Annotated in this window: 48 protein-coding genes (1 of these 48 running past the window's edge); 35 read left to right on the forward strand and 13 right to left on the reverse strand. The window is 56.4% G+C overall.

The annotated features are described in order from the left end of the window. Positions 1-108: 108 nt before the first annotated feature. The 3 genes from ngg to mnmC form a co-directional block, all read right to left on the reverse strand. A complete protein-coding gene (gene ngg / locus PMI36_RS16435) occupies positions 109-1,857 on the reverse strand; it encodes an N-acetylglutaminylglutamine synthetase (RefSeq protein WP_008071566.1) in 1,749 nt (582 codons plus the stop codon). Between the two features lie 3 nt (positions 1,858-1,860). After that, the gene (locus PMI36_RS16430; RefSeq protein WP_008071569.1) at positions 1,861-3,633 is read right to left on the reverse strand and encodes an N-acetylglutaminylglutamine amidotransferase; all 1,773 of its coding nucleotides are present in this window, start codon (positions 3,631-3,633) and stop codon (positions 1,861-1,863) included. A 123-nt stretch (positions 3,634-3,756) separates the two neighbouring features. After that, positions 3,757-5,739: a bifunctional tRNA (5-methylaminomethyl-2-thiouridine)(34)-methyltransferase MnmD/FAD-dependent 5-carboxymethylaminomethyl-2-thiouridine(34) oxidoreductase MnmC gene (gene mnmC, locus PMI36_RS16425; RefSeq protein ID WP_008071570.1), complete on the reverse strand. Its 1,983-nt coding sequence runs from the start codon at positions 5,737-5,739 to the stop codon at positions 3,757-3,759. A 323-nt stretch (positions 5,740-6,062) separates the two neighbouring features. On the opposite strand from mnmC, the gene pap reads away from it, so the two are divergent. Together pap and PMI36_RS16415 are read left to right on the forward strand one after the other, a co-directional pair. Beyond that, positions 6,063-7,586, forward strand: coding sequence for a polyphosphate:AMP phosphotransferase (gene pap, locus PMI36_RS16420; protein WP_008071572.1), 1,524 nt, complete (start codon positions 6,063-6,065; stop codon positions 7,584-7,586). Positions 7,587-7,691: 105 nt separating this feature from the next. Then, entirely contained in the window at positions 7,692-8,876 is a 1,185-nt protein-coding gene (locus tag PMI36_RS16415; protein WP_008071575.1) for a thiolase family protein, read from the forward strand. A gap of 127 nt (positions 8,877-9,003) precedes the next feature. On the opposite strand, the gene PMI36_RS16410 is transcribed toward PMI36_RS16415, so the two are convergent. Then, complete coding sequence (locus PMI36_RS16410; RefSeq protein ID WP_008071584.1) at positions 9,004-9,198, reverse strand: DUF6316 family protein; 195 nt, start codon at positions 9,196-9,198, stop codon at positions 9,004-9,006. A gap of 201 nt (positions 9,199-9,399) precedes the next feature. On the opposite strand from PMI36_RS16410, the gene PMI36_RS16405 reads away from it, so the two are divergent. Further along, entirely contained in the window at positions 9,400-10,362 is a 963-nt protein-coding gene (locus PMI36_RS16405) for a DMT family transporter (protein ID WP_008071586.1), read from the forward strand. A 129-nt stretch (positions 10,363-10,491) separates the two neighbouring features. Here PMI36_RS16405 and PMI36_RS16400 read toward each other — a convergent pair whose 3' ends face one another. Continuing rightward, positions 10,492-11,886, reverse strand: coding sequence for a class II fumarate hydratase (locus PMI36_RS16400; RefSeq protein ID WP_032830366.1), 1,395 nt, complete (start codon positions 11,884-11,886; stop codon positions 10,492-10,494). Positions 11,887-12,078: 192 nt separating this feature from the next. Between PMI36_RS16400 and PMI36_RS16395 the strand changes: the two genes are divergently transcribed. The 7 genes from PMI36_RS16395 (at position 12,079) to PMI36_RS16365 (ending at position 19,974) form a co-directional block, all read left to right on the forward strand. Further along, a complete protein-coding gene (locus PMI36_RS16395) occupies positions 12,079-12,600 on the forward strand; it encodes a DUF2059 domain-containing protein (RefSeq protein ID WP_008071591.1) in 522 nt (173 codons plus the stop codon). Positions 12,601-12,612: 12 nt separating this feature from the next. Beyond that, positions 12,613-12,942, forward strand: a complete 330-nt coding sequence (locus PMI36_RS16390; RefSeq protein WP_008071593.1) for a BolA family protein — start codon at positions 12,613-12,615, stop codon at positions 12,940-12,942. 143 nt (positions 12,943-13,085) lie between these two features. Then, the gene (gene trhO / locus PMI36_RS16385; RefSeq protein WP_008071594.1) at positions 13,086-14,027 is read left to right on the forward strand and encodes an oxygen-dependent tRNA uridine(34) hydroxylase TrhO; all 942 of its coding nucleotides are present in this window, start codon (positions 13,086-13,088) and stop codon (positions 14,025-14,027) included. 39 nt (positions 14,028-14,066) lie between these two features. After that, the gene (locus PMI36_RS16380; RefSeq protein ID WP_177319487.1) at positions 14,067-14,669 is read left to right on the forward strand and encodes a DsbA family protein; all 603 of its coding nucleotides are present in this window, start codon (positions 14,067-14,069) and stop codon (positions 14,667-14,669) included. Then, positions 14,662-16,479: an ABC transporter ATP-binding protein gene (locus PMI36_RS16375; RefSeq protein WP_008071596.1), complete on the forward strand. Its 1,818-nt coding sequence runs from the start codon at positions 14,662-14,664 to the stop codon at positions 16,477-16,479. The genes PMI36_RS16380 and PMI36_RS16375 overlap by 8 nt, the downstream gene beginning before the upstream one ends. A gap of 196 nt (positions 16,480-16,675) precedes the next feature. Then, positions 16,676-19,135: an EAL domain-containing protein gene (locus PMI36_RS16370; RefSeq protein ID WP_008071597.1), complete on the forward strand. Its 2,460-nt coding sequence runs from the start codon at positions 16,676-16,678 to the stop codon at positions 19,133-19,135. 77 nt (positions 19,136-19,212) lie between these two features. After that, a complete protein-coding gene (locus PMI36_RS16365) occupies positions 19,213-19,974 on the forward strand; it encodes a TenA family transcriptional regulator (protein WP_443216700.1) in 762 nt (253 codons plus the stop codon). Positions 19,975-20,114: 140 nt separating this feature from the next. Here PMI36_RS16365 and PMI36_RS16360 read toward each other — a convergent pair whose 3' ends face one another. The 5 genes from PMI36_RS16360 to PMI36_RS16340 form a co-directional block, all read right to left on the reverse strand. Further along, complete coding sequence (locus PMI36_RS16360) at positions 20,115-21,041, reverse strand: GGDEF domain-containing protein (protein ID WP_008071600.1); 927 nt, start codon at positions 21,039-21,041, stop codon at positions 20,115-20,117. A gap of 374 nt (positions 21,042-21,415) precedes the next feature. Then, positions 21,416-22,156, reverse strand: coding sequence for a YciK family oxidoreductase (locus PMI36_RS16355; RefSeq protein WP_008071601.1), 741 nt, complete (start codon positions 22,154-22,156; stop codon positions 21,416-21,418). Between the two features lie 185 nt (positions 22,157-22,341). Beyond that, positions 22,342-23,013, reverse strand: a complete 672-nt coding sequence (gene mupP / locus PMI36_RS16350) for an N-acetylmuramic acid 6-phosphate phosphatase MupP (RefSeq protein ID WP_008071602.1) — start codon at positions 23,011-23,013, stop codon at positions 22,342-22,344. A 4-nt stretch (positions 23,014-23,017) separates the two neighbouring features. Then, on the reverse strand, positions 23,018-23,716 hold the full coding sequence (gene ubiG / locus PMI36_RS16345) for a bifunctional 2-polyprenyl-6-hydroxyphenol methylase/3-demethylubiquinol 3-O-methyltransferase UbiG (protein WP_007899720.1): 699 nt from the start codon (positions 23,714-23,716) through the stop codon (positions 23,018-23,020). A 71-nt stretch (positions 23,717-23,787) separates the two neighbouring features. Beyond that, a complete protein-coding gene (locus PMI36_RS16340) occupies positions 23,788-25,122 on the reverse strand; it encodes a TRZ/ATZ family hydrolase (RefSeq protein ID WP_008071603.1) in 1,335 nt (444 codons plus the stop codon). A gap of 109 nt (positions 25,123-25,231) precedes the next feature. Between PMI36_RS16340 and mtnA the strand changes: the two genes are divergently transcribed. The 25 genes from mtnA (at position 25,232) to PMI36_RS16215 (ending at position 52,544) form a co-directional block, all read left to right on the forward strand. After that, positions 25,232-26,308 carry an S-methyl-5-thioribose-1-phosphate isomerase gene (gene mtnA / locus PMI36_RS16335; RefSeq protein ID WP_032830373.1) on the forward strand — a complete coding sequence of 359 codons (1,077 nt, stop codon included), beginning with the start codon at positions 25,232-25,234 and terminating at the stop codon, positions 26,306-26,308. 446 nt (positions 26,309-26,754) lie between these two features. Then, positions 26,755-29,424, forward strand: coding sequence for a DNA gyrase subunit A (gene gyrA / locus PMI36_RS16330; protein WP_008071610.1), 2,670 nt, complete (start codon positions 26,755-26,757; stop codon positions 29,422-29,424). Positions 29,425-29,650: 226 nt separating this feature from the next. Continuing rightward, positions 29,651-30,736 carry a 3-phosphoserine/phosphohydroxythreonine transaminase gene (gene serC, locus PMI36_RS16325; RefSeq protein ID WP_008071612.1) on the forward strand — a complete coding sequence of 362 codons (1,086 nt, stop codon included), beginning with the start codon at positions 29,651-29,653 and terminating at the stop codon, positions 30,734-30,736. Next, positions 30,736-31,830 carry a prephenate dehydratase gene (gene pheA / locus PMI36_RS16320; protein ID WP_008071613.1) on the forward strand — a complete coding sequence of 365 codons (1,095 nt, stop codon included), beginning with the start codon at positions 30,736-30,738 and terminating at the stop codon, positions 31,828-31,830. The genes serC and pheA overlap by 1 nt, the downstream gene beginning before the upstream one ends. Positions 31,831-31,842: 12 nt before the next feature. Further along, a complete protein-coding gene (gene hisC / locus PMI36_RS16315) occupies positions 31,843-32,955 on the forward strand; it encodes a histidinol-phosphate transaminase (RefSeq protein ID WP_008071614.1) in 1,113 nt (370 codons plus the stop codon). Between the two features lie 28 nt (positions 32,956-32,983). Continuing rightward, on the forward strand, positions 32,984-35,191 hold the full coding sequence (locus PMI36_RS16310) for a bifunctional prephenate dehydrogenase/3-phosphoshikimate 1-carboxyvinyltransferase (protein ID WP_008071615.1): 2,208 nt from the start codon (positions 32,984-32,986) through the stop codon (positions 35,189-35,191). Continuing rightward, complete coding sequence (gene cmk / locus PMI36_RS16305; RefSeq protein ID WP_008071616.1) at positions 35,188-35,877, forward strand: (d)CMP kinase; 690 nt, start codon at positions 35,188-35,190, stop codon at positions 35,875-35,877. The genes PMI36_RS16310 and cmk overlap by 4 nt, the downstream gene beginning before the upstream one ends. 119 nt (positions 35,878-35,996) lie before the next feature. Next, a complete protein-coding gene (gene rpsA, locus PMI36_RS16300; protein ID WP_008071617.1) occupies positions 35,997-37,679 on the forward strand; it encodes a 30S ribosomal protein S1 in 1,683 nt (560 codons plus the stop codon). 217 nt (positions 37,680-37,896) lie between these two features. Further along, positions 37,897-38,175, forward strand: a complete 279-nt coding sequence (locus PMI36_RS16295; RefSeq protein ID WP_008071618.1) for a hypothetical protein — start codon at positions 37,897-37,899, stop codon at positions 38,173-38,175. 150 nt (positions 38,176-38,325) lie between these two features. Next, positions 38,326-38,622: an integration host factor subunit beta gene (gene ihfB / locus PMI36_RS16290; protein ID WP_007899751.1), complete on the forward strand. Its 297-nt coding sequence runs from the start codon at positions 38,326-38,328 to the stop codon at positions 38,620-38,622. Between the two features lie 27 nt (positions 38,623-38,649). Beyond that, the gene (locus PMI36_RS16285; protein WP_008071619.1) at positions 38,650-38,889 is read left to right on the forward strand and encodes a LapA family protein; all 240 of its coding nucleotides are present in this window, start codon (positions 38,650-38,652) and stop codon (positions 38,887-38,889) included. A 226-nt stretch (positions 38,890-39,115) separates the two neighbouring features. Then, complete coding sequence (gene rfbB, locus PMI36_RS16280) at positions 39,116-40,192, forward strand: dTDP-glucose 4,6-dehydratase (protein WP_008071621.1); 1,077 nt, start codon at positions 39,116-39,118, stop codon at positions 40,190-40,192. Continuing rightward, positions 40,189-41,082 carry a dTDP-4-dehydrorhamnose reductase gene (gene rfbD, locus PMI36_RS16275; RefSeq protein WP_008071624.1) on the forward strand — a complete coding sequence of 298 codons (894 nt, stop codon included), beginning with the start codon at positions 40,189-40,191 and terminating at the stop codon, positions 41,080-41,082. Before rfbB ends, rfbD begins: the two co-directional genes overlap by 4 nt. Then, a complete protein-coding gene (gene rfbA, locus PMI36_RS16270) occupies positions 41,079-41,969 on the forward strand; it encodes a glucose-1-phosphate thymidylyltransferase RfbA (RefSeq protein ID WP_008071626.1) in 891 nt (296 codons plus the stop codon). The genes rfbD and rfbA overlap by 4 nt, the downstream gene beginning before the upstream one ends. A 56-nt stretch (positions 41,970-42,025) precedes the next feature. Further along, complete coding sequence (locus PMI36_RS16265) at positions 42,026-42,949, forward strand: glycosyltransferase (RefSeq protein WP_008071628.1); 924 nt, start codon at positions 42,026-42,028, stop codon at positions 42,947-42,949. Beyond that, a complete protein-coding gene (locus PMI36_RS16260; protein WP_008071630.1) occupies positions 42,946-43,908 on the forward strand; it encodes a UDP-glucose 4-epimerase family protein in 963 nt (320 codons plus the stop codon). Before PMI36_RS16265 ends, PMI36_RS16260 begins: the two co-directional genes overlap by 4 nt. Further along, positions 43,905-44,930 carry an MraY family glycosyltransferase gene (locus PMI36_RS16255; RefSeq protein WP_008071632.1) on the forward strand — a complete coding sequence of 342 codons (1,026 nt, stop codon included), beginning with the start codon at positions 43,905-43,907 and terminating at the stop codon, positions 44,928-44,930. Before PMI36_RS16260 ends, PMI36_RS16255 begins: the two co-directional genes overlap by 4 nt. 61 nt (positions 44,931-44,991) lie before the next feature. Next, positions 44,992-46,062: an acyltransferase family protein gene (locus PMI36_RS16250; RefSeq protein ID WP_008071634.1), complete on the forward strand. Its 1,071-nt coding sequence runs from the start codon at positions 44,992-44,994 to the stop codon at positions 46,060-46,062. 298 nt (positions 46,063-46,360) lie between these two features. Next, on the forward strand, positions 46,361-47,386 hold the full coding sequence (locus PMI36_RS16245; protein WP_008071637.1) for a glycosyltransferase: 1,026 nt from the start codon (positions 46,361-46,363) through the stop codon (positions 47,384-47,386). Beyond that, a complete protein-coding gene (locus PMI36_RS16240) occupies positions 47,386-48,522 on the forward strand; it encodes an FAD-dependent oxidoreductase (protein ID WP_008071641.1) in 1,137 nt (378 codons plus the stop codon). Before PMI36_RS16245 ends, PMI36_RS16240 begins: the two co-directional genes overlap by 1 nt. Beyond that, the gene (locus PMI36_RS16235) at positions 48,506-49,744 is read left to right on the forward strand and encodes a hypothetical protein (protein WP_008071642.1); all 1,239 of its coding nucleotides are present in this window, start codon (positions 48,506-48,508) and stop codon (positions 49,742-49,744) included. Before PMI36_RS16240 ends, PMI36_RS16235 begins: the two co-directional genes overlap by 17 nt. Next, positions 49,741-50,535, forward strand: coding sequence for a hypothetical protein (locus PMI36_RS16230; RefSeq protein WP_008071643.1), 795 nt, complete (start codon positions 49,741-49,743; stop codon positions 50,533-50,535). The genes PMI36_RS16235 and PMI36_RS16230 overlap by 4 nt, the downstream gene beginning before the upstream one ends. Beyond that, positions 50,532-51,368, forward strand: a complete 837-nt coding sequence (locus tag PMI36_RS16225; RefSeq protein WP_008071644.1) for a sugar phosphate isomerase/epimerase family protein — start codon at positions 50,532-50,534, stop codon at positions 51,366-51,368. The genes PMI36_RS16230 and PMI36_RS16225 overlap by 4 nt, the downstream gene beginning before the upstream one ends. Continuing rightward, positions 51,365-51,721, forward strand: coding sequence for an SMR family transporter (locus PMI36_RS16220; protein ID WP_008071646.1), 357 nt, complete (start codon positions 51,365-51,367; stop codon positions 51,719-51,721). The genes PMI36_RS16225 and PMI36_RS16220 overlap by 4 nt, the downstream gene beginning before the upstream one ends. 10 nt (positions 51,722-51,731) lie before the next feature. Beyond that, on the forward strand, positions 51,732-52,544 hold the full coding sequence (locus tag PMI36_RS16215) for a glycosyltransferase family 2 protein (RefSeq protein WP_008071648.1): 813 nt from the start codon (positions 51,732-51,734) through the stop codon (positions 52,542-52,544). Positions 52,545-52,608: 64 nt separating this feature from the next. On the opposite strand, the gene PMI36_RS16210 is transcribed toward PMI36_RS16215, so the two are convergent. The 3 genes in view from PMI36_RS16210 to PMI36_RS16200 are tightly spaced (each overlapping or abutting the next) and all read right to left on the reverse strand, a layout consistent with a single transcriptional unit that may run on beyond the window. After that, a complete protein-coding gene (locus PMI36_RS16210; RefSeq protein ID WP_008071652.1) occupies positions 52,609-56,205 on the reverse strand; it encodes a GT99 family glycosyltransferase N-terminal domain-containing protein in 3,597 nt (1,198 codons plus the stop codon). Further along, positions 56,205-57,521, reverse strand: a complete 1,317-nt coding sequence (locus tag PMI36_RS16205) for an ABC transporter ATP-binding protein (RefSeq protein WP_008071656.1) — start codon at positions 57,519-57,521, stop codon at positions 56,205-56,207. The genes PMI36_RS16210 and PMI36_RS16205 overlap by 1 nt, the downstream gene beginning before the upstream one ends. Further along, positions 57,511-57,671: the 3' portion of an ABC transporter permease gene (locus PMI36_RS16200; protein ID WP_008071658.1), read on the reverse strand. 658 nt of this gene lie beyond the right edge of the window; the window shows 161 of its 819 coding nt (coding positions 659-819); its start codon lies off the right edge, out of view; the stop codon is at positions 57,511-57,513. Before PMI36_RS16200 ends, PMI36_RS16205 begins: the two co-directional genes overlap by 11 nt.

Genomic DNA, 57,671 nt, shown 5'->3' on the forward strand with positions numbered 1-57,671 from the left:
CACAGGGGAACGCGGTCAAATGTGGGAGCAAGCCCGCTCCCACAGGGGAACGCGGTCAAATGTGGGAGCGGGCTTGCTCGCGAAGGCGTCAGTCCGGGCACTCCATAACTAAGGGACCGCCGGCTGACTATGCGCAAACAACAAATCCACAAACCGCTCCGCCGTCGGCTGCGGTTCATGGTTGGCCAGCCCGGCGCGTTCATTGGCTTCGATAAACATGTACTCCGGCTGGTCGGCGGCCGGCACCATCAGGTCGAGCCCGACCATTGGAATATCCAGCGCCCGCGCTGCACGCACCGCCGCATCCACCAAGGTCGGATGCAGAATCGCCGTGACGTCCTCAAGAATGCCGCCGGTATGAAGATTCGCCGTGCGCCGTACGAACAGATGCTCACCGGCCGGCAGAATGCTGCTGTAGTCGTAACCCGCAGCCTGCAACGTGCGCTGGGTCTCATGGTCCTGCGGAATTTTGCTTTCGCCGCTGGTCGCCGCCTGACGGCGACGGCTCTGGGCTTCGATCAGCGCGCCGATGGAGTGCTGACCATCGCCCACCACTTCCGCCGGCCGGCGAATGGCGGCTGCGACCACTTCGAAACCGATCACCAGAATCCGCAAGTCGAGGCCTTCATGGAAGCTTTCCAGCAGCACCCGACTGTCGAAGGTGCGGGCGTTTTCGATGGCTTGCTGGACCTCTTCGAGGGTGCGTAAATCCACCGCCACCCCTTGGCCCTGTTCACCGTCCAGCGGTTTGACCACCACCCGTTGGTGCTCGTCGAGAAACGCCAGGTTGTCGTCCGCGCTCCCCGCCAGTTGTTGGGCGGGCAGTTTAAGACCGGCGTTTTTCAGCACCTTGTGGGTCAGGCTTTTGTCCTGGCACAACGTCATGCTGATGGCGCTGGTCAGATCGCTCAGGGATTCGCGGCAACGCACCCGGCGACTGCCGTGAATCAAGGTAAACAGACCCGCTTGCGCGTCATCCACCTGCACCTCAATGCCGCGCCGATGAGCCTCCTCGACGATGATCCGCGCATACGGATTGAACTCGGCTTCGGGGCCGGGGCCGAGAAACAACGGCTGGTTGATGCCGTTTTTGCGCTTGATGGCGAAGGTCGACAAGTTGCGAAAACCGAGCTTGGCGTAAAGACTTTTCGCCTGACGGTTGTTGTGCAGCACAGACAGGTCCAGGTAACTCAGGCCACGGCTCATGAAGTGTTCGATCAAGTGCCGCACCAGCACTTCACCGACGCCTGGGCGGGAACACTGTGGATCGACCGCCAGGCACCACAGGCTGCTGCCGTTTTCCGGATCGTTGAACGCCTTGTGATGATTCAGGCCCATGACGCTGCCGATGATCGCGCCGCTGTCCTCGTCTTCGGCCAGCCAGTAAACCGGGCCGCCCTGGGGATGAGGTGTCAGCAAGCTCGCATCAATGGGCAGCATGCCGCGTGCCTGATACAGCTGATTGACAGCCTGCCAGTCCGTCTCGCTTTGCGCCCGACGGATGCGAAAGCCGCGAAACACCCGGGTGGCTTGGCGGTAATCGCTGAACCACAGGCGCAAGGTGTCGGAGGGGTCAAGAAACAGTTGCGCCGGCTCCAGCCCTAACACTTGCTGGGGCGCGGCAACGTACAAGGCGATGTCCCGCTCACCGGGCTGCTCATTGAGCAACTCTTGGGCAAGGCTCGCCGCATCGGGAAAGGTATGGCCGATCAGCAGCCGGCCCCAACCGCAATGCACCGCGATTGGCGCGGCGCCCAATTCACTGCCGTCTTCGGCCAGGCGCGCCTGCAGGCGCTCATAAGAGGGCGTCTGACCGCGCAACAAGCGTTGGCTATAAGCCGTGGCGTGAGGTTTCATCGATCAGATTCCTTGTTCACTGAGCCACAGGTTCAGGGCTGCCAATTGCCACAGCTTGGAGCCGCGCAACGGGGTCAGTTGACCTTGTGGATCGGTCAGCAGGCGGTCGAGCATGGCGGGGTTGAACAGACCACGATCCTGACTCGGATCGAGCAGCAGTTCACGCACCCAGTTCAGCGTGTCACCCTGCAAATGCTTGAGGCCAGGGACCGGGAAGTAACCCTTTTTGCGGTCGATCACTTCACTGGGAATGACCAGCCGCGCCGCTTCTTTCAAGACTTGCTTACCGCCATCCGGCAGCTTGAATTTGCCCGGCACCCGCGCCGACAATTCCACCAGGCGATAGTCGAGAAAGGGCGTACGCGCTTCCAGGCCCCAGGCCATGGTCATGTTGTCGACCCGCTTGACCGGGTCATCCACCAGCATCACGGTGCTGTCCAGACGCAGGGCTTTGTCTACGGCTGCGTCGGCACCGGGCTGTGCGAAATGTTCCTTCACGAAGTCGCCGGCCGCGTCGTTGGCCGTCAGCCATTTCGGCTGCACCGTGGCGGCGTAGTCGGTATAGCTGCGGTCGAAAAACGCATCGCGATAGGCCGCGTACGGATCGCTCGCACCGTCCACCTGCGGATACCAGTGATACCCGGCGAACAACTCGTCTGCGCCCTGACCGCTTTGCACCACCTTGCAGTGCTTGGCCACTTCGCGAGATAGCAGATAGAACGCGATACAGTCATGGCTGACCATCGGTTCGCTCATGGCGCGGAACGCCGCGGGCAGTTGCTCGATGATCTCTTTTTCGTCGATGCGCAATTGGTGATGGTGTGTGCCGTAGTGCTTGGCGATCAGGTCCGAATACTGGAACTCGTCACCACGCTCGCCGCCGGCATCCTGGAAGCCGATGGAAAAGGTCGACAAGTCTTCGACCCCGACTTCGCGCAACAGGCCCACCAACAGACTTGAATCGACGCCGCCGGAAAGCAACACGCCAACGTCCACCGCCGCCCGTTGACGGATCGCCACCGCATCACGGGTGCTGTCGAGCACGCGGTCGCGCCAGTCTTCGAGGGTCAGGTTCATCTCATCGGCATGTGGGCCGTATGGCAAGGTCCACCAGGTTTTCTGCTCGGTGGTGCCGTCCGCGTCGATGCGCATCCAACTCGCCGGGGGCAGTTTCTCGATGCCCGCCAGCAAGGTGCGCGGGGCCGGGACCACTGCATGGAAGTTCAGATAATGATTGAGCGCCACCGGATCGAGAATCGGGTTGATGTCGCCACCCTTGAGCAATGCTGGCAGGGCCGAGGCAAAGCGCAGGCGTTGACCGGTGCGCGAGAGATACAACGGCTTCACGCCGAGACGGTCGCGGGCGATGAACAGGCGCTTGGCATCGCGCTCCCAAATGGCGAAGGCGAACATGCCATTGAGTTTGGGCAACAGGGCTTCGCCCCAGGCGTGATAACCCTTGAGCAGCACTTCGGTGTCGCCGCCGGAATAGAAGGCGTAACCGAGGCTTTCAAGCTCAGTGCGCAGTTCCGGGAAGTTGTAGATCGCGCCGTTGAAGGCCAGGGACAGGCCCAGTTGGTTGTCGATCATCGGCTGGGCTGAGCCGTCCGACAGGTCCATGATTTTCAGGCGCCGATGGCCGAGGGCAATCGGCCCCTGGCTGTGGAAGCCCCACGCATCAGGGCCACGAGGGGCCAGGTGATGGGTGATTCGTTCAATGGCTGCGAGGTCCGCAGGTTGATGGTCGAAACGTAATTCTCCAGCTAATCCGCACATAAGTCCTTACCGGTTTTTCCGTTGGGGAGGGTCAATCGATACCTCGCCAAAAACGGCGGGTACCCGGAAACTGACCCAGCTGGACCCCTGGAGTTTTAGACCGATAAGTTATAAGGCTGTGGGTCAGGCTTTTCCGCGGATCAATTGGCGTAAGGCAAAACGATTGGGATGGCAGGCCTCGGCCACGGTTCTGGGCAAGGGCAGGGGCTCGTTTTCAAGCCATGCGGTCAATAGCTCGCCAGACAACGGCGCGGTGATCAAACCGCGAGAACCGTGACCGCTGTTGACGTAAAACCCCTCGAGCCATGGGCAGGGAACATCGGGCACTTGCCGGGCATCTTTGCTCAGTGCGGCATAGGCGTCGGCGAAGGCAGCCTGGTTGGCCAACGGTCCGACGATCGGCAGGTAGTCGGGGCTGGTACAGCGGAATGCCGCGCGTCCTTCCAGTTGCTGCGGGTCCAGGTCTTGCACATGCAGACGGGCGACCAGATCAGTGGAGATTTCCTCGAGCAATGCCAGGTTGCCGAGGTGTTCGGCGACGGTCGGGGTCAGCTCATCGCTTTTGAAATCGAAGCTGGCGCCGAGTGTGTGTTCACCCTGGCGTGCGGGCGCCACATAGCCTTCGGCGCAGACGACGGTCGCCAGGCTCTGGCTTTCAGGGGTTTGCGCCAGTCGGGTAATCTGGCCGCGAATGCGTTTGAGGGGCAAGTCGGCGCTGTGTGGAAAACGCTTGATCTCGGCGGCGCCGGCCAGAATCACCACGGGCGCACTGGCCAGCAATGTATCGCCGTCCCAGGCCTGCCACTGATCATCGACCTTGCGCAGTTCCAGCACGTCGCGATGGGGCAGCCACTGGATGTTCGTTGAGGACGCCTGCCTCTGGCACAACGCAGGCGGATGAACCCAGCCGCCTTCAGGGTAGAACAAGCCGCCGTGCGCCAATTCGATGCCGGCCCGGGCCTGGGCCTGGGGTTGATCGAGCAGATGCACCAGGCTCGGTGAAAAGGCCGTTGCCAATTGCGCCTGACGCTCGGCTTCCTTGGCATTGAAGGCCAGTTGCAAGACGCCGCAATCGTCCCAGTCGACGCCACGCTGCAGTTGTTCCAGCAGACGTCGGGTGTAACCAAAACCGCTGACGATCAATTGCGACAACGCCGTGCCGTGAGCAGAAAGCTTGAGGTACAGCACGCCCTGAGGATTGCCCGAGGCTTCCTGCGCCAGTGCTTCGTGGCGGTCCAGCAGGCTCACTCGCCAACCCCGCGCGGCCAGGCTGGCGGCACTGGCGCAACCGGCCAGCCCGGCACCGATCACCAGGGCGCGGCGTTCGCCGGTCAGCGGCTGTGGGCGAGCGAACCATGGTTTTGCCGAGGTCGGTTTAGCGGCCTCTTCGGGCCAACCGAGGAACGTGCCCCGCAGAATTTCCCATTTATGGCCGATGCCCGGCGTGCGCTTCATCTTGAAACCCGCCGCATTCAGCAAACGGCGCACCCATCCGGTGCTGGTAAAGGTGCTGATGGTCGAGCCGGGTGCCGCCAGGCGTGCCAGTTCGGCAAACAATTCGGCGGTCCACATGTCGGGGTTTTTCGCCGGGGCGAAGCCGTCGAGAAACCAGGCGTCGATTTGCGCATCCAGTTGCGGCAACTGCTCAAGTGCATCGCCGACCAGCAAGGTCAGGGTGACGCGGCCGTTGTCCAGGACCAGGCGCTGAAAGCCTTGATGGATCGCGACGTATTGCGCCAGCAATTGATCGGCAAACGGCTTGAGTTCCGGCCATAGGGCCAGGGCCCGTTGCAGGTCGGGAGCGCTCAGCGGGTACTTTTCGACGCTGACAAAATGCAGTCGCGCACCGGCCACCGCGTGCTGTTCGAACAACTGCCAGGCACAGAGAAAATTCAGCCCGGTACCGAACCCGGTTTCGCCAATCACCAATCGACCGCTTGCCGGCAATGCGGCGAAACGCTCGTGCAAATCGTTTTGCTGCAGAAACACGTAGCGGGTTTCTTCAAGGCCCGACTGGTCGGAAAAATACACATCATCGAACACCCGCGAACGCGGGCGACCTTGGTCGTCCCAGTCGAGCTGGGCGTGGGGCAATACAGGTTTCATGGCAGGCTCGGCAACGACAAGGTGGCCATTCTAGCCGATCGCCGTGGCCGTGCTTGATCCATGGCAAGTGCCGCATTGGCTGTGTCAGGGAAAATCGTCGCTTTTGTGGCGAGGGAGCTTGCTCCCGCTCGGGTGCGAAGCAGCCGCAAGCTGGTTGCCTATGTACCACTGGAGTGCGGGGTTGCCGATGTCGGGACGGCTTCGCCGTCCAGCGGGAGCAAGCTCCCTCGCCACAGGGGTTTGTATCCGCTTCAAAGATTGATTTGTCCTACATATGGGTAGTCAATCCGCTAGTCTTGCTCAATCCTGGAAGGAGCTGCCTTATGTTCGAATCCGCCGAAATCGGTCATGCCATCGACAAAGAAACCTATGACGCCGAAGTGCCGGCCCTGCGTGAAGCTTTGCTCGAAGCGCAGTTCGAACTTCGGCAGCAACGGCGCTTTCCCGTGATCATCTTGATCAACGGCATCGAAGGGGCCGGCAAGGGCGAGACCGTCAAGTTGCTCAATGAATGGATGGACCCGCGCTCGATCGAGGTCCGCACCTTCGACCAGCAGACCGACGAAGAACTGGCGCGACCGCCGGCCTGGCGCTACTGGCGGATGCTCCCGGCCAAGGGCCGCATGGGGATTTTCTTCGGCAACTGGTACAGCCAGATGCTGCAGGGACGGGTTCATGGTTTGTTCAAGGATCCGCGACTCGATCAAAGCATCAACGGGGCCGAGCGGTTAGAGAAGATGCTGTGCGACGAAGGCGCGCTGATCTTCAAGTTCTGGTTTCATCTCTCCAAAAAACAAATGAAAGCGCGGCTCAAGGCGCTGGCCGATGACCCGTTGCACAGTTGGCGCATCAGCCCGCTGGACTGGCAGCAATCGCAGACCTACGACAAATTCGTCAAATACGGCGAACGGGTGCTGCGCCGCACCAGCCGCGACTATGCGCCGTGGCATGTGATTGCAGGCGTGGACGCGAATTATAGAAGCCTGGCGGTCGGCAAGATTCTGCTCGATGGCCTGCAAAGTGCACTGAAAAGACCCAGGATTCACCCGGACAAAGTCAGCGCCGCGCCCTTGTTCCCCAGCGTCGATCAGGTGAATTTGCTCGACAGCCTGGACATGACGCTGAGCCTGGACAAGGACGATTACGAAGAACAACTGATTACCGAACAGGCACGGTTTTCCGGGTTGATGCGCGACAAGCGCATGCGTCGCCACGCGTTGATTGCATTGTTCGAAGGCAATGACGCGGCAGGCAAGGGCGGGGCAATTCGTCGGGTGGCCGCGGCACTCGACCCGCGCCAGTACGACATCGTGCCGATCGCCGCGCCTACCGAGGAAGAACGGGCCCAGCCGTATCTCTGGCGATTCTGGCGGCATATCCCGGCCCGGGGCAAATTCACTGTGTTCGACCGTTCCTGGTATGGCCGGGTGCTGGTGGAGCGCATCGAAGGCTATTGCAGCAAGGCGGATTGGTTGCGCGCCTACGGTGAGATCAACGACTTCGAAGAGCAGATCGCCGACGCCGGGGTGATCGTGGTCAAGTTCTGGCTGGCCATCGACAAACAGACCCAACTGAAGCGCTTCCAGGAGCGTGAAGAAATCCCCTTCAAGCGTTTCAAGATCACCGAAGACGACTGGCGCAATCGCGACAAGTGGGACGATTACCGCACCGCTGTCGGCGACATGGTCGATCGCACCAGCACCGAGGTATCACCGTGGACCCTGGTGGAAGCCAATGACAAGCGCTGGGCGCGGGTCAAGGTTCTGCGCACCCTTAACCAGGCACTGGAAGAGGCGTTCGAAAAGTCCGACAAACGCGAGAAGAAACAGCGAAAACGCAAGCCCTGAACCGATGGCTACGCATACGCGGGGTGAATGATTGTCGCGGTCAGTCATAGGGTGGACTTATGCTCGGTCCAACTCCTGACTGACAACAACAATGAGGTGTATGCCATGCGTGAAGTGGTGATCGTCGACAGCGTACGGACCGGCCTGGCCAAATCCTTTCGCGGCAAGTTCAACATGACCCGCCCGGACGACATGGCGGCCCACTGTGTCAATGCGCTGCTCACGCGCAATGACGTCGACCCGGCCAGCGTCGAGGATTGCATCGTCGGCGCCGGCTCCAACGAAGGCGCCCAGGGCTTCAACATCGGCCGCAACGTCGCGGTGCTATCGCACCTGGGCATCGGCACGGCTGGCATGACCCTTAACCGCTTCTGTTCATCGGGCTTGCAGGCCATCGCCATTGCCGCCAATCAGATCGCTTCGGGCTGCAGCGACATCATTGTCGCTGGTGGCGTCGAGTCGATCAGCCTGACCATGAAAAGCGTCAACACCGACAACCTGATCAACCCGCTGCTGAAAGAGCAGGTACCGGGCATCTATTTCCCCATGGGCCAGACCGCCGAAATCGTCGCACGTCGTTACGACGTCAGCCGCCAAGAGCAGGATGTGTACGCCCTGCAAAGCCAGCAACGTACCGCCCTGGCGCAGGCCGCGGGGTTGTTCAACGATGAGATCGTGCCGATGGCGGTAAAGTATCGCGTTGAAGACAAGGCCACCGGTCAAGTGCAGATTCTCGACGGCATCGTCGATCACGATGACTGCAACCGCCCGGACACCACGCTGCAAAGCCTGGCCGGGTTGAAACCGGTGTTTGCCGAGGATGGCTCGGTGACCGCCGGCAACTCGTCGCAGCTGTCCGACGGCGCTTCGATGACCCTGGTGATGAGCCTGGAAAAAGCCCTGGCGCTGGGGCTCAAGCCCAAAGCCTTCTTCCGCGGTTTTGCCGTGGCCGGGTGTCAGCCGGACGAAATGGGTATCGGCCCGGTGTTTTCGGTGCCGAAGTTGCTCAAGGCGAAGGGATTGCAGGTTGCCGACATTGATCTGTGGGAACTTAACGAAGCGTTCGCCTCGCAATGCCTGTACAGCCGCAATCGGCTGGAAATCGACAACGACAAATACAACGTCAACGGCGGCTCGATTGCCATCGGCCATCCATTCGGCATGACCGGTTCGCGTCAGGTCGGGCACATCGTGCGTGAGCTGCAGCGGCGTAACCTGCGTTACGGCATCGTCACCATGTGCGTGGGGGGCGGGATGGGGGCTACGGGGTTGTTTGAGGCGGTGCGTTAAATCTGCAAGATTTGTTGCCTGATCAACCGCTTTCGCGAGCAAGCCCGCTCCCACATTTGATCGCGTCCAACTTTGGAATTCGGTCAAGTGTGGGAGCGGGCTTGCTCGCGAATACAGGCGCCGCGGTTTACCGGCTCGTACACAAGAACTGCATCCGCTCGATATACGCTTGAATCTCACGCACCGCTGCTTCCCGGTCTTCAAACGGCCCCTCCAGCGTCTGTTCCCGCGTGGTGAAATACAGCTGTCCATTCACACGACACAACCGGTCACAACGAAAGTGGGTGGCGGGGGCGTTGTCTTGGGCGCGCATGCCGTACATGGGCGATCTCCTGCGGGTGACGGTTTCAATGAGCTTATGCATGAACCACTTGCCACGCCTGGCCAGCTGATCGACGGCATATCGTCAACTTTATGGTGCGACCTGCACAGTTTCATTCGCGGCCCGTCGGCAACTGTCCCTGTGTCGCGCTCCCGTCTGAGCCTAGAATGACCGTTTTCGCCAATCGGCTTCGGGGTCAGCATGCATATTTCATCGGGTCGCTGGGTTTATGGTCTGTGCCTGGCCTTGCTGACCGCGTTGCTGTGGGGAATCCTGCCGATCAAGCTCAAGCAAGTGCTGCTGGTGATGGACCCGGTGACGGTGACCTGGTTTCGGCTGCTGGTGTCCGGCGGTTGTCTGTTCATTTATCTGGCGGCGACCAAACGTCTGCCGAGTAGCAAAGTCCTCGGCCCGCGCGGTGGCTGGCTGGTGTTGATGGCGGTACTCGGACTGGTCGGCAACTACGTGCTGTACCTGATGGGCCTGAACCTGCTCAGCCCCGGCACCGCGCAGCTGGTGGTGCAGATGGGCCCGATCATGTTGCTGATCGCCAGTCTGTTCGTGTTCAAGGAACGGTTCAGCGTGGGGCAGGGGATTGGCCTGTTGGTGCTGCTGATCGGCTTTGCATTGTTCTTCAATCAGCGTTTGAGTGAACTGCTGACTTCCCTGACCGATTACACCGCGGGTGTGCTGATGGTGCTGTTGGCGTCCACGGTCTGGACCTTCTATGCCTTGGGCCAGAAGCAGTTGCTCACGGTGTGGAATTCGTTGCAGGTGATGATGGTGATTTACCTGTTCTGCGCGCTGTTGCTGACGCCATGGGTGCATCCGCTGGAGGCGCTGCAATTGAGCCCGCTGCAAGGCTGGCTGCTGCTGGCGTGCTGTTTGAACACCCTGATCGCTTATGGCGCCTTCGCCGAAGCCCTGGCCCATTGGGAAGCTTCGCGGGTCAGCGCAACGCTGGCGATCACGCCGCTGGTGACCTTTGCCGCCGTGGCCGTGGCCGCGTGGTTATGGCCTGAGTATGTGCACGCCGAGCAGATCAACGGCCTGGGTTATGGCGGGGCGGTGTTGGTGGTGCTCGGGTCGGCGCTGGTGGCGTTGGGGCCATCGTTGATGGCGGGGCTTCGTGCCCGGCGGGTGCGGATGGCAGTCACACGGTAGACCGCGTTATCGTTCTTCGCGGGCAAGCCCGCTCCCACATTCGACCGCGTTCCCCTGAGAGAACTCGGTCACTGTGGGAGCGGGCTTGCTCGCGAAGACTGACTGTCAGGCACTGAATCACTTTCAGACTCACCCCTGCTTGCCAGCCTCCAACATATCCTCCGGCCTCACCCACGCATCAAACTCTTCATTTGTCAGATAGCCCAGCTGCAACGCCGCCTCACGCAGGGTCAACCCCTCGCTGTAAGCCTTCTTGGCAATCTCCGCCGACTTGTCGTAGCCGATATGCGGGTTCAGTGCCGTCACCAGCATCAAGCCTTGTTCCAGGTGCTCGGCCATTTTCTCGGCATCCGGTTCCAGCCCGGCGATGCAATGCCGCTGGAAGTTACTGCAGCCATCGCCCAGCAAGCGGATCGATTGCAGCAGGTTATGGATGATCACCGGTTTGAACACGTTCAATTGCAGATGGCCCTGACTGGCGGCAAAACCGATGGCAACGTCATTGCCCAATACCTGACAGGCCAGCATCGACAGGGCTTCGCACTGAGTTGGGTTGACCTTGCCGGGCATGATCGAACTGCCCGGCTCATTGGCCGGCAGTTTCACTTCGGCCAACCCCGCTCGCGGCCCGGAGCCCAGCAGGCGCAGGTCGTTGGCGATTTTCATCAGGGTCACGGCAAGGGTCTTCAGGGCGCCGGAAAGGGTGACCAGCGGCTCGTGGCCAGCTAAAGCGGCAAATTTATTGGGGGCCGTAACGAACGGCAGGCCGGAGAGGGCGGCCAGTTCAGCAGCGATCGCTTCGCCAAAACCGTGGGGCGAGTTCAATCCGGTGCCGACCGCAGTGCCGCCCTGAGCCAGTTCACAGACCGCCGGCAGCGCGCTTCGGATCGCCCGCTCGGCGTAATCCAGTTGCGCGATGAACGCCGAGAGCTCCTGGCCGAAGGTGATCGGTGTGGCGTCCATCATATGCGTACGACCGGTCTTGACCAGTTTCATGTGCCGCGCGGACAACTCCGCCAACCCGCCCGACAATTCGCTGATCGCCGGCAGCAAATGCTGCTGCACCGCCTGAGCCGTCGCGATGTGCATGGCCGTGGGGAAGCAATCGTTGGAACTCTGAGAACGGTTGACGTGATCGTTGGGATGCACCGGCGTCTTGCCGCCGCGCGGGTTGCCGGCCAGTTCGTTGGCGCGACCGGCGATCACTTCGTTGACGTTCATGTTGCTCTGGGTACCGCTGCCGGTCTGCCAGACCACCAATGGGAACTGCTCGTCATGGTCGCCGTCGAGTACTTCGTCGGCGGCCTGTTCGATCAGCCGGGCGATGTCGGCGGGCAGGTCGCCATTGCGATCGTTGACGCGCGCCGCGGCTTTCTTGATCAGGGCCAGGGCGTGCAGCACGGCCAGCGGCATGCGCTCGTTGCCGATGGCGAAGTTGATCAGCGAGCGTTGCGTCTGAGCGCCCCAGTAAGCGTCATCCGGGACTTCTACCTGGCCCAGGCTGTCGGTTTCGATACGGCTCATCATGCACACTCCTGTAGGTCTGATAGCGCAGTTTAGGCCGTGATCGCCGGCCGTGGTTCCATCAGTCTGGAATTTGACCGTTCAACCCCTCTAAATCAGGCGCGACAAGGCTTGGGGTTGAGTGACACACTTTTTTAGGTGCAGAATGGACGCCCTTGAGGTTTTGCCTCGCCTGCTAGAAAAGGAAACTCGATGACTCGTCTTCGTGCCATCTGTACCGCGGTTGCACTGGTTTGCGCCAGCGGCCAGGTTTTTGCCGATACCGCCAGCCACAACGCCAGTGCCGAAGCTTTCCTGACCCTGGCGCACGCTGACAAATTGGGCACTCCGGTGTACATGCAAGTGCAGCAAATGTTCGCTCAGCGCTTTGAACAGACCAAAGCCCCTGAATCGAAAAAAGCCCTGCTGGAAACTTACCAGGCCAAGGCCAACGCCGCTCTGGACGCAGCCATTGGCTGGAACAAGCTGAAGCCGGACATGGTCAAGCTTTACACCACCAATTTCAGCGAATCCGAGCTCAAGGATCTGGTTGCGTTCTACCAGTCTCCATTGGGCAAGAAAGTCCTGGAAAAAATGCCGCAGCTGACTCAGCAATCGGCCCAGATGACCCAGGCCAAGCTGGAAAGCGCGGTGCCTGTGGTCAACAAACTGCTGGCTGACATGACGGCCGAGCTGGAGCCTAAAGGCGCCGCTCCTGCCAAGAAAAAGCCTTAAGCGGAGTTCGGGATGACCATGCAACAACGCATCGAATCGACGCTTGGGCTGTTACAGCCCGAGCACCTGCAAGTGCTGGATGAAAGCCACATGCACAGCCGTGGGTTGCAGACCCACTTCAAAGCCGTGGTGGTCAGCCAGCAGTTTGAAGGCCTCAATCGCGTCAAGCGTCACCAGAAGGTGTACGGCACTTTGGGCGAACTGATGGGCGAGTTCCATGCGTTGGCGCTGCATACCTACACGCCGCAAGAATGGGCACAGATCGACGCGGCTCCGGCCTCGCCGACCTGTGCTGGCGGAGAGAAGCAGCCTCAAGCCGCAAGCCGCAAGCTACAAGGTTAAAGAGGCGCGCTTCGAACTTGCAGCTTGAAGCTTGCCGCTTGAGGCTGCCGTTTTGCTAGAATCCGCAACGCGCCGCTCACCCGGCGCGTTTTTTTTCGCATCCGGTTCACCCCTTACGAGGGTAGCCACCTGGAGAATTACCCATGACACAACAGATTGTCGTGGCGGCACTGTATAAGTTCGTCACCCTGGAAGATTACGTCGCCCTGCGCGAGCCGCTGCTGCAAGCGATGGTCGACAACGGCATCAAAGGCACCCTGCTGATCGCCGAAGAAGGCATCAACGGCACCGTGTCCGGCAGCCGCGAAGGCATTGACGGGCTGATGGCCTGGCTCAAGAACGACCCGCGCATGGACGACATCGACCACAAAGAATCGTACTGCGACGAGCAGCCGTTCTACCGCACCAAAGTCAAACTCAAGAAAGAAATCGTCACCTTGGGCGTTGAAGGCGTGGACCCGAACAAAAAGGTCGGCACCTATGTGGATCCGCAGAACTGGAACGCGCTGATCAGCGATCCCGAAGTGCTGCTGATCGACACCCGCAATGATTACGAAGTCTCGATTGGCACCTTTGAAGGCGCCATCGATCCGAAGACCACCAGTTTTCGCGAATTCCCCGACTACATCAAAGCCCATTTCGACCCGGCCGTGCACAAGAAAGTCGCGATGTTCTGCACCGGCGGTATTCGCTGCGAAAAGGCGTCGAGCTACATGCTCAGCCAGGGTTTCGATGAGGTCTATCACCTCAAGGGCGGCATCCTGAAGTACCTCGAAGAGGTGCCGCGGGAAGAAACCAAATGGCAGGGCGACTGCTTCGTGTTCGATAACCGCGTGACCGTGCGCCACGACCTCAGCGAAGGCGACTACGATCAATGTCATGCCTGTCGTACGCCTGTCAGCGTCGAAGACCGCGCGTCCGAGCACTATGTGGCCGGCATCAGTTGCCCGCATTGCTGGGATAAGCTGAGCGAGAAAACCCGTCGCAGCGCCATCGACCGGCAGAAGCAGATCGAACTGGCCAAGGCGCGCAACCTGCCGCACCCGATTGGTTACAACTACAAGCAAACTCCTTCCGAGGCTTGAACCATGTCTGCACGTCGCCTGCTCTATGTGATGGATCCGATGTGTTCCTGGTGCTGGGGCTTTGCGCCAGTGGCCAATGCGCTGGTCGAGCAGGCGCAGGTGGCGGGGGTAGACGTGCATTTGGTCGTCGGCGGTTTGCGCACCGGCAGCGGCTCGGCGCTGGAGCCGACTACCCGGCGCTATATCCTTGAGCACTGGCAGGCGGTCCACGAGGCTACTGGCCAACCGTTCAAGTTTGAAGGCGCGTTACCCGACGGGTTTGTCTACGACACCGAGCCTGCCTGTCGGGCGCTGGTGACGGCGCGCAGTCTGGCACCGGATTGCGCGTGGAAACTGCTCGGGCTGATCCAGCATGCGTTCTATGCCGAGGGGCGTGATGTCACCCGCGCCAGCGTGTTGGTGGAGCTGGCGGAGCAGGCCGGTTTGCCGCGCATCGAGTTCGCCGCCGCGTTCGACCGTGCCGATCAGCACGCCGCCACCGCTGCCGATTTCACCTGGGTTCAGGACCTGGGCATTGCCGGTTTCCCGACCTTGCTGGCAGAGCGTGATGGTCAATTGGCGTTGCTGACCAATGGGTATCAGCCTCTGAGTGTGTTGTCACCGTTGCTCGGCCGCTGGCTGGAGCGCGCTGCCTGTGCATGATCTGCCTGACGACGTTCCAGCCCCTGCACGTGTCGACCGTCTGAGCTGGGCAGAAATCCGTCGCCTGGCCCTTCACCATAAAAAATCCCTGTGGATCGCCAACGGCGTCGCGGTATTGGCAACGCTGTGCAGCGTGCCGATCCCCTTGCTGTTGCCGTTGCTGGTGGATGAAGTGCTGCTGGGCCACGGCGACGCTGCGCTGAAAATCATGAATCACGCGCTGCCCGACGTCTGGCAGAAAGCTGCGGGTTACATTGGCCTGATGCTGCTGGTGACCCTGGCATTGCGCTGTGCCGCGTTGTTGTTCAACGTGGTGCAGGCGAAATTGTTTGCGGCGTTGGCCAAGGACATCGTGTATCGGATTCGGGTGCGGCTGATCGAGCGACTCAAATGCATCTCGCTGGGCGAATACGAAAGCCTGGGCAGCGGCACGGTGACTACGCACCTGGTCACCGACCTGGACACAGTGGACAAATTCGTCGGCGAAACCCTCAGTCGTTTCCTTGTGGCCATGCTGACGCTGGTGGGCACCGCCTCGATCCTGATGTGGATGCACTGGAAACTCGCGCTGCTGATCCTGCTGTTCAACCCGCTGGTGATCTATGCCACGGTGCAGTTGGGCAAGCGGGTCAAACACCTGAAGAAACTCGAGAACGACAGCACCTCGCGCTTCACCCAGGCCTTGACCGAAACCCTGGATGCCATCCAGGAAGTGCGCGCCGGTAATCGTCAGGGCTTTTTCCTCGGACGGTTGGGCCAGCGAGCGCGTGAAGTGCGCGATTACGCGGTCAGCTCGCAGTGGAAAACCGATGCATCGAACCGCGCCAGCGGTTTGCTGTTCCAGTTCGGCATCGATATTTTTCGCGCAGCAGCCATGCTCACCGTACTGTTTTCCGACCTGTCCATCGGCCAGATGCTGGCCGTGTTCAGCTACCTGTGGTTCATGATCGGTCCGGTGGAACAACTGCTCAACCTGCAATACGCCTTTTACGCCGCCGGCGGTGCGCTGTCGCGCATCAACGAGTTGCTGGCCCGTGCTGATGAGCCGCAATACAGCGGCAGTGTCGACCCGTTTCAGGGGCGCGACACGGTAGGCATCGAAGTTCAGGGATTGAGTTTCGGCTATGGCGACGAGTTGGTGCTGAACCAAATGAACCTGTCGATTGCCCCCGGTGAAAAAGTCGCGATTGTCGGCGCCAGCGGCGGTGGTAAAAGCACCCTGGTGCAGTTGCTGCTGGGCTTGTACACACCGCTGGCCGGCACCATCCGTTTCGGTGGTTCGACTCAGGAAGAGATCGGCCTGGAAACCGTGCGTGAAAATGTCGCCGTGGTCTTGCAGCACCCGGCACTGTTCAACGACACCGTGCGCGCCAACCTGACCATGGGCCGCGAACGCAGCGATGAAGCCTGCTGGCAGGCATTGGAAATTGCTCAGTTGCACAATACGGTGCGTGAATTGCCCAATGGCCTGGACAGTATTGTCGGGCGCTCCGGTGTGCGTTTATCCGGCGGGCAGCGTCAACGCCTGGCGATTGCGCGGATGGTGTTGGCCGAACCCAAGGTGGTAATCCTCGACGAGGCCACGTCCGCCCTGGACGCGGCTACCGAATACAACCTGCACCAGGCGCTGGCGCGGTTCTTGAGTCACCGCACCACGCTGATCATTGCGCACCGGTTGTCGGCCGTGAAGCAGGCTGACCGAGTGCTGGTGTTCGACGGTGGTCAGGTTGCCGAGGATGGCGACCATCAGCAGCTGATTGCCGATGGTGGTTTGTACGCCAAGCTTTATGGGCATTTACAGCAGCACTAGATTAATGCCACAAGACGTTCAGGGTATTTTCCCCGGCAAGGATTAGCACGTGAAGACGAGCCAGCCCTGAATCGCCGGGACTGTGCTGCTGTTGAGCATGAGCTTCCCCGGCTTGCCTAGAGTGAGAACCCATCCTAGTCTAGCGGTAGCGTTTTCGTCCGGACGACGATCGAGCAGTGTTAAGACAAGGGACCTCATGAAGCCAAAAAGGACTCTCGCAACCCCTCGGTTGTTGGGCATCGTCTGGCCTTTTATCGCCGTCGTGTTATTTCAGGCATTGTTGGGAGGCGTCAGTCTTTACGTTCTTTCGGCGGTTCGCGGTTACGTCGGCGGGGAAAGCCTGTGGTCCAAGGGCCAGAAAGACGCCATCTATTACCTCAATCTGTACGCCGACAGTCGCGACGAAACGATTTTTCTCAAATACCAGAACGCGATTGCGGTGCCTCAGGGTGGCCATGAATTGCGTCTGGCGCTGGACCATCAGCCACCGAATATCGAGGCAGCGCGAATCGCGATCCTCAAGGGCGGCAACCACCCGGACGACGTCTCCAGTTTGATTTGGCTGTACCTCAATTTCCGGAATTTCAGTTACCTGGAAAAAGCCATCGAGCTGTGGACGGTCGGTGACGCGTATCTGGTGCGACTCGATGACGTCGCGCGGGAGATGCATCAGCGTATTGCCGATAGCCAGGTCACCGATGCCGACGTCAAACGCTGGAAAGAGCAGATTTTTGCCATCAACGATGGCGTGACGCCCGCCGCCAAAGCGTTCAGCGATGCCTTGGGCGAAGGCTCACGGGTGATTCTCCGGCTGCTGTTGGTGACGAACCTGGCCACTGCGTTGGGTTTGATTGTGTTAGCTCTGTTGCGTACGCATAAACTGCTCAAGCAGCGCCATGCCTTCGCCGATGCCTTGCAGTTGGAGAAAGACCGGGCACAGATCACTCTGCAATCGATTGGCGACGGGGTGATCACCACGGACGTCGAGGGCGCGATTGTCTATATGAATCCGGCCGCCGAGGCCTTGACTCACTGGAAGGCTGAACAGGCGGCGGGGTTGCCATTGGCGGCGCTGTTCAATCTGCTGGACGAGAGTGCTCAGGCCGAGGGTTTTACCTTGATCGAGCACATTTTGAGCGGTCAGCTCAGCGGTGGCAGCGAGCATTCAAAACTGATCCAGCGTCTGGATGGCAGCACGGTTTCGGTCACTCTGGTCGGCGCGCCGATCCGCAATACGGGCAGGGTCAGTGGCACTGTGCTGGTGCTGCATGACATGACCCAGGAGCGGCAATACATCGCCAATCTGTCGTGGCAGGCGACTCATGATGCTCTGACCGGATTGGCCAACCGCCGCGAGTTCGAATATCGGCTGGAGCAGGCCCTGCATAACCTGACGCGCCAGGCGGGGCGTCACGCCTTGATGTTTCTCGACCTGGATCAATTCAAACTGGTCAACGACACCTGCGGTCATGCGGCGGGCGATGAGTTGTTGCGGCATATATGTGCATTGTTGCAATCAGGTTTGCGCGAAGGCGACACCCTGGCCCGGCTAGGGGGTGACGAGTTTGGCGTTCTGTTGGAAAACTGCGCGCCGCAAGCGGCCGAGAAAATCGCCGAAGGCCTGCGCCAGACCGTGCAGAACCTGCATTTTGTCTGGAAAGGCCGGCCGTTCGTGACCACCGTGAGCATTGGCCTGGTGCATGTGGTCCAGAGTCCGGCCACCCTTGAAGCTTCATTGCGTGCCGCTGACATGGCCTGTTATATGGCCAAGGAAAAGGGCCGCAACCGGGTTCAGGTCTATCACGCCGACGACTCGGAGCTGTCCTTGCGGTTTGGCGAAATGGCCTGGGTGCAGCGCCTGCACGTGGCGCTGGAAGAAGACCGCTTCTGCCTGTACGCCCAGGAAATCGCGCCTCTTGGCCCTGGTGAGCATGGCGGCGGGCATATCGAAATACTGCTGCGCCTGCATGACGAAGCGGGACGCATGATTCTGCCGGACAGTTTCATTCCGGCCGCCGAGCGTTACGGTTTGATGACATCGATTGATCGTTGGGTGGTGGAGAACGTTTTCAAAGTCATTGCCCAGTGCGTCGCCGAAGAGCGCGAAGGGCCGTTGGCCATGTGTGCGATAAATCTGTCAGGTATTACTATCGGAGATGAGGCGTTTCTGGACTTCCTTCGTGAACAGTTTGTTGCATATTCAATTCCACCTGAAATGATTTGTTTTGAAATTACAGAAACCAGCGCGATTGCAAATCTGGCTAGCGCAACTAAATTTATCAATGAACTCAAAGGTTTAGGTTGTCATTTTTCGCTAGATGACTTTTGTGCCGGTATGTCCTCATTCGCTTACTTGAAACATTTACCTGTAGACTTCCTGAAGATCGACGGGAGTTTCGTAAAGGATATGCTGGACGACCCGATTAACCGCGCCATGGTCGAAGTGATCAATCACATCGGTCATGTCATGGGTAAGCGCACGATTGCAGAGTTCGTTGAAACACCTCAGATCGAGCAGGCATTGCTGGAGATCGGAGTGGATTACGCTCAAGGGTATGTGATTGAACGCCCGCATCTGTTTACCTGGGATAGTTTGCAAAGTCGTCCTGCCAGGCCCCGATCCTTGTTGTTCAAGGCGCCGGGCACGTTCCGTTGAAATCTCTTGTTGATCTTAAAATCACAATCAAAAGGAGCGCGACAGTGATCGATACATTCAACAGAACCGGACCACTCATGGAAGCTGCAAGTTATCCCGCCTGGGCTCAGCAACTGATCCAGGATTGCAGCGAGAGCAAGCGCCGGGTTGTCGGACACGAACTGTATCAACGCATGCGAGATAACAGACTCAGTGCAAAAACCATGCGTCAGTACCTTATTGGTGGCTGGCCGGTGGTCGAACAGTTCGCTTTATATATGGCACAGAACCTGACCAAGACCCGGTTTGCGCGCCACCCTGGCGAAGACATGGCGCGTCGCTGGCTGATGCGCAACATTCGCGTCGAATTGAACCATGCCGATTACTGGGTCCACTGGAGTCGTGCCCACGGTATCAGCCTGGAAGATCTGCAAGCGCAACACGTGGCACCAGAGCTTCACGCTTTGAGCCATTGGTGCTGGCACACCAGTTCGTCGGACTCTCTGATCGTGGCCATCGCCGCCACCAATTACGCCATCGAAGGGGCGACGGGGGAGTGGTCGGCCCTGGTTTGCTCCAATGGCGTCTATGCGGCCTCGTTCCCCGAGGAAGATCGCAAGCGGGCCATGAAGTGGTTGAAGATGCACGCCCAGTATGACGATGCCCATCCATGGGAAGCGCTGGAAATCATCTGCACCCTGGCAGGCATGAACCCGAGCAAAGCACTGCAAGTGGAATTGCGCCAGGCTGTCTGCAAAAGTTACGACTACATGTATCTGTTCCTGGAACGTTGCATGCAGTTGGAACTGGCAGTGAAAACCCCGGTAGTCCGTGAGCGGATGGCGTTGGCCGAAAGCTGATCCCCTGAAAACAACACAAACCAAATGTGGGAGCGGGCTTGCTCGCGAAGAGGGCTTAACATTCAACAGAGATGCTGAATGTAAGACCGCTTTCGTGAGCAAGCCCGCTCCCACATTGGTTATACAGCGGTGCTGAAATATCAGCCTGCCATTGCCAACCGGTTACGCCCCTCGCGCTTGGCCACATACAACGCACTGTCGGCCCGTCGCAACAAACTATCGGCAGACTCGCCGGGTAGCAGCGTCGAGCAACCGATGCTGACCGTCAGCTCGATCATCTTGCCCTCGGCCTCATAGTCCTGAGCCTGCGCCGCAAACCGCAGTCGCTCACCGATCATGGCTGCAGCTTCCCGACTGGTGTTGGACAGCAGAATCAGGAATTCTTCGCCACCAAAGCGGAACACCATGTCGACGTTGCGCAACTGATTTTTGATCGAGGCTGCGACGGCCTTCAGCACTTCATCGCCGGCACTGTGCCCGTAGGTGTCGTTGATTTGTTTGAAATGATCGATGTCCAGCATCAGCAGCGATAAAGGCTGCGAGTGTCGCCGCGACATCTCGATTTCCCGTTCCAGCGTCTGATCCATGGCGATGCGGTTGCCGGTATCGGTCAGCGGATCACGCAATGCACTTTGAGTCGCCGCTCGGTAGAGCAGGGCGTTTCGCATGGGGAAGAGCAGGGTCGACAACAGTGACTCCAGGTTGCCCTGTTCCTGTTCGCTGAAACGCTGATTGCGACGGAACACCAGCTCACCCAATTGCTCGCCTTCATGGCTGAGGCTGTAGCTGATTGAATGATGACCTCGCGCGCCGAATTGCAGGCGCAAGTCGCTGGGCTGATGTTCGTAACTCAAGGCCTCCAGCGGCACAATGCGCTGAATTTCACGGAAGAAAAGTCCGAGAATGCGTTGCGGCTCAAGACTGGTTTGCAGTTGCAGGCCCAGCGCTTGGCGCAACTGCGCAAGACTGACGGGCCGCTCCAGGAGGGGAGGCTGCTGACCAAAGCCCAGGCGTTGCAATTTGGCACTGTCGAAGTCAATTGCGTTGGTCTGGGAAGGTGATTTCATATGGCGTGAGCCCCTAAGCAGTAAGGCTGTCTTACAGGCTGGGTGAGAGCGGCTTTGGGCTGCGCGTCATACTGGTCCATCAGTCCCGTAGGACATTTGGCACGAGTTTAGTCCGCTTTGCCGAAGATTAGTAACCTCTCGGCTCAAGCTCCGCCTCGTCTGCTTTCACACGGCGTGTCTGAGCAAAATTAGAGCGAAAGTCATGCCATTCGGTTCAGTCGAATAAAAAGCTTTAAGAATCAATATGCTGGAAGGTTGTGCGCGGGGATTTGCGCAGCGAGGTGACATTTATTTGACTTGAAGCAGGGGTAGTTACCACCGGGTTTGAATGCCGCGGCGGGAAGCCGTCGCGGCAGAAAAGCGACGCACGGGCGCTACTGAGCGTTGAATGCCTGGCCATTGATGCCGGTGCTGTCCGGACCCATGAGGTAAAGGTAGACCGGCATGATCTCCTCGGGTGTCGGATTGTTCAGCGGGTTTTCACCGGGGTAGGCCTGAGCGCGCATGCTGGTGCGGGTGGCGCCGGGGTTGATGCTGTTGGAGCGCACCGGTGCCACGGTGTCTACTTCGTCGGCCAGGGTTTGCATCAGGCCTTCGGTGGCGAACTTGGAAACGCCGTAAGCGCCCCAGTACGCACGGCCCTTGCGACCAACGCTGCTGGAGGTGAATACCACTGAGGCGTCCTGAGACAGCTTGAGCAGTGGCAGCAGGGTGCTGGTGAGCATGAACATGGCGTTGACGTTGACGTGCATGACGCGCATGAAATTCTCGCCGGACAACTGCTCGATCGGGGTGCGTGGACCGATGATCGATGCGTTGTGCAGCAAGCCGTCGAGGTGGCCGAACTCGGTCTCGATCATGGCTGCCAGTTCATCGTATTGATGAGGCAGTGCGGTTTCCAGGTTGAACGGAATCACGGCCGGTTGTGGATGCCCGGCCGCTTCGATTTCGTCATAGACCTGAGCCAGGTTGGCCTCGGTCTTGCCCAGCAACAACACGGTGGCGCCGTGGGCGGCGTAGGTTTTTGCAGCGGCAGCACCGATGCCACGGCCAGCGCCGGTGACCAGGATGACCCGGTCCTTGAGCAAGTCAGGGCGGGCGGAATAATCAAACATAAAAAACCTCACAACAATTCAACAGGCAGGCATCGTACTTGTGGCGAGGGAGCTTGCTCCCGCTCGGCTGCGAAGCAGTCGTAAAACCTGCAAATGCGGTGTGCCTGAAAGAATGCGTTCATAGATAGAGGGGCCGCTTCGCAGCCCAGCGGGAGCAAGCTCCCTCGCCACAAAAGCCTCTGTGTTCAGCAACTGCACAAAGCGTTATCCAGCACCTCGAGCAACGCCAGCGGATGATCGATCACTACGTCCGCGCCCCAGTGTTTAGGGTTATCGTCCGGGTGAATATAGCCGTAGGTCACCGCGCAGGTTTTGGTGCCGGCATCGCGGCCGGACTCGATGTCCCGCAGGTCATCGCCGACAAACAGCACGCTGGCCGGGTCCAGGTCGAGCATCTTGCACGCCAGGATCAACGGCTCCGGATCCGGTTTGCTGTTCTTCACATGATCGGGGCAAATCAGCACTTTCGAACGGTCGGCCAGGCCCAGCTGCTGCATGATCGGCTCGGCGAAACGCACCGGTTTGTTGGTGACCACGCCCCAGATCAGGTTGGCCTTTTCGATTTTTTCCAGCACTTCGGCCATGCCGTCGAACAGATGGCTGTGGACCGCGCAACCCTTGAGGTAGCGGTCGAGGAATTCCTGACGCAGTTCCTCGAACCCCGGCGATTCCGGGTCCATGGAAAAGTTTGCGGCGACCATCGCCTTGGCGCCGCCGGAAATTTCATCGCGAATGTGTTGAGTGTTGATTGGCGGCAAACCGCGATCAGCGCGCATCGCCTGGCAGATGGCGATGAAATCCGGCGCAGTGTCGAGCAGGGTGCCGTCCATGTCGAAAAGGACTGCTCTGATACGCATCGGCTTACTCCTCGCGCAGGGTCTGGATCATGTAATTGACGTCCACATCGGCCGCCAGTTTGTAATGCTTGGTCAACGGATTGTAGGTCAGGCCGATGATGTCCTTGACGGTCAGGCCGGCCATGCGGCTCCAGGCGCCAAGCTCGGAGGGGCGGATGAACTTCTTGAAGTCGTGGGTGCCGCGCGGCAGCAACTTCATGATGTATTCGGCGCCGACGATGGCGAACAGATAGGCCTTCGGGTTGCGGTTGATGGTGGAGAAGAACACCTGGCCGCCCGGTTTGACCATCTTGAAACAGGCGCGGATCACCGACGACGGGTCCGGCACGTGTTCGAGCATTTCCAGGCAGGTGACCACGTCGAATTGCTCAGGCATTTCTTCAGCCAGCGCTTCGGCGGTGATCTGCCGGTACTCGACACTCACGCCGGATTCCAGTTGGTGCAGCTGAGCGACGGCCAGCGGCGCTTCGCCCATGTCGATGCCCATTACGGTCGCGCCGCGTTGAGCCATGGCTTCGCTGAGGATACCGCCGCCGCAACCGACGTCGAGGACTTTCTTACCGGCCAGATGGACCCGCTCATCGATCCAGTTGACCCGTAGCGGGTTGATGTCGTGCAGCGGTTTGAACTCGCTTTCGCGGTCCCACCAGCGATGGGCCAGGGCTTCAAATTTGGCGATTTCGGCGTAGTCGACGTTGCTCATGGTGTCAGTCCTCTAAAACTTGAAAAATCCTGTTGCCCCGGTTTTGGTCCGGGGTGCTTACAATTAGGTGCTTACGATTCGGTATGGCCGCTGATGCGCTGGCCCCAGGCCTTGGCAGTGGCGCACAGCTGTGCTTCATCCAGGCGGGTCAAGCGGCGGTCGTCGAGCAGTTGCTTGCCGGCGACCCAAAGGTGTTTCACGCAGTCGCGGCCAGTGGCATAGATCAGTTGCGAAACCGGGTCGTAGACCGGTTGCTGTGCCAGGCCCGACAGGTCGAACGCGACGATGTCCGCCGCTTTACCGACTTCCAGCGAACCCGTTTCAGCTTCGATGCCCAGCGCGCGAGCGCCATTGAGCGTGGCCATGCGCAGGGCGCGATGGGCGTCCAGCGCCGTGGCCGACCCGGCGACGGCCTTGGCCAGCAACGCAGCGGTGCGGGTTTCGCCGAGCAGGTCGAGGTCATTATTGCTGGCCGCGCCATCGGTGCCGACCGCCACATTGACCCCGGCCCGCCACAAACGCTCGACCGGGCAGAAACCGCTGGCCAGTTTCAGGTTCGACTCCGGGCAATGAATCACATGGGTGTTACTTTCTACCAGCAGCATCAGGTCTTCATCGCTGATCTGGGTCATGTGAACGGCCTGCAGGCGCGGCCCGAGCAGGCCCAGGCGACCGAGGCGGGCCAAAGGGCGTTCGCCGCACTGCTCGACCGACTGCTGCACTTCGAAGGCGGTTTCATGGACGTGCATGTGAATCGAGGCGTCCAGTTCTTCGGCGATCACCCGGATTTTTTCCAGGGTTTCGTCACCCACGGTGTAGGGTGCATGGGGCCCAAAGGTGATTTTGATCCGCTCGTGATGCTTGAGATCGCCAAATAATTCAACGCCCTGACGAATGGCTTCATCCGCCGTGGCGGCGCCTGGAATAGGGAAATCGAGGATCGGAATGGCGATCTGGGCGCGAATGCCGCTGTTATGTACGCGTTCGCTGGCGACCTTCGGGAAGAAATACATGTCGGAGAAACAGGTGATGCCGCCTTTGATCTGCTCGGCGATGGCCAGGTCGGTGCCGTCGCGTACGAACGCCTCGTCTACCCATTTGGCTTCAGCGGGCCAAATGTGCTTTTCCAGCCAGGTCATCAGCGGCAGATCGTCGGCCAGGCCGCGGAACAGCGTCATTGCCGCATGCCCGTGAGCATTGATCAGGCCGGGGCTGAGCAGAATGTCCGGCAATTCGCGGACTTCGGTTGCGTTAAACTTCAAGGCTGCTGCGCGCGGGCCGATAAATACGATACGACCGTCGCGGATGCCCAAGGCATGCTCTTTAAGGACCACGCCAGCCGGTTCGACAGGTACCAGCCAGGTCGGCAGCAATAACAGGTCGAGCGCAGCGGTGGGGGTCGGCATCGAAAGTCGGTTCCAGTGCTTTTGTAAAGGATGGCGAAGTATACCCGAGCGTCTTCGCGGGGGGCTCGCTATAATCGGCGGTTTTTGTTCATGAGTGCGGGGTATGGGGATGCGCGATCGACTGTTGGCTGCGGAGAAGGTGAAGGCCATCGATTGGCGTGATGGCGCCCTGTATCTGCTGGATCAGCGTATTTTGCCATTCGAGGAAACCTGGATCGCCTACAGCAGCGCCGCGGGCGTGGCTGAGGCCATTCGCTCAATGGTGGTGCGCGGCGCGCCGGCCATTGGCATCAGTGCGGCGTATGCCATGGTGCTGTCAGCCCGCGCCCGCATTGCCGAGGGCGGTGACTGGCAGGCCGCGTGGGAAGAGGATTACGCGTTACTGGCCGATTCCCGTCCAACAGCGGTTAATCTGTTCTGGGCCTTGAGTCGCATGCGCGACCGCCTGGACCGCCTCAAGGACGACGCAGACCCTCTGGCGGCGCTGGAGGCCGAAGCCATCGCCATCCATGAAAGTGATCGCGAAGCCAACCTGACCATGGCTCAGTTGGGTGTGGACTTGATCCGCAAGCATCAGGGCAACGCCCAGGCGATCCTCACGCATTGCAACACCGGCGCACTGGCGACTGGCGGCTTCGGCACGGCGCTGGGGGTGATTCGCGGGGCGTTCATCGAAGGCATGGTCGAGCGCGTCTACGCCGACGAAACCCGCCCATGGCTGCAGGGTTCGCGATTGACCGCATGGGAATTGGCCAATGAAGGCATTCCGGTGACCCTCAATGTCGATTCCGCCGCCGCGCACATCATGAAAACCAAGGGCGTGACCTGGGTGATCGTCGGTGCTGACCGCATCACCGCCAATGGTGATGTGGCGAACAAGATCGGCACCTACCAACTGGCGGTCAACGCCATGCACCACGGCGTGCGCTTCATGGTAGTGGCGCCGAGTTCGACCATCGACATGAACCTGGCCAGTGGCGATGAGATTCCCATCGAAGAGCGCGATGGTCGCGAGTTGCTGGAAGTCGGTGGTAAGCGGCTCGGGGCGGATGTCGATGCATTCAACCCGGTGTTCGATGTGACCCCGGCTGACCTGATTGATGTAATCGTCACCGAAAAAGGCATCGTCGAACGTCCGGATACCGCGAAAATGGCGCAGTTGATGTGCCGTAAGCGTCTGCATTAAAGGTATCTGGCGCCTGATAAATCGCTTTCGCGAGCAAGCCCGCTCCCACATTGGGCCGAGTCGATCGCAGAATTTGTATGCGACACCGGTCCAGTGTGGGAGCGGGCTTGCTCGCGAAGAGGCCCTGACAGTCAACAAATATCGCTGATCAAGCCCCTTATTCTTCTTTCAACACGGCTCTAAGCCCCTCTCGTCCCTTTCAAGCCTGTCACCGGTCAACTAACTATGCTCCATGCGCATCTGGGGGATAGGTGCGTGGCGGCTCTTGTGATAACATCCGGCGGTTTCCAGGGTAGCCTGATGTGGCTGCCTTTACTGCGCAGATCCATGGCATAACTCGTTGATTTGTCGTAAGTCGGTGCACGGCACTCAGTCTGCATCGGCGAGCTTCGTTCGTCCCATATGGATGTGACGAAGTTTCACCAGAAAAAGGAATCAGGCTTCTCATGGGCGAACTGGCCAAAGAAATCCTCCCGGTCAATATCGAAGACGAGCTGAAGCAGTCCTACCTCGACTACGCGATGAGCGTGATTGTCGGGCGGGCACTGCCGGATGCGCGCGATGGCTTGAAGCCCGTGCACCGGCGTGTGCTGTTCGCGATGAGCGAGCTGGGCAACGACTTCAACAAGCCGTACAAGAAATCTGCCCGTGTTGTCGGTGACGTGATCGGTAAGTATCACCCTCACGGTGATACCGCGGTGTACGACACCATCGTTCGGATGGCGCAGCCATTTTCGCTGCGTTACCTGCTGGTAGACGGTCAGGGCAACTTCGGTTCGGTGGACGGCGACAACGCCGCGGCCATGCGATACACCGAAGTGCGCATGACCAAGCTGGCGCACGAGCTGCTCGCTGACCTGCACAAAGAAACCGTGGACTGGGTGCCGAACTACGACGGCACCGAAATGATCCCGGCGGTCATGCCAACCCGTATTCCCAACCTGCTGGTCAACGGCTCCAGCGGTATCGCCGTGGGCATGGCGACCAACATCCCGCCGCACAACCTCGGTGAAGTCATCGACGGTTGCCTGGCACTCATCGACAACCCGGAACTGACCGTCGATGAGCTGATGCAATACATTCCCGGTCCGGACTTCCCGACCGCCGCGATCATCAACGGTCGCGCCGGCATCATCGAAGCCTACCGCACCGGTCGCGGGCGCATTTACATGCGTGCCCGCTCGATGATCGAAGACATCGACAAGGTCGGTGGTCGTCAGCAGATCGTCATCACCGAACTCCCTTACCAGTTGAACAAGGCGCGTCTGATCGAGAAGATCGCCGAGCTGGTCAAAGAGAAGAAGCTCGAAGGCATCACCGAACTGCGCGATGAGTCCGACAAGGACGGTATGCGCGTCGTGATCGAACTGCGTCGCGGTGAAGTGCCTGAGGTGATCCTCAACAACCTCTACGCCCAGACCCAGCTGCAAGCGGTGTTCGGTATCAACATCGTCGCGCTGATCGACGGCCGTCCGCGGATCCTGAACCTCAAGGACCTGCTGGAAGCGTTCGTTCGTCACCGTCGCGAAGTGGTTACCCGCCGTACCGTGTTCGAACTGCGTAAAGCGCGCGAACGTGGCCACATTCTGGAAGGTCAAGCGGTTGCCCTGTCGAACATCGACCCGGTCATCGCCCTGATCAAGGCCTCGCCAACGCCGTCGGAAGCCAAGGAAGCGCTGATCAGCACGGCCTGGGAATCTTCCGCCGTTGTTGCGATGGTCGAACGTGCCGGCGCCGATTCTTGCCGTCCAGAGACCCTGGACCCGCAATACGGTCTGCGCGACGGCAAGTACTTCCTGTCGCCGGAACAGGCGCAAGCCATTCTGGAGCTGCGCCTGCACCGTCTGACGGGTCTGGAACACGAAAAGCTGCTGGCCGAGTATCAAGAGATCCTCAACCAGATCGGCGAGCTGATCCGCATCCTCAGCAGCGCCACGCGCCTGATGGAAGTGATCCGCGAAGAGCTGGAAGTGATCCGCGCCGAGTACGGCGATGTGCGTCGCACCGAGATTCTCGATGCCCGTCTCGACCTGACCCTGGGCGACATGATCCCGGAAGAAGAGCGCGTCGTGACCATTTCCCACGGTGGCTACGCCAAGACCCAGCCATTGGCTGCGTACCAGGCTCAGCGTCGTGGCGGTAAAGGCAAATCGGCCACCGGCGTCAAGGATGAGGACTACATCGCTCACCTGCTGGTCGCCAACAGCCACACCACGCTGCTGCTGTTCTCCAGCAAAGGCAAGGTGTACTGGCTGAAAACCTACGAAATCCCGGAAGCGTCCCGCGCTGCCCGTGGTCGTCCGCTGGTCAACCTGCTGCCGCTGGACAGTGATGAATACATCACCACCATGCTGCCGGTCGAGGAATACACCGAAGGTCACTTCATCTTCATGGCCACTGCCAAAGGCACCGTGAAGAAGACCCCGCTGGAATCCTTCAGCCGTCAACGCAGCGTCGGTCTGATCGCGCTGGAGCTGGACGAAGGCGACGTACTGATCTCTGCCGCTATTACCGATGGCGAGCGTGAAGTCATGCTGTTCTCCGACGGCGGCAAGGTGACTCGCTTCAAGGAAACCGACGTCCGCGCCATGGGCCGTACCGCTCGCGGTGTCCGCGGTATGCGTCTGCCGGAAGGCCAGAAGCTGATTTCCATGCTGATCCCGGAAGAAGGCAGCCAGATCCTCACCGCTTCGGCGCGTGGTTTCGGCAAGCGCACCGCGATCACCGAGTTCCCTGAGTACAAGCGTGGCGGTCAGGGCGTTATCGCCATGGTCAGCAACGAGCGTAACGGCCGTCTGGTCGGCGCAGTCCAGGTGCTTGACGGCGAGGAAATCATGCTGATTTCCGACCAGGGTACTTTGGTTCGTACCCGTGTCGACGAAGTCTCCAGCCTGGGTCGTAACACCCAGGGCGTAACCTTGATCAAGCTGGCCAGCGATGAAACGCTGGTGGGCCTGGAGCGGGTTCAAGAGCCGTCGGAAGTCGAAGGCGAAGAGCTGGAAGGCGAAGGGCTTGAAGGTGAAGAGGGTGCAGTGTTCGACGGTGAAGTCGTGATCGACGACGTTGCCGAAGACCAGCAACTCGACGCCGCCGCTGACGAAGAGCCGCAAGAGTAAGCGGGCAAGCAGGGGGCGGATGAAGATTCGCCCCCTTGTTGTTTGTCCGTAATGAAATATCGACACCCATGGAGATCCCTTGTGGGAGCGGGCTTGCTCGCGAAGACGGACTGACATTCAGCACAGATGTCGCCTTACACCGCTTTCGCGAGCAAGCCCGCTCCCACATTGGATCTGTGTCGACTGATATGTTTGTACGATCCACCAAATCAGAGCGAGATTGGATGTGAGCAAGAGAGCCTATAACTTCTGTGCCGGTCCTGCGGCGCTTCCCGAAGCTGTCCTGAAGCGCGCCCAGGGTGAACTCCTTGATTGGCACGGCAAGGGCTTGTCGGTCATGGAAATGAGCCATCGCAGCGATGAGTTCGTGTCCATTGCCACCAAGGCCGAGCAGGATCTGCGTGATCTGCTGAATATCCCCTCGAACTATAAAGTGCTGTTTCTGCAAGGTGGCGCGAGCCAGCAATTTGCTCAGATTCCTCTGAACCTGTTGCCGGAAAGCGGCACCGCCGACTATATCGACACCGGTATCTGGTCGCAGAAAGCTATCGAAGAAGCCTCGCGCTACGGCCACGTCAACATTGCCGCCACCGCCAAGCCTTACGACTATTTCGCCATCCCCGGCCAGAACGAATGGAAGCTGTCGAAAGACGCGGCCTACGTTCACTACGCACCGAACGAAACCATTGGTGGCCTGGAATTCCAATGGATCCCGGAAACCGGTGATGTGCCGCTGGTCGCTGACATGTCCTCGGACATTCTCTCGCGTCCGGTGGATGTTTCGCGTTTCGGCATGATCTACGCCGGCGCGCAGAAAAACATCGGCCCGAGCGGCATTGTCGTGAACATCGTGCGCGAAGACCTGCTCGGTCACGCCCGTTCCATTTGCCCGACCATGCTCAACTACAAGGTCGCGGCCGATAACGGCTCGATGTACAACACCCCGCCAACCCTGGCCTGGTACTTGTCCGGCCTGGTGTTCGAGTGGCTGAAAGAGCAGGGTGGCGTCGAAGCCATCGGCAAGCTCAATGAAGTCAAGCAGCGCACGCTGTATGACTTCATCGACGCCAGCGGCTTGTACAGCAACCCGATCAACAAACCGGACCGCTCGTGGATGAACGTGCCGTTCCGTCTGGCCGACGATCGTCTCGACAAGCCGTTCCTGGCCGGTGCCGACGAACGTGGCCTGTTGAACCTCAAAGGCCACCGTTCCGTGGGCGGCATGCGTGCCTCCATCTATAACGCCGTCGATATCGTTGCGGTCAACGCACTGGTTTCGTACATGGCAGAGTTCGAGAAGGAACACGGCTAATGTCTGAGCAAGAACTCAAGGCACTGCGCCTGCGCATTGATGCTCTGGACGAAAAAGTCCTGGAGCTGATCAGTGAGCGCGCACGTTGCGCCCAGGAAGTTGCGCGAGTAAAGATGGCCTCGCTGGCCGAAGGCGAAGTGCCGGTGTTCTATCGTCCTGAGCGTGAAGCCCAGGTGCTCAAGCGTGTAATGGAGCGTAACCAGGGGCCGCTGGGCAACGAAGAGATGGCGCGGCTGTTCCGTGAAATCATGTCCTCGTGCCTGGCCCTCGAGCAGCCGCTGAAAGTGGCTTACCTCGGCCCTGAAGGCACCTTCACTCAAGCCGCAGCCATGAAGCACTTCGGTCACGCCGTGATCAGCAAGCCGATGGCGGCGATCGACGAAGTGTTCCGTGAAGTCGCGGCCGGTGCGGTGAACTTTGGCGTGGTTCCGGTGGAGAACTCCACCGAGGGCGCGGTCAACCACACCCTCGACAGCTTCCTCGAGCACGACATGGTGATCTGTGGCGAAGTTGAGCTGCGGATTCACCATCACCTGTTGGTGGGTGAAAACACCAAGACAGACAGCATCAGCCGCATCTATTCCCACGCCCAGTCCCTGGCCCAGTGCCGCAAGTGGCTGGACGCCCATTACCCGAATGTCGAGCGTGTGGCGGTTTCGAGCAACGCCGAAGCGGCCAAGCGGGTCAAGGGTGAGTGGAACTCGGCGGCGATCGCTGGCGACATGGCCGCCAGTCTGTACGGGTTGACTCGTCTGGCCGAAAAAATCGAGGATCGTCCGGACAACTCCACGCGATTCCTGATGATCGGCAGCCAGGAAGTACCGCCGACCGGCGACGACAAGACCTCGATCATCGTGTCCATGAGCAACAAACCCGGCGCGCTCCATGAGTTGCTGGTGCCGTTCCATGACAACGGCATCGACCTGACACGCATCGAGACTCGTCCGTCGCGCAGCGGTAAATGGACCTACGTGTTCTTCATCGACTTCGTCGGCCATCATCGCGACCCGCTGGTCAAAGGTGTACTGGAAAAGATCAGTCAGGAAGCAGTAGCACTCAAAGTGCTGGGTTCCTACCCGAAAGCAGTTCTCTAAGGGCGGTAGCAAATGAGTGGCAACTTCCTCGCTCTGGCACAGCCGGGCGTGCAACAACTTTCGCCTTACCTTCCGGGCAAGCCCGTGGACGAACTGGCCCGTGAGCTGAACCTCGATCCGGCCAATATCGTCAAACTGGCGAGCAACGAAAACCCGTTGGGCGCCAGCCCCAAGGCATTGGCAGCGATTCGCGAAGCGCTGACCGAGCTGACCCGCTATCCGGACGGCAACGGTTTTGCGCTCAAGACCCTGCTGGCCGATCAGTGCCGCGTCGAGCTCAACCAGGTAACGCTGGGCAACGGCTCCAACGACATTCTGGAGCTGGTGGCGCGTGCCTATCTGGCGCCAGGCCTGAACGCGGTGTTCAGCGCGCATGCGTTTGCGGTCTATCCGATCGTCACCCAGGCCGTCGGTGCCCAGGCAAAAGTAGTCCCGGCCAAAGACTGGGGGCATGATCTGTCGGCCATGCTCGCCGCGATCGATGCCGATACTCGTGTGGTGTTCATCGCCAACCCGAACAACCCGACCGGGACCTGGTTCGACGCCCAGGCGCTGGATGATTTCCTGCAGGACGTGCCGGCCCATGTGCTGGTGGTGCTGGACGAGGCCTACATCGAGTACGCCGAAGGCAGCGACTTGCCGGATGGTCTGGATTATCTGGCGGCCTACCCGAACCTGCTGGTCTCGCGCACCTTCTCCAAAGCCTATGGTCTGGCGTCGCTGCGGGTCGGTTACGGCTTGTCCTCGGCCATCGTCGCCGATGTGCTGAACCGCGTGCGTCAGCCGTTCAACGTCAACAGCCTCGCGCTGGCCGCCGCTTGTGCGGCTCTGCAAGACGTCGAGTACCTGGCCGAAAGCCGCCGCCTGAACGAGTCCGGCATGCAGCAGCTGCAAGCGGGTTTCCGCGAGCTGGGGTTGAGCTGGATTCCATCCAAAGGCAACTTCATCTGTGTCGATCTGGGTCGCGTTGCGGCACCAGTGTTCGAGGGGTTGCTGCGTGAAGGGGTGATCGTGCGTCCGGTGGCCAACTATGGCATGCCGAACCACCTGCGTATCACCATCGGTTTGCCGGCAGAAAACAGCCGCTTCCTCGAGGCGCTGACCAAGGTTATGGCTCGTGGTTGATGTCACTGCGCTGCAATCTGCGCAACCTATGATCGGTCGCCTGGTGGTGGTTGGTCTGGGCTTGATCGGCGGTTCGTTTGCCAAAGGCCTGCGTGAAAGCGGTCTGTGCCGCGAAGTGGTCGGGGTCGATCTCGACCCGCAGTCGCGCAAGCTGGCGGTCGAGTTAGGCGTGGTGGATCGCTGCGAAGAAGACCTGGCGGCGGCTTGCCAGGGCGCTGACGTGATTCAGCTGGCGGTGCCGATCCTGGCCATGGAGAAACTGCTCGCGCTGTTGGCGGGCATGGACCTGGGACAAGCGATTCTGACCGACGTCGGCAGCGCCAAGGGCAATGTGGTGCGCGCGGCGACCGAGGCGTTTGGCGGCATGCCGACGCGCTTCGTGCCGGGGCATCCGATCGCCGGTTCCGAGCAGAGCGGGGTGGAAGCCTCCAATGCCGAACTGTTCCGTCGTCATAAAGTGATTCTGACGCCGCTGGATCAGACCGATCCGGCCGCGCTGGCAGTGGTTGACCGGTTGTGGCGCGAATTGGGCGCCGACGTCGAGCACATGCAGGTCGAGCGTCACGACGAAGTGTTGGCGGCGACCAGCCATTTGCCGCACTTGCTGGCGTTCGGTTTGGTCGATTCGTTGGCCAAACGCAATGAAAATCTTGAGATCTTCCGTTACGCTGCGGGCGGTTTCCGCGATTTCACAAGAATCGCCGGAAGCGACCCGGTCATGTGGCACGACATCTTCCTCGCCAACCGCGAAGCTGTCCTGCGCACACTCGATACATTTCGCAGCGACCTCGACGCCTTGCGCGACGCGGTCGATGCAGGGGATGGGCACCAATTATTGGGCGTGTTCACGCGCGCCCGGGTTGCCCGCGAGCATTTCAGTAAAATCCTGGCCCGCCGGGCCTATGTGGACGCTATGAATTCCAACGATCTGATTTTCCTGGCACAACCTGGTGGCCGCCTGACTGGGCGGATTCGTGTACCGGGCGACAAATCGATTTCCCACCGCTCGATCATGCTCGGTTCCCTGGCCGAAGGCGTCACCGAAGTGGAAGGTTTCCTCGAGGGCGAAGACGCTCTGGCAACCTTGCAGGCTTTCCGCGACATGGGTGTCGTCATCGAAGGTCCGCACCACGGTCGTGTGACCATCCACGGCGTCGGCCTGCATGGCCTGAAGCCTGCGCCGGGCCCGATCTATCTGGGTAACTCCGGCACCTCGATGCGTCTGCTGTCTGGCCTTTTGGCTGCGCAGAACTTCGATAGCACCCTGACCGGCGATGCTTCTCTGTCCAAGCGTCCGATGAATCGCGTGGCCAATCCGCTGCGTGAAATGGGCGCCGTGATCGAGACCGCTGCTGAAGGTCGTCCACCGATGACCATTCGTGGCGGCAACAAGCTCAAGGGTCTGACTTACACCATGCCGATGGCCAGCGCCCAGGTGAAATCCTGCCTGTTGCTGGCGGGCCTGTATGCCGAAGGCAAGACCACCGTCACCGAGCCGGCACCGACTCGCGATCACACCGAGCGCATGCTGCGCGGCTTCGGCTACCCGGTCACCGTCAATGGCGCGACCGCATCGGTCGAGTCCGGCCACAAGCTGACCGCGACCCACATTGAAGTGCCGGGCGACATCTCGTCGTCGGCGTTCTTCCTTGTAGCCGCGTCGATTGCCGAAGGTTCGGAACTGGTGCTCGAGCACGTCGGCATCAACCCGACCCGTACCGGTGTGATCGACATCCTGCGCCTGATGGGTGCGGACATCACCCTGGAAAACCAGCGTGAAGTGGGCGGTGAGCCGGTAGCGGATCTGCGCGTACGGGCAGCTAAACTCAAAGGTATCGAGATCCCCGAGGCGCTGGTTCCACTGGCCATCGACGAGTTCCCGGTGCTGTTCGTGGCCGCTGCATGTGCCGAAGGGCGCACCGTGCTGCGCGGCGCCGAAGAGCTGCGCGTGAAGGAGTCGGACCGGATCCAGGTCATGGCGGACGGTTTGCTGGCACTGGGTGTCAAGTGCGAGCCGACCCCGGACGGCCTCATCATCGACGGCGGCCAGATCGGCGGCGGCGAAGTGCACGGTCACGGCGATCACCGGATTGCCATGGCCTTCAGCGTGGCTTCGCTGCGCGCCACTGCACCGATCCGCATCCATGACTGCGCCAACGTCGCGACCTCGTTCCCGAACTTCCTCGCGCTGTGCGCGCAGGTCGGTATCCGTGTTGCGCAAGAGGCTCAGTCGTGATCAGCATCGCACCGGTTATAACCATTGATGGGCCTAGCGGCTCTGGCAAGGGGACTGTTGCCGGCATGCTGGCCAAGCGCCTGGGCTGGAACCTGCTGGATTCCGGTGCGCTGTATCGATTGCTGGCGTTCGCGGCGCATAACCATGGCGTCGACCTGACGAATGAGGAACTGCTCAAAAAGCTCGCCGCTCATCTGGATGTGCAATTCATCGCGGCGACCGACGGTCAGCTGCAGCGCATTATTCTGGAAGGCGACGAAGTCAGCGATGTCATCCGTACCGAAAGTATCGGCTCGGGTGCCTCGCAGGTCGCTGCGCTGCCCGCCGTTCGTGAAGCGCTGCTGCAGCGCCAGCGGGCCTTTCAGGAGTCGCCGGGTCTGGTGGCCGATGGTCGCGACATGGGCACGGTGGTATTTCCCGACGCGCCGTTGAAGATTTTCCTGACCGCCAGTGCCGAGGAGCGTGCGCGCCGTCGATACTTGCAGTTGAAGGGCAAAGTCGATGGTGTTAGTCTGTCGAGTCTGCTAGATGAGATACGTGCGCGCGATGAGCGTGACACCCAGCGAGCGGTAGCCCCGCTCAAACCGGCGGCAGACGCCATCCAGCTGGATTCCACGGAATTATCCATCGATCAGGTGCTGGAACGCATCATGAGCGAGATCGCCATTCGCGATATCGCCGGGTGACCAAGAAAGCTGCAGGGGACCAGTCATAGTCCTGCGGTGTTTCTTTCATATGAAACTAACCCACACCGTCTGGGGTGTGGAGATGGGCGTATTCTTCGCCCTTATCAACAGGAATTAAAATGAGCGAAAGCTTTGCGGAACTCTTTGAAGAAAGCCTAAAAACCCTGAACCTTCAGGCAGGCTCCATCATCACCGGTGTTATCGTTGATATCGATTACCAGGCTCGCTGGGTAACCGTTCACGCTGGCCTGAAGTCTGAAGCACTCATCCCGCTTGAGCAGTTCTACAACGATGCTGGCGAGCTGAACATCAACGTCGGTGACGAAGTTCACGTTGCTCTGGACTCGGTTGAAGACGGCTTCGGTGAAACCAAGCTGTCCCGTGAAAAAGCCAAGCGCGCTGAATGCTGGATTGTTCTGGAAGCAGCCTTCGCAGCCGAAGAAGTGGTCAAGGGCGTTATCAACGGTAAGGTTAAAGGCGGCTTCACTGTCGACGTTAACGGCATCCGTGCGTTCCTGCCAGGTTCTCTGGTTGACGTCCGTCCAGTGCGCGACACCACGCACCTGGAAGGCAAAGAGCTGGAATTCAAGGTCATCAAACTCGACCAGAAACGCAACAACGTTGTCGTTTCCCGTCGCAGCGTCCTCGAAGCCGAGAACTCCGCCGAGCGTGAAGCTCTGCTGGAATCCCTGCAGGAAGGCCAACAAGTCAAAGGTATCGTCAAGAACCTCACCGATTACGGCGCATTCGTCGATCTGGGTGGCGTCGATGGCCTGCTGCACATTACCGACATGGCTTGGAAGCGTATCAAGCATCCTTCCGAAATCGTCAACGTTGGCGACGAGATCGATGTCAAGGTTCTGAAGTACGATCGCGAACGCAATCGTGTTTCCCTGGGCCTCAAGCAACTGGGCGAAGATCCATGGGTTGCTATCAAAGCCCGTTACCCAGAAAGCACTCGCGTTACCGCTCGTGTAACCAACCTGACCGACTACGGCTGCTTCGCTGAGCTGGAAGAAGGCGTTGAAGGCCTGGTACACGTTTCCGAAATGGACTGGACCAACAAGAACATCCACCCTTCGAAAGTCGTACAAGTCGGCGACGAAGTGGAAGTCATGGTTCTGGACATCGACGAAGAGCGTCGTCGTATCTCCCTCGGCATCAAGCAGTGCAAATCTAACCCATGGGAAGATTTCTCTGGCCAGTTCAACAAGGGCGATAAAATCTCCGGCACCATCAAGTCGATCACCGATTTCGGTATCTTCATTGGTCTGGACGGCGGCATCGACGGTCTGGTTCACCTGTCCGACATCTCCTGGAACGAAGTGGGCGAAGAAGCCGTTCGCCGCTTCAAGAAGGGCGACGAGCTGGACACCGTTATCCTGTCGGTTGACCCAGAGCGCGAGCGCATCTCCCTGGGCATCAAGCAACTGGAAAGCGATCCGTTCTCCGAGTACGTCTCGGTTAACGACAAAGGCGCTATCGTTAAAGGCACCGTGAAAGAAGTTGACGCCAAAGGCGCCATCGTCGTTCTGGCTGACGACATCGAAGCGACCCTGAAAGCCTCCGAAATCAGCCGTGACCGCGTTGAAGATGCGCGCAACGTTCTGAAAGAAGGCCAGGAAGTTGAAGCCAAGATCATCAGCGTTGATCGCAAGAGCCGCGTAATCCAGCTCTCGATCAAGTCGAAAGACGATGCTGAAGAGAAAGAAGCTATCCAGAGCCTGAACTCGGTTCAGGATGCTCCAGCCGATACCACTATGGCTGCTCTGCTGAAGCAAGCAATGGCCAAACAGAACTAAGTTCTGCTTGATCATGAAAAAGGGCGACTTCGGTCGCCCTTTTTTGTGTCTGCGATTTGGTGAATCCCAAGGAGGGCTGACACCACCGCTTTTCTTTCGTGAAACCAATGATCTACACAAGTTGTCTGTAACTTCATACAGGTCAATCATCTATTCGAGGCTAGGCTTAGTCTGAAGTGAACGACCGCTGGGCATTGCGCCCGGCATAAGGAAGCGAATGAACAAGCTCATTGTCGTGATAGCAGTACTGACATTAGCGGGCTGTACCACAAGCGCCAAGACTCATGCGGTACGCGGAGTCAGTGGCATAGAGATCGATTGTTCCGGGTTGGGCTCTGGATGGGAAAAGTGCCACAAGCGAGCTGCAAAGGAATGCAAGGGCGCAGGTTATAAAGTCGTCGTCAGGTCCGATGATGCCAAGGAAGAGGATGTATTCCCTTTCGGCTTCAATCCCGCGGGTTATCTGACGCGCACCATGCTGGTTATCTGTAGATGAATGCCGGGTTGGAGCAATGTTCCGATGTTCTGCAATCGGGCGCCTCATTACGAGGAAAGATATGTCAAAACTCAGGCTGTTCAAATTTCTCCGGGCATGCTAAAACCTTTGAAGCGCTTTTCCTAGCTGCTTGAAAAAGAAGGGAAAAATATGACGAAGTCGGAGTTGATCGAACGAATTGTCACCCATCAAGGGCTGCTCTCATCCAAGGATGTGGAGCTGGCCATCAAGACCATGCTTGAGCAAATGTCCCAATGTCTGGCCACCGGTGATCGAATCGAGATCCGTGGGTTTGGCAGCTTCTCCTTGCACTATCGCGCGCCGCGCGTAGGCCGCAATCCGAAAACAGGTCAGTCCGTCAGCCTCGACGGCAAGTTCGTTCCGCATTTCAAGCCAGGCAAAGAACTGCGCGATCGCGTGAACGAGGAAGAGGAGGAGGGGCTTTGACAGCTGCTGCACTTCAAGGAACCGCTGATGCGTAACCTCAAGCGCGTACTTCTCGCTATATTTGTCCTGTTGCTCGTTCTCGCGATCCTGGCGTTCGTACTTGAGAACCAGCAAAGCGTGTCACTGCTGTTCCTGGGCTGGGCGGGCCCGCAGTTGCCAGTCTCGCTGGTCATGGTGATTGCGCTGCTGATTGGCATGGTGATCGGGCCGATTCTCGGCTGGTTTCTGGGGCGTACGTCCAGGGCTTCACGCAAGCGCCTTGTCTGATCGCGACAAACCCGTTACACGCGTCGAATTTGCGTCATGGCTTGTCCATATCCATTAGTAAAACCTTCATTAAGCTGTAAAATGCTGCGCTTGGTCGATAGGGCGTTCCCGAATCGGTTCAGACTGACTCTGTCAGAAGCCACGGCTGACTTGATGGCTTTTGCATTCATGGATTAGACAGTGCGCGGTTGGCGGCCCTGTCAGCAACTTAAGGGTATGGTTTCGCGTGAAAATTCTAGTTACCGGCGGCGCCGGGTTCATCGGCTCGGCAGTCATTCGTCATATCATCTCCAACACTGCCGACTCTGTCGTTAACGTCGATAAACTGACTTATGCCGGTAACCTTGAGTCGCTGGCCGAAGTCAGCCAGAACTCGCGTTACGTGTTTGAACGCGTCGACATCTGCGACCGTAATGAAGTGGACCGTGTCCTGCGTGAGCACCAACCAGATGCCATCATGCACCTGGCCGCAGAGTCCCACGTTGACCGCTCGATCTCCGGTCCGTCTGAATTCATCCAGACCAACATCATCGGCACCTACACCTTGCTGGAAGCTGCACGCCACTATTGGGCGGCACTGGATGATGCACGTAAAGCCAACTTCCGCTTCCACCATATTTCCACCGACGAAGTCTACGGAGACCTCGAAGGTCCGGAAGACCTCTTCACCGAAACCACACCGTATCAGCCAAGCTCGCCATATTCGGCCAGCAAGGCCAGCTCCGATCACCTGGTTCGCGCCTGGGCTCGTACTTACGGCCTGCCGACGCTGGTGACCAACTGCTCGAACAACTACGGCCCTTGCCATTTCCCAGAGAAATTGATCCCGCTGATCATTCTCAACGCACTGGAAGGCAAGCCTCTGCCGGTCTACGGCAAAGGCAACCAGGTCCGTGACTGGCTCTACGTCGAAGACCACGCCCGCGCACTGTACAAAGTCGTGACCGAAGGCGTGATCGGCGAGACCTACAACATTGGCGGCCATAACGAAAAGCAAAACATCGAAGTGGTGCATACCCTGTGCGCACTGCTCGACGAACTGCGTCCAGATTCCGCGCATCGTCCCCATGCCAGCCTGATCACCTACGTTCAGGATCGCCCGGGGCACGACCAGCGCTATGCCATCGACGCCAGCAAAATCCAGCGCGAGCTGGGCTGGACGCCGGAAGAAACCTTTGAAACCGGTATCCGCAAGACCGTCGAGTGGTACCTCAGCAACACTGAATGGGTGGCTCACGTGAAGAGCGGCAGCTACCAGCAATGGATCGACCAGAACTACACGGATCGTTCGGACAAAGCATGAAAATCCTCCTGTTGGGAAAAAATGGCCAGGTAGGCTGGGAGCTTCAACGCTCCCTTGCGCCGCTTGGCGAGTTGATCGCCCTCGATCGTCACCCGGTCGATGGCTTGAGCGGCGACCTTTCTGATCTCGATGCACTGCGCGCAACGATTCGTCAGGTCAAGCCGGATGTCATCGTCAACGCTGCGGCCTACACCGCCGTCGATAAAGCCGAATCAGAGACCGAACTGGCCGATCGTGTGAACGGCCAAGCCAGCCAGGTCATGGCTGAAGAGGCTGCATCCCTGGATGCCTGGCTGATTCACTACTCGACCGACTACGTGTTCAGCGGCGAAGGCCTGACGCCATGGCAAGAGACAGATGCCGTCGCCCCGGTAAATCACTACGGCGCCAGCAAGCTGGCCGGCGAGCAAGCGATCATTGCCTCGGGCTGCAAGCACCTGATCTTCCGCACCAGCTGGGTCTATGGCGCTCGCGGCAATAACTTCGCCAAGACCATGCTGCGTCTGGCAAAGGATCGCGACACCCTGAGCGTCATCGCTGACCAGATCGGTGCCCCAACCGGCGCAGATTTGATTGCGGACGTAACGGCACAGGCCATTCAGCAGGTCCAGCTACGCCCTGAACTGGCGGGCCTGTATCATCTGGCGGCCAGCGGTGAAGTGTCCTGGCACGGCTATGCCAGCCATGTGATCGGGTTTGCCAAGGCCAACGGTGAAGAGCTTGCCGTCACGGCGATCAATCCGATCGACACAACCGCCTACCCAACACCGGCGCGCCGCCCTCTGAACTCACGGTTGAACACTCAGAAGCTGCGCGACAATTTTTCTCTGCACTTGCCGGATTGGCAAAGTGGCGTCACCCGAATGCTGATGGAAGTCCTGAATAAATGACCACGACAAATCGTAAAGGCATCATTCTCGCTGGCGGCTCGGGCACGCGTCTGCACCCGTTGACCCTCGGCGTGTCCAAGCAGATGCTGCCGATCTACGACAAGCCGATGATCTTCTATCCGTTGTCGGTGCTGATGCTCGCGGGTATGCGCGAAATCCTGATTATCTCCACCCCAGAAGACCTGCCATCGTTCCAGAAATTGCTGGGTGACGGCAGCCTGTACGGCATCAAGCTGACCTACGCCGAGCAACCTAGCCCGGACGGCTTGGCACAAGCCTTCATCATCGGCGAAGAGTTCATCGGCAAAGACCCTTGCTGCCTGATCCTGGGCGACAACATCTTCTACGGTCAGCACTTCTCCGAGAACCTGCGTTCCGCCAGCACTCAAGAGCATGGCGCGACTGTATTTGGTTACCACGTATCCGATCCGGAGCGTTTCGGTGTAGTCGAGTTCGACGCTGCCGGCCGTGCCTTGAGCATCGAAGAGAAGCCGCTGAAGCCTAAATCTGCCTACGCGGTGACTGGCTTGTACTTCTATGATAACCAGGTCGTCGACATCGCCAAGAGCATCAAGCCTTCTGCCCGTGGCGAGCTGGAAATCACCGACATTAACCGTGCCTACCTCGAGCAGAAGACCCTCAACGTCGAAATGCTCGGCCGTGGCTTCGCCTGGCTGGACACCGGCACCCATGATTCGCTGCTGGAAGCCAGTCACTTCGTGCACACCATCGAGCAGCGCCAAGGCCTGAAAGTGGCGTGCCTGGAAGAGATCGCCTACCACAATGGCTGGATCAGTGCCGAGCAGTTGGGTACTCAGGCTGATGCTCTGAAGAAGACTGGCTATGGCCAGTACCTGCAGAAGCTACTGGATTCGCCTTCCCACTGATTCGAAGGCTCAGCCCTTTCGAACAGTAGCGTTTAACCGGTCCAGACAGGAATGGCATGCCAGTAAAACATCCCAAGGTTGCGGTTTTGCTGGCTGCCTACAATGGCATGCAGTGGATCGAGGAGCAGTTGGCCTCGATCCTCGACCAGTCAGCTGTCGACGTAACCATTTACATCAGTATCGATCCTTCCACTGATGGTACCGAGGCCTGGTGTGCGGCTTATTCGGCTGAGCATCACCAAGTGATCGTTCTGCCGGATGCCGGTAGCTTCGGGGGCGCCTCGCGTAACTTCTTTCGTTTGATTCGTGATGTCGACTTCGGCTCTTTCGATTTCATTTCCCTTGCCGATCAAGATGATGTTTGGCACAAGGACAAACTGCAGCGTGCAGTCGACGCCATTCGAGCTCGCCAGGTCGATGCCTATTCCAGCAACGTCACGGCCTTCTGGCCAGACGGCAGAACCCACTTGCTGGACAAGGCCCAGCCCCAGGTTGAATGGGACTACCTGTTTGAAGCGGCAGGCCCGGGCTGTACCTATGTGCTGAGCAAAAAACTGGCAGAGTCGTTGAAAGTGGCGATGCTTGAAAATTGGCAGCGTCTGCAGGCAGTCACTTTGCATGACTGGTATTGCTACGCTTTTGCCCGCAGTCATGGCTATCGCTGGTACATCGATCCATTGCCATCCATGGACTATCGCCAACATGAGCGTAATCAGGTGGGTGCTAACAAGGGGTTGAGCCCATTGATTGCCCGTTACAAAACGATCCACGACGGTTGGTGGTTTAACCAGGTGCGGATGATTGCTCGTCTGGTTGGGCGTGACACAGACCCGTTCGTCAAAACGTGGTTGCATCTGCGCCACCGGCAATTAATAAAACTGTCCTTCAGCGCCTGGCAATGCCGACGCCGGGCGCGGGATAAAGTGTTCTTCTTTTTTATCTGTTGGGCTACGGCGTTGATAGGGTACAAAGCTAAATGAATGCCCCAAAGATACTGGTGACAGGGGCAAGCGGATTTGTCGGCGAGGCAGTGGTTTTCAGGCTGCTGCTGGACAAGAAGTTCACCCCCATTGCAGCGGCGCGCGGCGCAACACGGCTGAACGGGTTATGCACAGTCGTTCCTTTTGAGCTGACTGATTCAAAAGCATTACCTAACCTCAATGATGTGCAAGTCGTCATCCATGCCGCTGCCCGCGTACATGTGATGAATGAAACTGCCGTGGATGCCTTGACCGAATTTCGCAAAGTCAATGTGGAGGGGACCCTTCGACTGGCAAGGCGCGCAGCTGAGTCGGGGGTAAAGCGCTTCATTTTCATCAGTTCGATCAAGGTCAATGGTGAAAGCACTGTATTGGGTAAGCCATTCAAGGCTAGTGATTTTCCGGCTCCGGCCGATCCTTATGGTGTATCAAAGTACGAAGCCGAAGAGGCATTGAAGCAGCTCAGCCTCGACACCGGGATGGAGGTTGTCATTATTCGCCCGCCACTGGTCTACGGGCCGGGAGTGAAGGCTAATTTTCTGAGCATGTTGAGCTGGCTCAACAAAGGGGTTCCACTGCCGCTGGGGGCGATTCGCAACCGGCGTAGCTTGGTTGCGATTGGAAATCTGATTGATTTGATCGTCACCTGCATTGAGCATCCGGCGGCAGCCAATCAGATCTTTCTGGTCAGCGATGGTGAGGACTTGTCTACCACTCAGTTGCTACGGCGCCTGGCGTCTGCCTTGGGAAAAAGGGCCTGGTTGTTACCGTTGCCCGAATGGCTGCTGAAGCTGGCGGCATTGGCGTTGGGCAAGCAGACCATCGTGCAACGTATTTGCGGATCGTTGCAGGTCGATATCAGTAAAAATCGCGAGATACTGGGCTGGACGCCAACCATCAACATCGAAAAAGCCATGCGTCAGACCGCTGGCCATTATCTGGAAAAGCAAACGAAATGACTTTTTGGTGGGCGCTACTCGCAGTATTTGTCGCTTCCTGGTTTTTGACTCTGTTGCTGCGCCGTTATGCGTTGGCCAAGAGCTTGATTGACATACCCAATGCACGCAGTTCGCATTCCGTCCCTACACCACGTGGAGGAGGGGTGGCAATTGTTGTAAGTTTCGTGGGTGCGCTCCTGATCCTTACAGGTTTGGACATGATGAGTTCTGCCGAATTGTACGCATTACTCGGTTCCGGATTATTGGTAGCGATTATTGGATTTGCCGACGACCATGGTCATATCGCCGCTCGATGGCGTCTGTTAGGGCACTTCATCGCAGCCGCGTGGGCGCTCTCCTGGTTGAACGGACTTGCACCTCTCGTATTTTTTGGTAGCACGATTAATCTTGGATGGTTTGGTAATATTCTGGCGGCCATTTACTTGGTCTGGATGCTTAACCTTTACAACTTCATGGATGGTATCGACGGGTTAGCGAGCGCTGAAGCAATCTGTGCGTGTGTCGGTGCTGCCATGATCTATTGGCTTGCCGGCCACGCTGCAATTGTCTGGGTACCCTTAATGCTTGCGGGAGCGGTTGCAGGGTTTTTTTACTGGAACTTCCCGCCTGCAAAAATATTCATGGGAGATGCGGGTAGTGGTTTTCTAGGATTGATCCTTGCGGTGTTATCACTGAGTGCCGCTTGGGTAGCCCCGCAAATGTTCTGGGTCTGGGTAATTATGTTGGGTGCATTTATTGTCGACGCGACTTGGACCTTACTCCGACGTTTGATCCGTGGGGATGCGGTTTCCCAAGCTCATCGCAGTCATGCCTACCAATACGCCTCACGTCTTTTCAAAAGTCATAAGAAAGTGACCGTCGCAATTGTTGCCATTAATCTTATATGGTTATGGCCGATAGGCTTGCTGGTCGGCTTGCAGCGCTTGGAGCCTTTGCTTGGGGTGCTTCTCGCCTATTTGCCGTTAATCGGTGCGGCCTGCCTATTCAAAGCCGGTAGCCTGGAATTGGCAGCAGACGATTAACGTTCAACGCCTCCCGATTCTGATCCTCCCGTGATTGATCCAAACCACCAAGGAATGAAGAATGAAGAACCGAGTCCCTTGGCTGGACGTATGTCGCGCGCTGGCTATCTGCTTGGTATTGCTGTCCCATGGAAGAGTTTTTCTGATTCCGATTGCACCGTGGACACAAACCTTCAAGTTTGGTGGCTTCTTGGGCGTGGAACTGTTTTTTGTGTTATCGGGCTTTCTCATCGGCTCTATCATGATCAGCAAGGTTGAGGCCTCCAACAGCAGTTTTGGGTGGGTCCCTAACTTTTGGACAAGACGCTGGTTCAGAACAGTGCCTAACTACGTATTGTTCGTCGCCATCAATTTTTTGCTGCTGTTCAGTATTCGGCCAAATGTAATACCTGATTTGCTGATGTACCTGACCTTCACGCAGAATCTTGCTTGGCAGCACCCTGGCTTTTTTCCAGAAGCCTGGAGTCTGGCGGTTGAAGAGATCTTTTATCTGATCACGCCTCTGGTTGTCGGGGTGTTTTTACTGATCCAGAAGAAGCCTCGACTGGCGATGTTGAGCGGTGCGCTTACTATTCTGGTTTTTTCGATAGGCGCTCGCGGATACGTGGTCTTCACTACGAACCCGACGTTTGATGACGGTGTTAGGAAGATTTCACTGTTGCGATTGGATGCACTGATGGTGGGCGTGCTGGTGGCTTGGATTTACGCGTACTTGTGGCACTGGAGGCGTGTTTTCCAAAGAGTGGCGCTATTCTTTATCCCTTTGTTTGTGCTTTCTATTTATGTGGTGGCACAACCAGATTCATTTTTGAATCAAAGTGTTTTTTTCAGGATTTTTATTTTCAATATTGCATCACTGGGGTGTGCTGCATTAATCGTATCGGGGATGAATGCCAAGATCCCACAGACGCTGGATGGTATGGTATCGAGACTTGCCAGATGGTCATTTTCGGCCTATTTGACGAATTTGCCTGTACTGCTGGCGATCCGATATTTCTTACCCGCGCCGTCATCGACGATCATGTGCGTGTTATCTTGGGCGCTGTACGTTTCTTTGACGTTCCTGAGCGCGTTTTTGATTTATGAATTGTACGAAAGAAAATTCCTGGCGTTGCGCGAGCGTCTCTCATGAGTCCTTTGGCTCGACGAGGTTAAGGCATAGCGGCCAAGGCGGTTTGAGTATTGATTTCAGTCGTTTGGACGGGCACCGGCGGAAGGGGCGTGGTCCAGTTGGCTGCTGTGGCCAAGAGCGAAGATGGTACTCTTGGTTCCACAAAGGGTTTTGTATGGTCGTTGCAGGTGCGTATCATCACCTCGTAAAAGCAAGGCTGAGTGCCGCATGTGACGGTGCAAAGGTAGTGCACAAGGGCTGAGGCTATAGTGCAAAATTGATGACTGACTAATTTTCTGTTTGAATTTGAGATTTAGAAATGGAATTTTTCCCTTGTTTTTTGTCAGTAGTGTTCGTGGTTCGCAATCAATCTGAGAATATTGAAAGCATCATGACGCAAGCGGCTGCTGTCATTTCCGGTCTTGTCAGTGATTATGAGTTGATTGTTGTCGACAATGCTTCAGATGATAATAGTATTGCCGTTATGAAACGGATTACTGGCGAAAATGGATTGGCTAACTTGCAGGTCTATGCGCTGACCAAGGAAGTTGATAACGACACAGCATCCTGGGTTGGTTTGGAAAGTGCGCTGGGTGACTTCGTAGTTGTCATTGACCCTTTGATGGATGACATTGCATTTTTACCGCAAATGCTTGATCAGGCGGTGGGTGGGTCGGATGTGGTTTTTGCCAATAATGAGCAAAAGCCGAAACAGAGTCTGGCCTACAGAGGTGCTTTCTCGATTTTTCATGGCCTCTACAGTTGGTTCAATGGTATTCATCTTGCCAAAGAGGCGCCGCAGTACAGGATTTTGAGCAAGCGGGTCATCAATTTTATTCTTCAGCACCCGCAACCAGCGATGACCTATCGACACCTTCCTGCAACCGGGGGGTTTGCTCGCTCGTATTTAAATTACAGTTCTACACCGAAAACCGCTCAAACCAAGCGGCTGGGTGAAAGTGTTGACCGTGGTATGAGACTGTTAGTTTCTACAACACGAGCGCCCATGCGCATGGTCACTTCTTTATCGTTGTTCGGTGCTATCGCAAATCTTATTTATTGTGTCTACGTTGTCGCGGTCGGTATTTTCAAGTCCGATGTAGCGCCCGGATGGATCAGTTTTTCACTTCAGCAATCGGGAATGTTCTTCCTTATTTCGCTCGTGTTGCTAGTGCTGGGTGAATACATTCTAAATATGGCAAGCCTGTCGAATGAAGGGCCTCCTTATCATGTAGGTCAAGAGTTTACGAGCGCCGTTATGACGCGCCATGAAAAATTGAATATCGAAGAGGCCGGGTCGATACCAGCCAATTCGTTGGTTTCATCCAAGCATCGGGCTTCCTGATGTTGCTAGCGGATAAGAACTTCGACGCTGTTGTTATTGGCGGTGGTTTCTATGGCGCGGCAATTGCTGCATATCTCGCGCGGGCCCGAGGATTGAAACGTGTTGTAATTTTGGAGCGAGAACCCAAGTTAATGATGCGGGCCTCTTATAATAATCAGGCCCGGGTACATAACGGTTATCACTATCCACGCAGTTTTACGACGGCTTATCGAAGCCGTATTAATCTCCCTCGATTCGTTTCAGACTGGCCCGAGGCTATTAATAAAGATTTTATCAAGCTGTACGCAATCTCCCGAAAAAATTCCAAGGTCACCGCAAAACAGTTTGAGCGATTCTGCAAAGATATTGGCGCCGGAATTGAGCCAGCTCCCGCATCCTTGAGTGCGTTGTTTGAGCCGCGACTGATTGAGGAAGTCTATAGAGTAGAAGAGTATGCATTCGATTCCCTGAAATTAGCCAGTTGGGCTGTAAAGGAGTTGAAAGAAAGTGGTGTTCAGGTTCGATATGGACGCCGTGCGACCGCCATACATAAAAATGAGGGCGCCTTGCTTCGGGTCGCGACTGATGTTGGCGATGGCGAGCAGGAGGAGTTATTTTGTCGGTATGTTTTTAACTGTACTTACAGCGGTCTGAATCAAATTGGAGGGGATTTTCCTGTCATTAAGGCGAGCCTGAAACAGGAAATTACCGAGATGGCATTGATGAAAATGCCAACCGATCTGGAAGGATTAGGGATCACCGTTATGGATGGTCCGTTTTTTTCCATGATGCCGTTCCCCGCCCGCGGTCTCCACTCGCTATCGCACGTACGCTATACGCCACACTTGAACTGGAACGATTGCCGTGGGCTTGATCCTTATGGGCGTCTGAGTGATTACAGGCGCCAAAGCCGTGTAGATCGAATGGTTAGAGACGTGGGGCGTTATATTCCATCTGTTCTGTCCTCTGTTTATCAGGATTCTCTGTTCGAGGTCAAAACCGTCCTGACCAAGAATGAAGGAGATGACGGCAGGCCTATATTTTTTGAACGGTATGCTGGGCTACCTAATTGCTACTCGGTATTGGGCGGAAAAATCGACAACATTTATGACATTTTGCAACTGATTGAGGGGATTGAAATTGACAGCAATAATTAATGGCAAGAATAAGGCCTTCCTTTTTCTCTGCGTGCTTGTCGTCATTTTTTTCTGGGTTTTCAATCCTTCCAGTGTGCGAAGTGTTTACGGAGACGGTGATGGCAAGTATGAGGATAGGGGGGACTCGTTTTCGGAGTATATCGTCAGAAATACGATTAGAAAGAATGTGCTAACGCCAGGGTTGGGTTTTTTTCCTATCGTTGCAGATAGCTATAGTTTTGGTGATTACACAAGTTACGAAAATGGTTATAAAAAATACTACTCTAATCTCGCCTTGCAAACGGTGCCTGCCAGTGTGTTGGCAAGCTTTATCGGTGTTCAGGATTACGACAAGTTTCAATACTATTTTATTTTTCTAAAATTGGTAAATGGATTGTTTTTTGCCGTTGTTTTATTGGGTTTTTTGTATCTCTGGTGCAAGAAAAATAACCTTAAAATATTCTGGCCTGTGCCTTTGCTGGTTGCGTCGGGTAGCGGGTTTGTTTTCTTTTCCCAGAATCTTTACTTTGTACCTGGTTTGATGATCTTGCCGGCTATTATTGTGGCCTATGGGGCTTATGTAAAAGGAAAGATAAATCCTGTTTTTGTATTCGTTGCTGGTTTGCTGTATTTTTTTAGAGGATACGAGTTTGCTACAGTATTCGCTCTGGTCTCTGCATTTTCTGCGTTCGTATTTAGCCATGGTGGTTTGTTTAAGAAGCTGAAAAGTATGGCGATGGTTTTTGGTTTGATCGTGCTCGCGTTTGTAAGTGTTTTAATGATACACGTAGGACTTTGCATGATTGAAACTGGACTTTCTGTGACTGGTGCAAGCAGTAACGTTTTTTCTGCGTTGTCTAAGCGCACGGCAAGTACCACAGGTGTAGCGAAACCACTGACACTCGCTTTCTATAATGTGATGACCTATCGGTGGTCACTGTCTGGCTTCTCAATACTGAATACTTGGACGGTGTTGAGCGAGATAAATATCATTATATTGATGATTGGATCTATGCTGATTCGCTTTAAGCATATGGATTGGAATGAATTGGCTATCTATCTTTTTGGTTTTATAGGCTACGCGTCTTGGTATGTTTTTGCCTACCAGCACATGATGTGGCATGATATGTACGACTGGTATGTCTTTGCGCTAACACTAGGTTTTTCTTTTATTATGCTATTTACACTTTATTTTAATAAGGTTGTCGTATATTTGAGCTCTCGAGTAGGTGTCAAGGTATGAGTAATGCATTGATTGGTTATTCCGGCTTTGTGGGGGGGACTCTCCTCAAACAAGCTGAGTTTTCTTCAGTTTATCGCTCGACTGATATATCCAATATTGACGGCATGTCGTTTGATACTGTTGTTTGTGCCGGGGCGCCGGCACAAAAATGGATCGCCAATCTTGAGCCCGAACAAGATCTTCAAAAAATTGAAGGTTTGATTGCGCATCTTAAAAGCATGCACTGTCGAACGTTTATCTTGATTAGTACAATCGATGTCTTTAAAGACAGCGACGGTGTCGACGAAGATACGATGGTGGATGAGACAGAGCTCCATGCCTATGGCTTGCATCGTCGGTTGTTAGAGAAGTTTGTTGAGTCTCATTTCGAGAATTATCTTATCGTTCGATTGCCTGGTCTCGTAGGGCCAGGATTGCGCAAGAATGTGATTTTTGACTTCCTGAACAATAATAATCTGACCGCTATTGATAGTCGTGGCGTGTTTCAGTTCTACCCGATGGTCAATCTCTGGTCGGACATCCTCATCGCCCTTTCAGCGGGTTTGAAACTGGTTCATTTTACGGCTGAGGCGGTAAGTGTTGCAGAGGTGTCGCTGCAAGGTTTTGGCAAGGAATTTGACAATCATCTGGCCAAGGCTCCGGCGATCTACAATATGCAAACCAGACATGCAGGGCTGTTCGGTGTCAGTGGGCGCTATCAATACAGTGCTCGTGAAACCATTCAGGCGGTACGTGCGTACGCTCAATCCGAGCCCTTGGCGAATACGAATGCAGCGGGAGGTAAGCCATGAGGATTGCCATCTCCAATATTGCGTGGGACATCAGCGAAGATGAAGCCATTGGGCAGTTGCTGCAGACTTTGGATATCGACGCGATAGATGTGGCGCCAGGTAAATATTTCCCTAATCCTCTCAATACCAGTGATGACGATATTTTGCGAGTTCGCCACAAGTGGGCCGAGCGCGGAGTTGAGATCACAGGCATGCAGGCTTTATTGTTCGGTACCACTGGACTGAATGTCTTTGGGTCGCCGCAATCCCGAGAAGCGATGCTGGATCACTTGAGAGCTGTATGCCATATCGGGGCGGGTTTAGGTGCTACGCGGCTGGTCTTTGGTTCACCGAAAAATCGAGATCGGTCTGGACTTGATGATCAACAGGTTCTTGAGGTGGCGGTACCATTCTTTCGCGATCTGGGCGCTATCGCACAACTGGCCGGGGTTCAGATTTGCCTTGAGCCAAATCCGACGCACTATGGTGCGAACTTCATGACGACATGCGACGAAACGGCTGAAGTAGTCCGTGAGGTAGCGCACCCTGCCATTAAGATGCAGTTTGATACGGGGGCGCTCGCTCTAAACGGCGAAAGTCCGGATGAAGTGCTTCGAAGTCACTCCTCGCTTATCGGGCATATCCATATCAGTGAGCCAGACCTGGTGCCGCTGGGCGACGGAACGGCCAAGCATCAAGAAATGAATGAGGCTATCCGCAAATACTTGGCGCTTGATGTGGTGAGTATTGAAACGCTTGCAACCGTAGACGAACCACATTTGCTTTCGATCAAGCGATCGCTAGACGTCGCTATTAAGCACTACCGTGCCGATGCGGCGGAGGTGGGGGCATGAAATGGCTGATTCTGATCTTGGGTATTCTCAGTAATGCCTCTGCCAGTGTTCTGGTGAAGATGGCGATGATGCCGCCGAGGAAGTTTCCGTCATTTAGCGATCCCTTGGGCTCACTGAGCAATTGGCCGTTCTGGTTGGGGTTGTTGCTATATGGGGGGGCCTTTCTACTTTATGCCGCTGCGTTGGCGCGTCTCCCGCTGAATGTTGCTCACCCTGTGCTGACGGCTGGGGCCATTGCAACCGTAGCATTGTTTTCCGCTTTGTTTTTTCGTGAATCTTTTCACTGGACAACAGGCGCTGGAATTTTTTTGGTAATCACCGGTGTAGCGTTGATTACTGCTCGTGTAGCCTGATGGTAAATATATGACATCGTCTGAACCTATCGAAAATCGTCACAACTGGCAAGTTCCTGCATTCGAAGTGCCGTTGTGGTTGGGGCGCGAACATCAGAATTGCGTCATTATCCCTGTTATTAATGAAGGTGAAAGAATCAAGAACCTGCTCGCTCGAATGGCGGCATGTGACATTCATTTGGCAGCCGATATTTTGATTGTTGATGGCGGCAGCACTGATGGATCACTGGCGTTGCAATCGTTGCAAGAGGCCAGGGTACGAGGCCTCATCCTTAAAACGGGGGCGGGGAAGTTGAGTGCCCAATTGCGTTGTGCCTACGCATTTGCGCTTGAGCAAGGCTATACAGGTATCATTACCATTGATGGTAATGATAAAGATGATCCTGCTGCCATTCATCGCTTTATTGAAGCATTGGCTGCCGGTGTCGACTTTGTACAGGCTTCTCGTTATTTGGAAGGCGGCGTAGCGGTCAATACACCACTCTCCAGAGACTTTGCTATCAGATTCATCCACGCGCCTATGCTAAGTCTTTTTTCCGGCTTCAAATGGACAGACACCACTCAGGGTTTCCGTGCTTATAGTCGAAAAATGCTTCTCGACCCAAAGGTGGCAATATTTCGCGATGTATTTAATACATACGAACTATTGGCCTACCTTTCTTACCGTGCACCAAAGTTAGGTTATCGTTGTGTGGAGTTAGCAACAGAGCGTCGTTATCCGAAGGGTGAGGTCCCAACGAAGATCAGCGCTTTCAAAGGCAATTTGTCGGTGTTGAGTGTTTTGTTTAGCGCGTGCTTGGGTAAATATAACCCAGGTCGCTAATTTTACGCAGCAAGTAAAAGTTCGGTGGCAACTTCGTTTAAAAAGAGGTTGCCACCGAATTCAACTAAGGCTGCACAGGGGCTTTGCCACTTGGTTCAGCGTCAGGATCTTTGAAGGCGCTGACCTTTTCTTGCAGTAACAGCGTGCTGGCTGCAATCATGTCGGTGTATTGGCTGTTCTGAAAGCCCCACAGTGTAGACATAAGTTCTTCCTTATGCCCAACGAGGAAAGGCGCTGTCGTAATCACATCAATATTTGACTGGTTCTCAATGAATCGATCAATGGTGTTTTTGTAAGGGTCGCGGAAGTTCTCGTCCCATTTTATTACTTTCGGGAATACACTGGCATTGTAAGTGTTGAGGACTGTACTGGTCATCTTGTCAATATGGATTAGCTCGAACTCATCAAACTTTTCGATCGCCCTGATGTTCGTGTCCGCATGCAGGTTAGCGATCAAGCCTGAAAAGATATCCCAATCCTTTTGCTGTGATTCAAGATGTTCGTGAATTTGATCAAACCGTGCTTTCCAGCCGTCCAGGAATTCGACGTCATCTTCACAGACCGTAATGTTTTTGAACTTCTGCTCGTAAGCTTTGCGCAAGATGAACTTGTAGCTGAGCCCGCAACCGATCCAGCCAGCGCTGTGGCGCAGCCCTGGGAAGTACTGGAAGCCGGTTTTATTATCCTTCTCGAAGTCTTTTCTGCGCTCTGTCGATTCAGGCAGGCCAAGGCACACGTAGTCCGTCTTGAACTCGATATTGTGGCCTGCGATGTCGTAGAACGTATCGAAATCGATGTGGTCTGTCGCGAGCAAGAAGCGCTGGAAGTAATACTCGAACTCGTCTGGAGCCGCGCGCAGAGCTTCTCTGTTAAGCGCGATTTTTTGTTCGCGCCGTGCGTCATCGGCCAACCAATAATCAACGTGCGCCATCATTTCATCGATATCACCGATCTTCGTGAAGTCGACGATATTTTGAAGATTATTATGTTCTTCAATGTCCGAACTGCTTTCTGAGACAATTAAAGCATCTTTGGACAGGCACTCATAAATACGGGTTGTTTCGAGAAGCGCACCCTCGTAGTAATGAATGTTGACAATGAGTTTTGCTTTCGCAATCTCGTTGTAAAGTGTTTTGCCGAATATATTGCTAATTACTTTGGTTTTGTATTTGCTTTTAAGTGCCGCCAGGTATTTCTGGCGTCTTTCATTGTTTGCATCACCGTAAAAAAGAATGTCATATTCTTTCGCTACAGGTGCTGTTGTTGCATAGTCAGGAATATAGGATATTGGAGTGTAATAGACCTGCTTAAGGCTTAAACCTTTATCTTGAAGGAATTGGACGTTGAGAGTCGAATAGTCAAAGATGGCGTAAGAGTTTTCAAGCGTGCGCAAATAGCTTTCTTCAAACCATCGTGAGCTGACAGATTGCTCCATCTGGAAGGCAATGTAAGTTCCTGGCAGTGACGTGAAGATTTGTGGGCAAATAACAAAGTGCAGAGAAGATTCGAACCCAGTTGCCGGAGCTTCAAAAATGAGGCTGGCGGGGAATCCTGCCTTTTCCAGATTGCGTTTGATCAATTCCGCAACGAAAATGCAATGTTTTGTGGTTAGAATGTAAGTGGTGGTCTGTTTGCTTAGTTTGATACCGCCAGTGCTGGCTACAAAGTTAACCTCAATCGTCTGAGTTGAGCGCTTAAGGGTTGCTTTAAGGCCATGTTCGTTGATATGGCGTATCAAGCGCAACAAAACTTTAGGGTCTGATTTTATTGTGCTGAAAATGCGCTTAGCTTGCCTCGCACAAGTCGAAGCGCTACGCAAAAGTGTCGCTGCAACTCTTCTGCTGTAGCGAAGCGGTTTAGTCACTTTCCATGAAGAGCTGCTGAGAATTGTAGCCAGGCGAGCCTGTTCGTCTCGAATATTTCGCTCATACTGCTCGACGATCAGTGCGTTATTACGGGCGAGATCTTCCTGCTCTTCAAGCAGTTTTTGATTTTGCTCAAGCAGTTGTTGGTTTTCTTCTACCAGTGCACGTTGTTCAGTCAATGCATGTTGCTGCTCAGCCAAAGCTTGTTGCTGCTCAGCCAATGTTACCTGTTGCTCAGCCAACGCCTCTTGGTGCTCGGATAATATCCGTTGGTTCGTCGCTGTAAGCGTTGCGATCTCGTCTGATAAATGTTGTTCAGCTAACACTTGTTGCTGCTCGGCCAGTGTGTGTTGTTGCTCAGCCAATGTCTGCTGTTGCTCAGCCAGCGCTTGTTGATGTTCGGATAAAATCCGTTGGTTCGCAGCCGTAAGTGTTGCGATCTCCTCTGACATTTGCTCGGCCAGCGCATGTTGTTGCTCAGCCAATGTCTGCTGTTGCTCAGCCAGCGCTTGTTGGTGCTCGGATAAAATCCGTTGGTTCGCAGCCGTAAGTGTTGCGATCTCCTCTGCCATGTGTGCTCTTAACTGTGCAATTTTTTCCATGATGTGTTGCGTAGTCCTGTCGTGAATTATTTCTGCTAGAGAAGTGCATTCTTCAGAGTCATACCCATAGGTCTTCATATGCCATTTCAATATTTCGAGTTCAGACGGGTTCTGCAATCTGAATCGAATGTAAGAAGGGCTGAACGCGGCATCGAAGGGGATCAGGTAGGAAAATAAGTAGAATCCGAGACGATTTACTTTGTCCTGTTCAGACGTTGCTTGATTGATAAAAGCAAAGGAGTTGTCGCCTAACGCGGTTACTTTTCGCTCGAATAGCAGCGCCTCCAGTCCCACGCTGGAATTGATGGTTATGATCTCTCTGCACTTTCCAATAAACTCGATGCTGTTGGCCGAGTCGTCTATTTCGGAATCGGTTGTTTTTGGCGCAAATTGGCTATTAGGATGAGCGCGTATGAGCAGGTCTTCCTTCTCGAGATGTCTAGCGTAGGCAATCAGAGAATTATTGTCATAGCCATTCGAGTACGCAATCAGGTTGGAATCATCTTCTACCTGCAGAGGCACGCCAACGCTGCGGTCGGGGGTGCTCGGAGTAAAGTCATAATCGCAAGCTATAAAAAATTCTCTGAGTTTCTCAACCGTCGTCGGTTGATCACCGAAGGTTGAGGCGACTTTCTGAAAGCGGCTCTCCGCTTCGGTATTTCCATTGACGCCGCTGAAATCAAAATAGGCCGTCCAGCGATAATTGGGCGCTCGCAAAGGGCCTAACTCGATATGGATGACAGGAACACCGCTCGCTTCAGCGACGGCTTCAAGAGAAGGGCAGTTCAAGCATGAAACTATGGCGTCAGGTTTTTCGCGACCGGGGCTGAACAGCATCGCTTTGATGGCTTTTTCTAGAAACGGAATGCGTTCTGTCAGCAATCGCTTGAAGGCCAGGATTGGATTGTTTCCCGAGCTTTCCATAAGTTGGGTAAAGACATTGTCGTCAAAGTGACTGAAGTGGTGCTTAGCCAATACGCCTTCAGACGGCGAGCTGTATCCCAGATGATCGCAGGATGAAGCTTCGACCTCCCAGCGCTGAGCATCGACAAAGTATTGTGTACTTTGAAGATAAGACGGCGACATCAGGAAGTGCAAAGCCTCCTCAGACTCATGCAAGAACTTATAGAAGACCCAAAGATAAGGGGCTTCTACTCCTCGGAATGGAAAGGGAGGAAGAAATATAGTCAGCATTAGGCATCTATTACTTTGACGGTGATTGGGGAGTAGACAAAACCCACTTGTTCGCGGGGGGTCCAGAAACGCAGGCGTTGCATAGGACGACGCTGGTCAAGTTCTTCTCGTTTTCCGAGATGTGTGCACGACAATCCGCAATGAACCAGGTATTCACTCGCGCTCAGGGGCAGCCGAACAACATATTCGATTCTGCTTTGCCCTTTGCGAAGCTTGATCACGGTGCCCGCGCTAAGGTTGTTATCCCCCCAGATATCGCCACCTTGAGCTTTACTGAGGGATATTCCCAGAGCTACATCTTCGATCTCCTCGGAGGAAGCGATCACGAAGGAAAAACGCAATTCTTCACCGGACTTGATGATCGGACGTTCGGAAAGATTGCTGCCATCCATTCTGAATACGTCGAGGCTTTTGATGATCGCCCGCGCCGAGCCGAATCGCTTCTCACCGGTTTCGTTATTGAGTTCCGATGCCTGGAAATGTTTGAGTTGTTCCAGGGAATAGCTGCCGGTGGACTCATGCGGCGCGGAAGACGGGTTGGACTTGGCCTGTGTGGTGACCATGCCTTTTTCATACGTCAATACGGCAGACAAGACATCCTCGGTGTCGGTAATGACACGGCCGTTGTCGATGACCAGGCAGCGATTAGCATACTCAAGGATGCTACCGGTGGAGTGGGTCACCATTAAAATGGTTGTGCCTCGATCACGCAGCTTTTCAATTCGCTTAAAGCACTTGTATTGAAAGCCGATATCGCCGACGGCCAGCGCTTCATCGACGATCAGGATATCCGGTTCGATGCAGGCTTGCACCGCGAAGGCGAGACGAACATACATGCCGCTCGAGTAGGTCTTTACCGGTTGTTCGATAAAAGAACCGATGTCGGCGAAGTCGATGATTTCATCGTATCGGGTGTCGATTTCTTCTTTGGTCAGGCCAAGAATACTGCCATTGAGATAGATATTCTCGCGACCGCTGAACTCGGGATTGAATCCTGCACCCAATTCCAGCAACGCCGCCACTCGTCCATTGACCTGAGTGGTACCGGAGGTGCTGTTAAGTGTCCCGCAGATGATCTGGAGCAGCGTCGATTTGCCGGCACCGTTGCGTCCTATGATCCCGATGATTTCGCCTTTGCGAACCTCGAAGGAAACGTCCTGGAGGGCCCAGAATTCACGGTAATAATTTTTCCTTTCCAGGCGCAGCAGACTTTGCGTCAGGGGAAATATGAATTGCTTGAATCGATCACGCGGTTCTTCATATATATGAAAGCACTTGTGAATACCTTCGACTTTTATCGCGATATCAGAGGACATCAGCAAATCCTTTACGAGTTTTTTGGAACCAGGCGAAACTGATCAAGGCAAAAACGAGGCTACCCAGAAAATACAGGGAAAACTCCCTTGGGTTCGGAATCACGCCTTGAATCATGACGTCCCTGATGAATTCTATGGAGGGGGTCAGTG

The organism is Pseudomonas sp. GM79, from assembly GCF_000282495.1.
Lineage (GTDB): Bacteria > Pseudomonadota > Gammaproteobacteria > Pseudomonadales > Pseudomonadaceae > Aquipseudomonas.

Coding starts and splice junctions, on each gene's coding strand:
- PMI36_RS16285 (WP_008071619.1), top strand. CDS start 38,650: ATGCGTAACCTCAAGCGCGTACTTCTCGCTATATTTGTCCTGTTGCTC.
- PMI36_RS16395 (WP_008071591.1), top strand. CDS start 12,079: ATGACTCGTCTTCGTGCCATCTGTACCGCGGTTGCACTGGTTTGCGCC.
- PMI36_RS16370 (WP_008071597.1), top strand. CDS start 16,676: ATGAAGCCAAAAAGGACTCTCGCAACCCCTCGGTTGTTGGGCATCGTC.
- PMI36_RS16250 (WP_008071634.1), top strand. CDS start 44,992: ATGAAGAACCGAGTCCCTTGGCTGGACGTATGTCGCGCGCTGGCTATC.
- PMI36_RS16355 (WP_008071601.1), bottom strand. CDS start 22,156: ATGTTTGATTATTCCGCCCGCCCTGACTTGCTCAAGGACCGGGTCATC.
- mupP (WP_008071602.1), bottom strand. CDS start 23,013: ATGCGTATCAGAGCAGTCCTTTTCGACATGGACGGCACCCTGCTCGAC.
- PMI36_RS16215 (WP_008071648.1), top strand. CDS start 51,732: ATGACATCGTCTGAACCTATCGAAAATCGTCACAACTGGCAAGTTCCT.
- trhO (WP_008071594.1), top strand. CDS start 13,086: ATGACACAACAGATTGTCGTGGCGGCACTGTATAAGTTCGTCACCCTG.
- PMI36_RS16240 (WP_008071641.1), top strand. CDS start 47,386: ATGTTGCTAGCGGATAAGAACTTCGACGCTGTTGTTATTGGCGGTGGT.
- PMI36_RS16225 (WP_008071644.1), top strand. CDS start 50,532: ATGAGGATTGCCATCTCCAATATTGCGTGGGACATCAGCGAAGATGAA.
- rpsA (WP_008071617.1), top strand. CDS start 35,997: ATGAGCGAAAGCTTTGCGGAACTCTTTGAAGAAAGCCTAAAAACCCTG.
- mtnA (WP_032830373.1), top strand. CDS start 25,232: ATGCGCGATCGACTGTTGGCTGCGGAGAAGGTGAAGGCCATCGATTGG.
- pap (WP_008071572.1), top strand. CDS start 6,063: ATGTTCGAATCCGCCGAAATCGGTCATGCCATCGACAAAGAAACCTAT.
- PMI36_RS16260 (WP_008071630.1), top strand. CDS start 42,946: ATGAATGCCCCAAAGATACTGGTGACAGGGGCAAGCGGATTTGTCGGC.
- PMI36_RS16310 (WP_008071615.1), top strand. CDS start 32,984: ATGATCGGTCGCCTGGTGGTGGTTGGTCTGGGCTTGATCGGCGGTTCG.
- PMI36_RS16415 (WP_008071575.1), top strand. CDS start 7,692: ATGCGTGAAGTGGTGATCGTCGACAGCGTACGGACCGGCCTGGCCAAA.
- PMI36_RS16365 (WP_443216700.1), top strand. CDS start 19,213: ATGGAAGCTGCAAGTTATCCCGCCTGGGCTCAGCAACTGATCCAGGAT.
- PMI36_RS16410 (WP_008071584.1), bottom strand. CDS start 9,198: ATGTACGGCATGCGCGCCCAAGACAACGCCCCCGCCACCCACTTTCGT.
- ubiG (WP_007899720.1), bottom strand. CDS start 23,716: ATGAGCAACGTCGACTACGCCGAAATCGCCAAATTTGAAGCCCTGGCC.
- mnmC (WP_008071570.1), bottom strand. CDS start 5,739: ATGAAACCTGTATTGCCCCACGCCCAGCTCGACTGGGACGACCAAGGT.
- rfbA (WP_008071626.1), top strand. CDS start 41,079: ATGACCACGACAAATCGTAAAGGCATCATTCTCGCTGGCGGCTCGGGC.
- PMI36_RS16360 (WP_008071600.1), bottom strand. CDS start 21,041: ATGAAATCACCTTCCCAGACCAACGCAATTGACTTCGACAGTGCCAAA.
- PMI36_RS16390 (WP_008071593.1), top strand. CDS start 12,613: ATGACCATGCAACAACGCATCGAATCGACGCTTGGGCTGTTACAGCCC.
- PMI36_RS16295 (WP_008071618.1), top strand. CDS start 37,897: ATGAACAAGCTCATTGTCGTGATAGCAGTACTGACATTAGCGGGCTGT.
- PMI36_RS16430 (WP_008071569.1), bottom strand. CDS start 3,633: ATGTGCGGATTAGCTGGAGAATTACGTTTCGACCATCAACCTGCGGAC.
- ngg (WP_008071566.1), bottom strand. CDS start 1,857: ATGAAACCTCACGCCACGGCTTATAGCCAACGCTTGTTGCGCGGTCAG.
- PMI36_RS16265 (WP_008071628.1), top strand. CDS start 42,026: ATGCCAGTAAAACATCCCAAGGTTGCGGTTTTGCTGGCTGCCTACAAT.
- PMI36_RS16205 (WP_008071656.1), bottom strand. CDS start 57,521: ATGTCCTCTGATATCGCGATAAAAGTCGAAGGTATTCACAAGTGCTTT.
- PMI36_RS16245 (WP_008071637.1), top strand. CDS start 46,361: ATGGAATTTTTCCCTTGTTTTTTGTCAGTAGTGTTCGTGGTTCGCAAT.
- PMI36_RS16380 (WP_177319487.1), top strand. CDS start 14,067: ATGTGTTCCTGGTGCTGGGGCTTTGCGCCAGTGGCCAATGCGCTGGTC.
- PMI36_RS16340 (WP_008071603.1), bottom strand. CDS start 25,122: ATGCCGACCCCCACCGCTGCGCTCGACCTGTTATTGCTGCCGACCTGG.
- pheA (WP_008071613.1), top strand. CDS start 30,736: ATGTCTGAGCAAGAACTCAAGGCACTGCGCCTGCGCATTGATGCTCTG.
- ihfB (WP_007899751.1), top strand. CDS start 38,326: ATGACGAAGTCGGAGTTGATCGAACGAATTGTCACCCATCAAGGGCTG.
- rfbD (WP_008071624.1), top strand. CDS start 40,189: ATGAAAATCCTCCTGTTGGGAAAAAATGGCCAGGTAGGCTGGGAGCTT.
- hisC (WP_008071614.1), top strand. CDS start 31,843: ATGAGTGGCAACTTCCTCGCTCTGGCACAGCCGGGCGTGCAACAACTT.
- PMI36_RS16400 (WP_032830366.1), bottom strand. CDS start 11,886: ATGAGCCGTATCGAAACCGACAGCCTGGGCCAGGTAGAAGTCCCGGAT.
- PMI36_RS16230 (WP_008071643.1), top strand. CDS start 49,741: ATGAGTAATGCATTGATTGGTTATTCCGGCTTTGTGGGGGGGACTCTC.
- PMI36_RS16405 (WP_008071586.1), top strand. CDS start 9,400: ATGCATATTTCATCGGGTCGCTGGGTTTATGGTCTGTGCCTGGCCTTG.
- PMI36_RS16210 (WP_008071652.1), bottom strand. CDS start 56,205: ATGCTGACTATATTTCTTCCTCCCTTTCCATTCCGAGGAGTAGAAGCC.
- PMI36_RS16255 (WP_008071632.1), top strand. CDS start 43,905: ATGACTTTTTGGTGGGCGCTACTCGCAGTATTTGTCGCTTCCTGGTTT.
- PMI36_RS16220 (WP_008071646.1), top strand. CDS start 51,365: ATGAAATGGCTGATTCTGATCTTGGGTATTCTCAGTAATGCCTCTGCC.
- gyrA (WP_008071610.1), top strand. CDS start 26,755: ATGGGCGAACTGGCCAAAGAAATCCTCCCGGTCAATATCGAAGACGAG.